General features: G+C 69.3%; 53 protein-coding genes and 1 pseudogene (2 of these 54 cut by a window edge). 28 read left to right on the top strand and 26 right to left on the bottom strand.

Annotated features, from left to right (window positions below; translation table 11 throughout):
- The 6 genes in view from mmsB to PARN5_RS0107410 are tightly spaced (at most 57 nt apart) and all read left to right on the top strand, a layout consistent with a single transcriptional unit that may run on beyond the window.
- Positions 1–672, top strand: the 3' portion of a protein-coding gene (gene mmsB, locus PARN5_RS0107435) for a multiple monosaccharide ABC transporter permease (RefSeq protein WP_017999142.1). It extends 513 nt beyond the left edge of the window; the window shows 672 of its 1,185 coding nt (coding positions 514–1,185); its start codon lies off the left edge, out of view; its stop codon occupies positions 670–672.
- On the top strand, positions 669–1,571 hold the full coding sequence (locus PARN5_RS0107430) for a 2-dehydro-3-deoxygalactonokinase (protein ID WP_017999141.1): 903 nt from the start codon (positions 669–671) through the stop codon (positions 1,569–1,571). The genes mmsB and PARN5_RS0107430 overlap by 4 nt, the downstream gene beginning before the upstream one ends.
- Positions 1,568–2,170 (top strand): 2-dehydro-3-deoxy-6-phosphogalactonate aldolase, encoded by a 603-nt coding sequence (locus tag PARN5_RS0107425; RefSeq protein ID WP_017999140.1) that lies wholly within the window; start codon positions 1,568–1,570, stop codon positions 2,168–2,170. Before PARN5_RS0107430 ends, PARN5_RS0107425 begins: the two co-directional genes overlap by 4 nt.
- Positions 2,167–3,012 carry an SMP-30/gluconolactonase/LRE family protein gene (locus PARN5_RS0107420; protein ID WP_017999139.1) on the top strand — a complete coding sequence of 282 codons (846 nt, stop codon included), beginning with the start codon at positions 2,167–2,169 and terminating at the stop codon, positions 3,010–3,012. Before PARN5_RS0107425 ends, PARN5_RS0107420 begins: the two co-directional genes overlap by 4 nt.
- Entirely contained in the window at positions 3,009–4,004 is a 996-nt protein-coding gene (locus PARN5_RS0107415) for an aldose epimerase family protein (RefSeq protein WP_026155250.1), read from the top strand. Before PARN5_RS0107420 ends, PARN5_RS0107415 begins: the two co-directional genes overlap by 4 nt.
- A gap of 57 nt (positions 4,005–4,061) precedes the next feature.
- Positions 4,062–4,775, top strand: coding sequence for a GntR family transcriptional regulator (locus PARN5_RS0107410; RefSeq protein ID WP_051070978.1), 714 nt, complete (start codon positions 4,062–4,064; stop codon positions 4,773–4,775).
- Between the two features lie 66 nt (positions 4,776–4,841).
- On the opposite strand, the gene PARN5_RS0107405 is transcribed toward PARN5_RS0107410, so the two are convergent.
- The gene (locus PARN5_RS0107405) at positions 4,842–5,579 is read right to left on the bottom strand and encodes an SDR family oxidoreductase (protein ID WP_017999136.1); all 738 of its coding nucleotides are present in this window, start codon (positions 5,577–5,579) and stop codon (positions 4,842–4,844) included.
- Positions 5,580–5,636: 57 nt separating this feature from the next.
- Positions 5,637–7,079, bottom strand: coding sequence for an aldehyde dehydrogenase family protein (locus PARN5_RS0107400; RefSeq protein WP_026155249.1), 1,443 nt, complete (start codon positions 7,077–7,079; stop codon positions 5,637–5,639).
- Between the two features lie 180 nt (positions 7,080–7,259).
- On the opposite strand from PARN5_RS0107400, the gene PARN5_RS0107395 reads away from it, so the two are divergent.
- The 3 genes from PARN5_RS0107395 (at position 7,260) to PARN5_RS21790 (ending at position 10,083) form a co-directional block, all read left to right on the top strand.
- On the top strand, positions 7,260–7,916 hold the full coding sequence (locus PARN5_RS0107395) for a peroxiredoxin (RefSeq protein WP_017999134.1): 657 nt from the start codon (positions 7,260–7,262) through the stop codon (positions 7,914–7,916).
- 101 nt (positions 7,917–8,017) lie between these two features.
- Complete coding sequence (locus PARN5_RS0107390) at positions 8,018–9,007, top strand: glycosyltransferase (protein WP_081614946.1); 990 nt, start codon at positions 8,018–8,020, stop codon at positions 9,005–9,007.
- 44 nt (positions 9,008–9,051) lie between these two features.
- A complete protein-coding gene (locus tag PARN5_RS21790; RefSeq protein ID WP_017999132.1) occupies positions 9,052–10,083 on the top strand; it encodes a polysaccharide pyruvyl transferase family protein in 1,032 nt (343 codons plus the stop codon).
- A 99-nt stretch (positions 10,084–10,182) separates the two neighbouring features.
- Here PARN5_RS21790 and pnp read toward each other — a convergent pair whose 3' ends face one another.
- The 6 genes from pnp to PARN5_RS0107355 all read right to left on the bottom strand — a co-directional run bounded on the left by pnp (position 10,183) and on the right by PARN5_RS0107355 (position 16,872).
- Positions 10,183–12,333, bottom strand: coding sequence for a polyribonucleotide nucleotidyltransferase (pnp, locus tag PARN5_RS0107380; protein WP_017999131.1), 2,151 nt, complete (start codon positions 12,331–12,333; stop codon positions 10,183–10,185).
- 244 nt (positions 12,334–12,577) lie between these two features.
- On the bottom strand, positions 12,578–13,336 hold the full coding sequence (locus PARN5_RS0107375; RefSeq protein WP_157403950.1) for a hypothetical protein: 759 nt from the start codon (positions 13,334–13,336) through the stop codon (positions 12,578–12,580).
- Positions 13,337–13,433: 97 nt separating this feature from the next.
- A complete protein-coding gene (rpsO, locus tag PARN5_RS0107370) occupies positions 13,434–13,703 on the bottom strand; it encodes a 30S ribosomal protein S15 (RefSeq protein WP_017999129.1) in 270 nt (89 codons plus the stop codon).
- Between the two features lie 150 nt (positions 13,704–13,853).
- Complete coding sequence (locus PARN5_RS0107365; RefSeq protein ID WP_017999128.1) at positions 13,854–14,741, bottom strand: hypothetical protein; 888 nt, start codon at positions 14,739–14,741, stop codon at positions 13,854–13,856.
- A 424-nt stretch (positions 14,742–15,165) separates the two neighbouring features.
- Positions 15,166–15,819, bottom strand: coding sequence for a YggS family pyridoxal phosphate-dependent enzyme (locus tag PARN5_RS0107360; RefSeq protein WP_017999127.1), 654 nt, complete (start codon positions 15,817–15,819; stop codon positions 15,166–15,168).
- 69 nt (positions 15,820–15,888) lie between these two features.
- Complete coding sequence (locus PARN5_RS0107355; RefSeq protein ID WP_017999126.1) at positions 15,889–16,872, bottom strand: porin; 984 nt, start codon at positions 16,870–16,872, stop codon at positions 15,889–15,891.
- A gap of 334 nt (positions 16,873–17,206) precedes the next feature.
- Here PARN5_RS0107355 and PARN5_RS0107350 point away from each other — a divergent pair, with 334 nt between their 5' ends.
- From PARN5_RS0107350 to PARN5_RS0107330, 5 genes are all read left to right on the top strand, one after another.
- Positions 17,207–17,701 (top strand): DUF3576 domain-containing protein, encoded by a 495-nt coding sequence (locus PARN5_RS0107350; RefSeq protein WP_017999125.1) that lies wholly within the window; start codon positions 17,207–17,209, stop codon positions 17,699–17,701.
- A 66-nt stretch (positions 17,702–17,767) separates the two neighbouring features.
- A complete protein-coding gene (gene leuS / locus PARN5_RS0107345; RefSeq protein ID WP_017999124.1) occupies positions 17,768–20,302 on the top strand; it encodes a leucine--tRNA ligase in 2,535 nt (844 codons plus the stop codon).
- A complete protein-coding gene (gene lptE, locus PARN5_RS0107340) occupies positions 20,289–20,774 on the top strand; it encodes an LPS assembly lipoprotein LptE (RefSeq protein WP_026155246.1) in 486 nt (161 codons plus the stop codon). Before leuS ends, lptE begins: the two co-directional genes overlap by 14 nt.
- Positions 20,771–21,799 (top strand): DNA polymerase III subunit delta, encoded by a 1,029-nt coding sequence (holA, locus tag PARN5_RS0107335; protein WP_017999122.1) that lies wholly within the window; start codon positions 20,771–20,773, stop codon positions 21,797–21,799. The genes lptE and holA overlap by 4 nt, the downstream gene beginning before the upstream one ends.
- On the top strand, positions 21,799–22,992 hold the full coding sequence (locus PARN5_RS0107330) for a TIGR03862 family flavoprotein (RefSeq protein ID WP_017999121.1): 1,194 nt from the start codon (positions 21,799–21,801) through the stop codon (positions 22,990–22,992). The genes holA and PARN5_RS0107330 overlap by 1 nt, the downstream gene beginning before the upstream one ends.
- On the opposite strand, the gene PARN5_RS0107325 is transcribed toward PARN5_RS0107330, so the two are convergent.
- Positions 22,971–23,558, bottom strand: coding sequence for a glutathione S-transferase family protein (locus PARN5_RS0107325; protein WP_026155245.1), 588 nt, complete (start codon positions 23,556–23,558; stop codon positions 22,971–22,973). The two genes, PARN5_RS0107330 and PARN5_RS0107325, sit on opposite strands and share 22 nt — an antisense overlap.
- A gap of 135 nt (positions 23,559–23,693) precedes the next feature.
- Here PARN5_RS0107325 and PARN5_RS0107320 point away from each other — a divergent pair, with 135 nt between their 5' ends.
- The 8 genes and pseudogenes from PARN5_RS0107320 to PARN5_RS24835 form a co-directional block, all read left to right on the top strand.
- Entirely contained in the window at positions 23,694–24,950 is a 1,257-nt protein-coding gene (locus PARN5_RS0107320) for an MFS transporter (protein ID WP_017999119.1), read from the top strand.
- An 80-nt stretch (positions 24,951–25,030) separates the two neighbouring features.
- A complete protein-coding gene (locus PARN5_RS0107315) occupies positions 25,031–25,852 on the top strand; it encodes an HAD family acid phosphatase (protein ID WP_198289576.1) in 822 nt (273 codons plus the stop codon).
- 57 nt (positions 25,853–25,909) lie between these two features.
- Complete coding sequence (locus PARN5_RS0107310) at positions 25,910–27,103, top strand: MFS transporter (RefSeq protein WP_017999117.1); 1,194 nt, start codon at positions 25,910–25,912, stop codon at positions 27,101–27,103.
- Positions 27,096–28,127 (top strand): glycosyltransferase family 4 protein, encoded by a 1,032-nt coding sequence (locus PARN5_RS0107305; RefSeq protein ID WP_017999116.1) that lies wholly within the window; start codon positions 27,096–27,098, stop codon positions 28,125–28,127. Before PARN5_RS0107310 ends, PARN5_RS0107305 begins: the two co-directional genes overlap by 8 nt.
- Entirely contained in the window at positions 28,124–28,738 is a 615-nt protein-coding gene (locus PARN5_RS0107300) for a glycosyltransferase family 29 protein (protein ID WP_017999115.1), read from the top strand. The genes PARN5_RS0107305 and PARN5_RS0107300 overlap by 4 nt, the downstream gene beginning before the upstream one ends.
- A gap of 100 nt (positions 28,739–28,838) precedes the next feature.
- Positions 28,839–29,861: an aspartate-semialdehyde dehydrogenase gene (locus PARN5_RS0107295; protein ID WP_017999114.1), complete on the top strand. Its 1,023-nt coding sequence runs from the start codon at positions 28,839–28,841 to the stop codon at positions 29,859–29,861.
- A gap of 87 nt (positions 29,862–29,948) precedes the next feature.
- Positions 29,949–31,592, top strand: coding sequence for a DUF4139 domain-containing protein (locus PARN5_RS0107290; protein ID WP_017999113.1), 1,644 nt, complete (start codon positions 29,949–29,951; stop codon positions 31,590–31,592).
- A 685-nt stretch (positions 31,593–32,277) separates the two neighbouring features.
- Positions 32,278–32,915 (top strand): annotated as a pseudogene (locus PARN5_RS24835) (hypothetical protein); the annotation flags it as partial.
- Between the two features lie 77 nt (positions 32,916–32,992).
- On the opposite strand, the gene PARN5_RS23400 reads toward PARN5_RS24835, so the two are convergent.
- The 4 genes from PARN5_RS23400 to PARN5_RS21780 all read right to left on the bottom strand — a co-directional run bounded on the left by PARN5_RS23400 (position 32,993) and on the right by PARN5_RS21780 (position 37,407).
- Positions 32,993–33,301: a transposase gene (locus PARN5_RS23400; protein ID WP_081614945.1), complete on the bottom strand. Its 309-nt coding sequence runs from the start codon at positions 33,299–33,301 to the stop codon at positions 32,993–32,995.
- A gap of 362 nt (positions 33,302–33,663) precedes the next feature.
- Positions 33,664–34,347, bottom strand: coding sequence for a 5'-methylthioadenosine/S-adenosylhomocysteine nucleosidase (locus PARN5_RS0107280; RefSeq protein WP_017999110.1), 684 nt, complete (start codon positions 34,345–34,347; stop codon positions 33,664–33,666).
- Between the two features lie 61 nt (positions 34,348–34,408).
- Positions 34,409–35,995: a PAS-domain containing protein gene (locus tag PARN5_RS21785; RefSeq protein WP_017999109.1), complete on the bottom strand. Its 1,587-nt coding sequence runs from the start codon at positions 35,993–35,995 to the stop codon at positions 34,409–34,411.
- A 74-nt stretch (positions 35,996–36,069) separates the two neighbouring features.
- Positions 36,070–37,407, bottom strand: coding sequence for an ActS/PrrB/RegB family redox-sensitive histidine kinase (locus PARN5_RS21780; RefSeq protein WP_017999108.1), 1,338 nt, complete (start codon positions 37,405–37,407; stop codon positions 36,070–36,072).
- Between the two features lie 145 nt (positions 37,408–37,552).
- Here PARN5_RS21780 and PARN5_RS0107265 point away from each other — a divergent pair, with 145 nt between their 5' ends.
- Together PARN5_RS0107265 and PARN5_RS0107260 are read left to right on the top strand one after the other, a co-directional pair.
- Positions 37,553–38,101 (top strand): ActR/PrrA/RegA family redox response regulator transcription factor, encoded by a 549-nt coding sequence (locus PARN5_RS0107265; RefSeq protein ID WP_017999107.1) that lies wholly within the window; start codon positions 37,553–37,555, stop codon positions 38,099–38,101.
- Positions 38,102–38,180: 79 nt separating this feature from the next.
- Positions 38,181–38,489 (top strand): H-NS histone family protein, encoded by a 309-nt coding sequence (locus PARN5_RS0107260; RefSeq protein ID WP_017999106.1) that lies wholly within the window; start codon positions 38,181–38,183, stop codon positions 38,487–38,489.
- 33 nt (positions 38,490–38,522) lie between these two features.
- Here PARN5_RS0107260 and PARN5_RS0107255 read toward each other — a convergent pair whose 3' ends face one another.
- The 3 genes from PARN5_RS0107255 to PARN5_RS0107245 form a co-directional block, all read right to left on the bottom strand.
- The gene (locus PARN5_RS0107255) at positions 38,523–39,134 is read right to left on the bottom strand and encodes an HD family hydrolase (protein WP_017999105.1); all 612 of its coding nucleotides are present in this window, start codon (positions 39,132–39,134) and stop codon (positions 38,523–38,525) included.
- 81 nt (positions 39,135–39,215) lie between these two features.
- The gene (gene secB, locus PARN5_RS0107250) at positions 39,216–39,737 is read right to left on the bottom strand and encodes a protein-export chaperone SecB (RefSeq protein ID WP_017999104.1); all 522 of its coding nucleotides are present in this window, start codon (positions 39,735–39,737) and stop codon (positions 39,216–39,218) included.
- Between the two features lie 49 nt (positions 39,738–39,786).
- Complete coding sequence (locus tag PARN5_RS0107245) at positions 39,787–40,347, bottom strand: FxsA family protein (protein WP_017999103.1); 561 nt, start codon at positions 40,345–40,347, stop codon at positions 39,787–39,789.
- A 110-nt stretch (positions 40,348–40,457) separates the two neighbouring features.
- Here PARN5_RS0107245 and PARN5_RS0107240 point away from each other — a divergent pair, with 110 nt between their 5' ends.
- Both PARN5_RS0107240 and PARN5_RS0107235 read left to right on the top strand, forming a co-directional pair.
- Positions 40,458–41,114 (top strand): Tim44/TimA family putative adaptor protein, encoded by a 657-nt coding sequence (locus PARN5_RS0107240; RefSeq protein ID WP_017999102.1) that lies wholly within the window; start codon positions 40,458–40,460, stop codon positions 41,112–41,114.
- Between the two features lie 3 nt (positions 41,115–41,117).
- Entirely contained in the window at positions 41,118–41,726 is a 609-nt protein-coding gene (locus PARN5_RS0107235) for a Smr/MutS family protein (protein ID WP_017999101.1), read from the top strand.
- On the opposite strand, the gene PARN5_RS0107230 is transcribed toward PARN5_RS0107235, so the two are convergent.
- From PARN5_RS0107230 to hslV, 4 genes are all read right to left on the bottom strand, one after another.
- Positions 41,723–42,796 carry an alpha/beta fold hydrolase gene (locus PARN5_RS0107230; RefSeq protein WP_017999100.1) on the bottom strand — a complete coding sequence of 358 codons (1,074 nt, stop codon included), beginning with the start codon at positions 42,794–42,796 and terminating at the stop codon, positions 41,723–41,725. The genes PARN5_RS0107235 and PARN5_RS0107230 overlap by 4 nt on opposite strands.
- Before the next feature lie 57 nt (positions 42,797–42,853).
- Entirely contained in the window at positions 42,854–43,030 is a 177-nt protein-coding gene (locus tag PARN5_RS23395; protein ID WP_017999099.1) for a PLDc N-terminal domain-containing protein, read from the bottom strand.
- Positions 43,031–43,086: 56 nt separating this feature from the next.
- Positions 43,087–44,385, bottom strand: a complete 1,299-nt coding sequence (hslU, locus tag PARN5_RS0107220) for an ATP-dependent protease ATPase subunit HslU (RefSeq protein WP_017999098.1) — start codon at positions 44,383–44,385, stop codon at positions 43,087–43,089.
- 84 nt (positions 44,386–44,469) lie between these two features.
- Complete coding sequence (gene hslV / locus PARN5_RS0107215; protein ID WP_017999097.1) at positions 44,470–45,024, bottom strand: ATP-dependent protease subunit HslV; 555 nt, start codon at positions 45,022–45,024, stop codon at positions 44,470–44,472.
- Positions 45,025–45,108: 84 nt separating this feature from the next.
- Here hslV and PARN5_RS0107210 point away from each other — a divergent pair, with 84 nt between their 5' ends.
- Entirely contained in the window at positions 45,109–46,011 is a 903-nt protein-coding gene (locus PARN5_RS0107210) for a hypothetical protein (protein WP_017999096.1), read from the top strand.
- Between the two features lie 33 nt (positions 46,012–46,044).
- Here PARN5_RS0107210 and trxA read toward each other — a convergent pair whose 3' ends face one another.
- Genes trxA through dapB form a run of 6 tightly spaced genes read right to left on the bottom strand, consistent with a single transcriptional unit; the run spans position 46,045 to position 55,612 of the window.
- The gene (trxA, locus tag PARN5_RS0107205; protein ID WP_017999095.1) at positions 46,045–46,368 is read right to left on the bottom strand and encodes a thioredoxin; all 324 of its coding nucleotides are present in this window, start codon (positions 46,366–46,368) and stop codon (positions 46,045–46,047) included.
- A gap of 51 nt (positions 46,369–46,419) precedes the next feature.
- Positions 46,420–49,788, bottom strand: coding sequence for a double-strand break repair helicase AddA (addA, locus tag PARN5_RS0107200; RefSeq protein ID WP_017999094.1), 3,369 nt, complete (start codon positions 49,786–49,788; stop codon positions 46,420–46,422).
- Entirely contained in the window at positions 49,781–52,708 is a 2,928-nt protein-coding gene (gene addB, locus PARN5_RS0107195) for a double-strand break repair protein AddB (RefSeq protein WP_017999093.1), read from the bottom strand. Before addB ends, addA begins: the two co-directional genes overlap by 8 nt.
- Positions 52,701–53,369: a nucleotidyltransferase family protein gene (locus PARN5_RS0107190; protein ID WP_017999092.1), complete on the bottom strand. Its 669-nt coding sequence runs from the start codon at positions 53,367–53,369 to the stop codon at positions 52,701–52,703. Before PARN5_RS0107190 ends, addB begins: the two co-directional genes overlap by 8 nt.
- Complete coding sequence (locus PARN5_RS0107185) at positions 53,366–54,781, bottom strand: bifunctional tRNA (adenosine(37)-N6)-threonylcarbamoyltransferase complex ATPase subunit type 1 TsaE/phosphotransferase (protein WP_017999091.1); 1,416 nt, start codon at positions 54,779–54,781, stop codon at positions 53,366–53,368. The genes PARN5_RS0107190 and PARN5_RS0107185 overlap by 4 nt, the downstream gene beginning before the upstream one ends.
- A 24-nt stretch (positions 54,782–54,805) precedes the next feature.
- Positions 54,806–55,612 carry a 4-hydroxy-tetrahydrodipicolinate reductase gene (dapB, locus tag PARN5_RS0107180; protein ID WP_026155242.1) on the bottom strand — a complete coding sequence of 269 codons (807 nt, stop codon included), beginning with the start codon at positions 55,610–55,612 and terminating at the stop codon, positions 54,806–54,808.
- Between the two features lie 68 nt (positions 55,613–55,680).
- Between dapB and rbfA the strand changes: the two genes are divergently transcribed.
- Positions 55,681–55,870: the 5' end (the start) of a 30S ribosome-binding factor RbfA gene (gene rbfA / locus PARN5_RS0107175; RefSeq protein WP_026155241.1), read on the top strand. The gene runs 227 nt beyond the window's last position; the window shows 190 of its 417 coding nt (coding positions 1–190); its start codon is at positions 55,681–55,683; its stop codon lies off the right edge, out of view.

Below are 55,870 nucleotides of genomic sequence, written 5' to 3'. Positions count from 1 at the left end.
GACCTGTTCGGGCCGGACAAGCCGAACACCCTGTCGCTGATCCTGGGCTGGGGCGCCGCCGTGGTGATCCTGTGGCTGCAGATCCGCGGCCGCAAGCGCGAGGAGGCGGTGGGCATCGCCGACGAGCCCTTCGCCTTCTTCGCCGCCAAGAACGCGCTGATCTTCCTGGCCATGGTCTGGATGACCTGGGCGCTGGCGAATTTCCGCGGCCTGCCCAATGTCTTCATCGTCATGGCGGTGCTGGTCGCGCTTTACGCCTTCCTGTCGGAGCGCACGACCATCGGCCGGCGCATCTTCGCCATCGGCGGCAATGCCAAGGCGGCCAAGCTCTCGGGCATCAACAGCGAACGGGTGGTGTTCCTGACCTTCATGAACATGGGGATGCTGGCGGCGCTGGCGGGGCTGGTGGTTTCGGCCCGGCTGAACTCGGCCACGCCCAAGGCCGGCGTCGGGTTCGAGCTTGACGTGATCGCGGCGGTGTTCATCGGCGGCGCCTCGATGGCGGGCGGCGTCGGCACGGTGATCGGCGCGGTGGTCGGCGCCTTCATCATGGGGGTGATGAACAACGGCATGTCCATCCTGGGCATCGGCATCGACTATCAGCAGGTCATCAAGGGGCTGGTGCTGATGGCCGCCGTGATCTTCGACGTATCGAACAAGTCGAAATCGTGACACCGGACTGGATCGCCGTCGACTGGGGCACGACCCGGCTGCGCGCCTGGGCCATGCAGGGCGCGCAGATGCTTCAGGCCCGCGCCTCGGACCAGGGCATGGGCCGGCTTTCGCCCGAGGGGTTCGAGCCGGCGCTGCTGGCGCTGGCCGCCGACTGGCTGCCGGCCGCGGGCACCATCCCGGTCCTGGCCTGCGGCATGGTCGGCGCCCGCGGCGGCTGGGTCGAGGCCGCCTATCGCCCCGTCCCCTGCGTCCCGCTGGACCCGCGGCAGGCGATCCGCCCCCCGGCCCTGGACCCGCGGCTGGACCTGCGCATCCTGCCCGGCCTGTCGCAGACCGACCCGCCCGACGTGATGCGCGGCGAGGAAACCCAGATCGCCGGTTTCCTGGCCGAGAACCCGGGCTTTTGCGGCGTGCTCTGCCTGCCCGGCACGCATAGCAAATGGGTCCGGATCGCGGATGGCGCCGTCACCCGCTTCGCCACCTTCATGACCGGAGAGCTTTTCGCCCTGCTCGCCCGGCAGTCCGTGCTGCGCCTGACCCTGGCCGAAGCCACGCCCGACGCCCAGGCGCTGACCCAGGCCGGGGCGCAGGCGCTGGCCGATCCCGCCTCCGTCCCGGCCGGGCTCTTCGCCCTGCGCGCCGGGGCGCTGCTCGACCGGCTGGCGCCGGAACAGGCGGCCGGGCGGCTCTCCGGCCTGCTGATCGGCGCCGAACTGGCCGCCGCCCGCCCGTTCTGGACCGGGGCCGAGGTCGTGCTGATCGGCGCCCCCGACTTGACGACGCATTACGAAACGCTCTTGCTGGCGCAGGGCGCCCGGGTCCGGCGACAGGACGGCGCTGCGCTGGTCCTGGCCGGGCTGACCGCCGCCCACCGGCTTTTGCACGAGGACCCATGACCCAGCCCATCATCGCCATCCTGCGCGGCCTGACCCCGCCCGAGGCCCTGCCCGTCGCCCGCGCCCTGATCGAATCCGGCATCACCCGCATCGAGGTGCCGCTGAACTCGCCCGACCCGCTGGAAAGCATCCGGCTGATGGCGGCGGCCTTCGGCGGCCAGGCCACGCTGGGCGCCGGCACCGTGCTGACCCCGGAGCAGGTCGGCCGCGTCGCCGATGTCGGCGGCCGCATGATCGTCTCGCCCAATGCCGATCGGGCGGTGATCCGCGAGACCCGGGCGCGCGGCCTGGAAAGCTGGCCCGGCGTCTTTACCGCCACGGAATGCTTCGCCGCCATCGCCGCCGGCGCCACCGGGCTGAAGCTGTTCCCGGCCGACCAGGCCGGCCCGGCGGCGCTGAAGGCGCTGCGCGCCGTCCTGCCGCCCGAGATCCCGGTCTATGCCGTCGGCGGCGCCGGGCCGCAGAATTTCGCCGAATGGCACGCCGCCGGGGCGCAGGGCTTCGGCATCGGCACCGCGCTCTACAGACCCGGCGATGCCCCCGAAACCATCGCCACCCGCGCCCGCGAGATCATCGCCGCCATGCAGGCCTTGGCATGAGCGCGACGGTCTTCGACCCGCGCATCTGCGAACTGGGCGAAGGCGCCTTCTGGCACCCCGAACGCGCGCAGCCCTTCTGGTTCGACATCCTCGGCCGGCGGCTGATGTCGCAGCTGGACGGCGCGCCGCTGGAATGGCAATTCGACGAGATGGTCTCGGCCTGCGGCTGGATCGACCGCGACCGCCTGCTGATCGCCAGCGAAACCGCGCTCCTGCGCTTCGACCTGAGGAATGGCGAGTCCAGGCGGCTGGTGGCGCTGGAGCCCGACCGCCCCGAGAACCGCTCGAACGACGGCCGCGCCGACCCGCAGGGCGGCTTCTGGATCGGCACCATGTCGCGCAGCGCCGAAACCGGCCAAGGCGCGATCTACCGCTTTTTCCGGGGCGAATTGCGCCAGCTTCGCGCCGGGCTTTCGATCCCGAATGCGATCTGCTTTTCACCGGACGGGCGGCTGGCCTATTTCGCCGACACCGCCGCGCAGACGGTCTGGAGCCAGCCGCTGGACCCGGACGGCTGGCCCATGGGGCAGGCGCAGGTCTTCCTCGACCTCGCCGGCACCGACCAGTTCCCCGATGGCGCGGTGACCGACGACCAGGGCCGGTTCTGGAACGCGCGCTGGGGCAGCGGCTCGGTCGCCTGCCACGCGCCGGACGGGCGGCTGCTCAGCCGCCTGACCCTGCCGGCCAGCCAGCCCAGCTGCCCCTGCTTCGCCGGCCGCGACCTGTCGCGGCTGATCGTCACCAGCGCCGCCGAAGGCCGCCGCGGCCCGCAGGACGGCCGCACCTGGGAATTGGACCCCGGCCCCGCGCGCGGCCGGCCCGAGCCGCGGGTGCTGGCATGATGCGCGCGCCCTTCGGCACGCTGCCCGATGGCCGGGCGGTCACGCGGGCGGTGATCTCGGGCCACGGACTGGCCGCCTCGGTGATGACGCTGGGCGCCTCGCTGCAAGATCTGCGGCTCGCGGGCGTCGCGCATCCGCTGGTGCTGGGCTATCCGCAGCTTGCCCCCTATCTGGACGAGGGCCGCTATTTCGGCGCCATCGTCGGCCGCTATGCCAATCGCATCGGCCAGGCCCGCGCGCTGCTCGACGGGCGGCAACTGCAACTGGACCGCAACCAGGACGGGTGCCACATCCTGCATGGCGGCAGCGACGGCAGCGGCACCCGCAACTGGATCCTGGCCGAACAGACCGAGGACATGGTCACGCTGGCCGACCTGCTGCCCGACGGTCACATGGGCTTTCCCGGCACCATGCTGGTGCGGGCGATCTATCGCATCCTGCCCGGGCCAATGCTGTCGCTGACCATCCTCGCCACCTCGGACGCGCCGACCTTGTGCAATTTCGCCCAGCACAGCTATTTCAACCTCGACGGCCGCGACACGGTGGCCGAGCATCGCCTGAGCGTCCCTGCCCGGAGCTATCTGCCGGTGGATGCCGACCTGATCCCGCTCGGGCCCCCGGCCCCGGTGCGCGGCACGGCGCTGGACTTCCGCCGCCCGGTGCGGCTGGGCGAGCGGCTGGCGGGACCGGCCATCGACCATAACCTGTGCCTCGCCCCTTCCCGCCACGCCAGGCCGCGCCAGGCCGCCGTGCTGCAGGCCGACGAGCTGCGCCTGACCCTGCGCTCGACCGAGCCGGGGTTGCAGGTCTATACCGCCAATCACCTCGGCCCCGGCGCCCCCGGCCTTGCCGGCCGGCCCTATGGCCGCCATGCCGGGATCGCGCTGGAATCGCAGCTCTGGCCCGATGCGCCGAACCAGCCCGGCTATCCATCCGCCCGGCTGGAACCGGGCCGGATCTACCATCAGCAGACCACGATGCGCTTCCAGTAAACGCGAACGGTTGACGCCGGGTAAATTAACCAATTACAGCGAAAGCAGGGGGAAGAGATGAATCCTGCATCGACCATGGCGGCGCCGGTCCCGGCGCCTTTCGCGGCCCAGTTGCACGCCCGGCTGCGCCAGCGCATCGTCGGCTGCGAACTGTCCCCCGGCACCCGGCTTTCGGAACAGGAGATCGCCGACCAGTACCAGCTCTCGCGCCAGCCGGTGCGCGAGGCCTTCATCCGCCTGACCGGCGACGGGCTGATCGAGGTGCGCCCGCAGCGCGGCACCTTTGTCACCCGCATCGACCTGGAATGGGTGCTCTGCACCCGCTTCATCCGCGAATCGGTCGAGGCCGACCTGGCCCGCCGCGCCGCCCGCCGCGCCACCCCGGCCCAGTTGCAGGCGCTGTTCGCCCAGCTCGCGCAGCAGGAACAGGCCACCGATACCGCGCAGCTCGCCCGCCTGGACGAAGAATTCCACGCCCAGCTCGCCGCCATCGCCGGCAAGGCGATGGTCTGGACGCATCTGCAGCAGATCAAGATCCACCTCGACCGCGCCCGCCACCTGCTGACGGCGCTGGTCGCCCGCGACGCCATCATCGCGCAGCATCGCGCCGTGGCCGAGGCGGTGGCCTCGGGCGATCCCGACCGGGCCGAGGCGGCGATCCGGCTGCACCTGCGCCGGGTGCTGCGCGACCTGCCCGCGCTGCTCGACCTGTCGCCGGACTATTTCACCAAGACCGCGCTGCTGGCCGAATACCTGGAAGCCGAGGGCTGAACCCCGGCCTTCACTGTTTCGCAAATACCCCTGCGACCGCGCGCGCGACGTGACCCCTGGGCGCCCTCAGCCGCGCCCCACGAAGGGCATGTTGGTCGCCATCACCGTCATGTGCAGCACGTTCGCGCCCTCGGGCAGGCTCGCCATGTGAAACACCGCCTCGGCGACATGGGCCGCATCCATCAGCGGCTCGGCCCGGATCTGCCCGTCGGCCTGCGGCGCGCCGACGTGGCCCACCGCGGAAATCATCTCGGTCGCCGCATTGCCGGCGTCGATCTGGCCGCAGGCGATGTTGAAGGGCCGGCCGTCCAGCGCCAGCGTGCGCGTCAGCCCGGTCACCGCATGTTTCGACATCGTATAGGGCACCGAGCCGGGACGCGGCGCCTCGGCCGCGATCGAGCCGTTGTTGATGATGCGCCCGCCCATCGGATCCTGCCGCCGCATCTGGCGAAAGGCGGCGCGGGCGCACAGGAACATGCCGTCGATGTTGACGCGCGCCACGCCCTGCCAGTCCTGCCAGGAAATCTCGTCGATCAGGCGCGAGATCAGGATGGCGCCCGCATTGTTGAACAGCACGTCGAGCCGGCCCCATTCCGCCACCGCCCGGGCAAAGGCCGCGTCCACCGCCTGCGGATCGGTCACGTCGCAGGGCAGCACCAGCGCCCGCGGATCGCCCGCCGCGGTTTCGGCCAGCGCCGATTCGCGCCGGCCGATCAGCCCGACCCGCCAGCCGGCTTCAAGGAAACGGCGGGCCGTCAGCCGGCCGATGCCGCTGCCGCCGCCGGTGATCAGGATGGTCTTCATGCTGTTCCCCCTTGTCCCGGCGCGGATGCTAACGCCGCGCCGGGGCAAGGAAAAGCGTCACGCCTCGGGATCCCAGCCGCTGATCTGCTTGCTGTCCATGAATTCCTCGAGCCCCCAGACGCCGCCCTCGCGCGCCCGACCCGAGGCCTTGACCCCGCCGAAGGCCGAGCCGCGCCCGCGCGACTGGCCGTTCGTCTCGACCATGCCGGCGCGCAGCTGCCGGGCCAGCCGGTTGCGGCGCTTGCCGTCCTGGGTCTGGACGTAGTTCGTCAGCCCATAGATCGTGTCATTGGCGATGGCGACGGCCTCCTCTTCGCTGTCGAAGGGAATGATCGACAGCACCGGGCCAAAGATTTCCTGCCGGGCGATGGTCATGTCGTTCGTCACATCCGCGAACACCGTCGGGCGCACGAAATAGCCGCGGTTGACACCCTCGGGCAGGCCGGGACCGCCGGCGACCAGGCGGGCGCCCTCGTCGATGCCCTTCTGGATCAGGTCCTGGATCTTGTCCCACTGCTGCTTGCTGACCACCGGGCCGATATGCTTGCCGGGCTGGTGCGCGGTGGCGACCGGGGTTTCCTCGGCCACCTTCTTCGCCTGCTCGACGGCGGTCTCGTAAAAGGACCGCTCGACCAGCATCCGGGTCGGCGCGTTGCAGCTTTGGCCAGAGTTGTAGAAGACATGCCGCGCGCCGCGCGCCACGGCCTTTTCGTCGGCATCGGCAAAGACCAGGTTCGCGCCCTTGCCGCCCAGTTCCAGCACCACCTTCTTGACCGTGTCGGCGGCGGCCTTGGTGATGGCGATGCCGGCGCGGGTCGAGCCGGTGAAGCTGATCATCTCGACGTCGGGATGCACCGAAAGCTGGGTGCCGACGCCGACACCGTCGCCGTTCACCATGTTGTAGACGCCCTTGGGCAGCCCGGCCTCGTCGATGATCTCGCTCCAGACCACCGAGCTCAGCGGCGCGATCTCGCTGGGCTTCAGCACCACGGTATTGCCGGCCAGGATGGCGGGGATCACCTTCAGCGTGACCTGGTTCATCGGCCAGTTCCAGGGCGTGATCAGCCCGACGACGCCGACCGGCTCCCACGCGACCATGCTGGTCGGGGTGTCCGGGCGCAGCGGGCGGATGAATTCGAAGTCGCGGAAACTGTCGATGAAGGTCTGGATGTGATAGGCGCCGACGCCGACCTGGTCCTCCAGCGCCATGTCCTGCGGCGCGCCCATCTCGGCGCTGATGGCATCGGCCATGTCCTGCGCCCGGCGCTTGTAGATCGCGAGGATGTTTTCGACATGGACCAGCCGTTCCGCCGGCGGCACCGCCGACCAGCCCGGGAAGGCGGCCTTGGCGGCGGCCACGGCCGCATCGGTATCGGCTTGGTCGCCCAGCGAAATCACCGCCACCGGCTCTTCGGTCGAGGGGTCGATGACCTCGAGATCGCGCGGCGCCGCCGGCTCGACCCAGGCGCCGTCAATGTAGAATTTCCGCTTGTCTGCAATCGCGCTCATGAGCGGCTCCTTTCGGTTTCTGGCCGCTAACGTGGCACTGCCGGTCGGGCTTCGCAAGCGGCTCGGGGTGCAGGGCGCCGCCAGAGCAGATAACACGACTTGAAAGGTCGTGTTGGCAATCCTTTGCGCATTGCCTATGTTGGGCGGCGAAGCAACTGAAAGGACGGACCCATGTCCCTGCGCATCAACGACACCGCCCCCGATTTCACCGCCAATTCCACCGAGGGAGAGATCCGCTTCCACGACTGGATCGGCGACAGCTACGCGATCCTGTTCTCGCATCCGCGCGATTTCACCCCGGTCTGCACCACCGAATTCGGCGCCGTGGCGCAACTGGTGCCCGAGTTCGAGCAGCGCGGCACCAAGGTCCTGGGCGTCTCGGTCGATTCGGTCGAGGACCACGGCAAGTGGAAATCCGACATCGAGAAACTGGCGGGCGTTCCGGCGAATTTCGCCATCATCGACGACAGCGACCTGGCCGTCGCCAAGGCCTATGACATGCTCCCGGCCGACTATTACCTGCCGACCGAGGGCCGCACCCCGGCGCATTCGGCGACGGTGCGCACGGTCTTCATCATCGGGCCGGACAAGAAGGTGCGGCTGACGATGACCTATCCGATGTCGGTGGGCCGCAACTTCGCCGAGATCGTCCGGGCGCTGGACGCGGTGCAAAAGACCGATGGCGTGCCGCTGGCGACGCCGGCGAACTGGGTGCCCGGCCAGGACGTGATCGTGGCGCTGGCGCTGGACGACGCGGCGGCCGAGGCGAAATACGGCGCGCTGGACAAGAAGCTGCCCTATCTGCGCTTCGCCAAGGACCCGGCGTAAGGCCGGGCAACGCCGCGCCTTCCGGGGCGCGGCTTTGGCGGGCGCGGTCCTGGCGCCTTGCCCTGCGGCGCAGGATCACGCCCCGTCGCGGCACGGGCCGGATGCCGCTGCAATGTTGCCCGGAATGGAAAAGTCCCATATCAGGGATCTGTCCCGACCCGGAACGAACGGAGCCTTCGTTGACGACGCCGCCCCGCACGGTCAAGGTTGCCTATGTCACCGACCGCGGCTTTCTCAGGCCGACCCTGGTTTCCGTCTGGAGCCTGCTGCAACACCTGAAGGGCCCGGCCGAACTGCACGTCTGGGGCGACGGGTTGCAGGCTGCAGACTGGGCCGATGTCGAAAAGGTCGCTGCGGAAAACCCTCGGGTCGCGCTGCATTGCAAGGATATCGGCAGCGGCTATCTCGATGGCGCGCACGGTCCGCAAAGCTATATCTCGGCTGCCACCATGGGCCGCCTGTTCATTCCGCGCCTCATCGACGGTCATGTGCTCTACATCGATGGCGACACGCTGGTGACCGGCGATGTATCCGAGCTGTTCCGGCTCGACCTGGGCAGGGCCTATGCCGGCGTGGTGCGGGATTACACGGTCGCGCATTGGCTGGCCGATCGGGATGGACGATCCGGCGCGCGCGAGGAGCGGCTTTCCGAAATCCGGCAGTTGATGGATCCGGCCCCGGTTCAGGATTACTTCAACGCCGGGGTGCTCTTGCTGAATTGCGACGCCCTTCGCGCGGAACCGGCCTTGCTGGAGCGGGTCGCGGATGTCGTCGCCGCCTCTGCCTGCAGTCATGGCGACCAGGACCACCTGAACGCCCTGTTCCGCGGCAATGTCGTCCAGCTGGACCTGGGATGGAACGCATCCTGGGGCCGCATCCGGAAACACCGCGCACATTTGTCGCGCAACGGCACGCCGGCGACCGGCGCCCTGCCCGGCAGGGGGTCGGTCATCCTGCATTATCATGGGCCGGAAAAACCCTGGCGGGCAGCGGGCTGGGATATCTGGTCTTCTCGCGGTCGGGCGACCAGAATCTATAAACGGGCCCTGCGCCGCTTTCTGCGCAAGCACCCCGATCTGCGCCCGACCTGATCGAAACGCCGCGCATCACGCAAAGGCAGGCTCAGGAGCTGGATTTGACGAAAGACAACCGCGCTCCTTCGCAAGGCAACCCCGCCCGCGCGCTTCTGGTGGGGCATCTTTCCACCGTGGGCGACGTCGAGGTCCTGCGGCAGATCGAGCGGCGGCTCGATGCCCTGGGCATGGATTACGACGTTTCCCCCTATACCGATGCCCGGCTGACCGTGGATCAGACCTGGCTGGACAAGCACAGGCTGGACCCGCGGCGCTATACGCATCTGATCGTGATCTGCGGCCCCTTCACGCCCCGGATGGCCGTGCAGCATGACAGCATTTTCGGCCGCTTCCAGCATTGCGTGCATATCGGCGTCAATCTGACCATGGTGGAGAGGCTTCAGGACTTCAATCCGTTCGAAGTCCTGCTGGAACGCGACAGCGACAGGACCGTGCGCGCCGACCTGAGTTTCCTCGAAACCCCGGAGCCGATGCCGGTCGTGGGCCTGTGCCTGGCCAGCCCGCAGCGCGAATATGGCGAGCGGCGCCGTGGCGACCTGGCAGCGCAGAGACTGCGCCGCCTGATCCGGGATGCCGGCGTTGCCTTCATCGAGCTGGACACCTCCGTGCCTGTCGAAACCAATCGCTTCGGCCTGTCCAGCGGCGCCGAGTTCGAGGCAATCTGCCGCCGGCTTGACGCCATGCTGACGACAAGGCTTCACGGCATGGTGCTGGCGCTCAAGAACGGCATCCCGACGCTGGCGATCGACCCGGTGGCGGGGGGCGACAAGGTCACGCGCCAGGCGCAGAAACTGGGCTGGCCCGAGGTGTTCGACGCCGACGCCGCAAGCGATGACGAGCTCGCGGCGGCGCTTGCGCGTTGCCTTTCCCCGGAAGCCCGCGAAAGGGCGGCGCGCGTCCGGGACGCGGCGGTCGCGTCACTTGCGGATTTCGACGCGCAGTTTGCCGCCGCGCTGACGGTTCCCGCCGATCCGGCGCTGCGTGCGAACCTCGTGCCGCCGGTCGGCCGGATGCAGGCCTGGCGCAAGCGGTTCAAGGCCTGGAAACGCGCGCGAAGAAACCGGCGTCCCTAGGCCCGATCCGTTCCATCGCGGGCCGGTCCGGGGGGCGCAACATCGGCAGCAATGAAAAAGGCCCCGCAAACGCGGGGCCTTTCCGGAACCGTCGGCCGATCACTCGGCCTGGGCGTCCTCTTTCTTCTCGGGGGCGATTTCCTCGCCGGTCTCCTGGTCAACCATCTTCATGCCCAGGCGGACCTTGCCGCGGTCGTCGAAGCCCAGCAGCTTGACCTTGACCTCCTGGCCTTCCTTCAGGATCTCGTTCGGGTGGTTCAGGCGCTTGCTGGCGATCTGGGACACATGCACCAGGCCGTCGCGCTTGCCGAAGAAGTTCACGAAAGCGCCGAAATCGACCAGCTTGACGACCTTGCCGGTATAGATCTTGCCCTCTTCCGGCTCGGCCACGATCGAATAGATCATGTCATAGGCCTTCTTGATCGAATCGGCATTGGCCGAGGCGATCTTGATGACGCCGTCGTCGTTGATGTCGACCTTGGCGCCGGACACCTCGACGATCTCGCGGATGACCTTGCCGCCCGAGCCGATCACTTCGCGGATCTTGTCGGTCGGGATGGTCATGGTCTCGATGCGCGGGGCGTGGGCGCTGAACTCGCGCCGGCCTTCGGTCAGGGCCTTCGACATCTCGCCCAGGATGTGCATCCGGCCGTCCTTGGCCTGCGCCAGGGCCTGCTCCATGATCGCCGGGGTGATGCCCGCGACCTTGATGTCCATCTGCAGCGAGGTGATGCCGTTTTCGGTGCCGGCGACCTTGAAGTCCATGTCGCCCAGGTGATCCTCGTCACCCAGGATGTCGGTCAGCACGGCATAGCGGCCGTCGTCTTCCAGGATCAGGCCCATGGCGACGCCGGCGACCGGCGCCTTCAGCGGCACGCCCGCATCCATCATCGACAGCGAACCGCCGCAGACCGAGGCCATCGAGGACGAGCCGTTCGACTCGGTGATCTCGCTGACCACGCGGATGGTATAGGGGAAGTCGGTCGCGGCCGGCAGCACCGCCTGCAGCGCGCGCCAGGCCAGCTTGCCATGGCCGATCTCGCGGCGGCCCGGGCTGCCGACGCGGCCAACCTCGCCGACCGAATAGGGCGGGAAGTTGTAGTGCAGCAGGAAGTTCGAACGCGAATTGCCGTGCAGCGCGTCGATGATCTGCTCGTCGTCGCCGGTGCCCAGCGTGGTCACGACCAGCGCCTGGGTTTCGCCGCGGGTGAACAGCGCCGAGCCATGGGTGCGCGGCAGGATGCCGACTTCGCTGTCGATGGCGCGCACGGTCTTGTTGTCGCGGCCGTCGATGCGGGCGCCGCCGTTGATGATGTCACCGCGCAGGATGCCCGATTCCAGCTTCTTCAGCGCCGAGCCCAGGTTCGGGTCCAGCAGTTCTTCCTCGGTCAGGCCGGCCTTGATCGCGGCCTTGCTGGCCTCGATGGCGTCGTGACGATCGCCCTTGTCGCGGATGGCATAGGCGGCGCGCATCTGGTCCTCGCCCAGCGACTTCACGCGGGCGTAAAGCGCGCTGTAGTCCGGCGACTGGAAGTCGAAGGGCTCTTTCGCGGCAACCTCGGCCAGCGCGATGATCAGGTCGATGACCGGCTGCATCTGCTCATGGCCGAATTTCACCGCGCCGAGCATCTCTTCCTCGGTCAGCTCATAGGCTTCCGATTCGACCATCATCACGGCATCCTTGGTGCCGGCGACGACCAGGTCCAGGCGCTGCTCGGGGTTCGAGCGCAGGTGGTCCATGTCCTGAACCTCGGGGTTCAGCACGTATTCGCCATTGGCGAAGCCGACGCGCGCGGCGCCGATCGGACCCATGAAGGGCACGCCCGAGATGGTCAGCGCGGCCGAGGCGGCGATCATCGCCACGATGTCCGGGTCGTTGACCAGGTCATGCGACAGCACGGTGCACATCACCAGGACTTCGTTCTTGAAGCCGGGGGCGAAGAGCGGGCGGCAGGGGCGGTCGATCAGGCGCGCGGTCAGCGTCTCTTTCTCGCTGGGGCGCGCCTCGCGCTTGAAGAAGCCGCCCGGGATCTTGCCGGCGGCGTAGTATTTTTCCTGGTAGTGCACCGTCAGCGGGAAGAAGTCCTGCCCGGGTTTCGGTTCCTTCGCGAAGGTCACGTTGGCCATGACGCTGGTTTCGCCCAGGGTGGCGATGACCGAGCCGTCGGCCTGGCGGGCAACCTTGCCCGTTTCCAGCGTCAGCGTTTCCTGACCCCACTGGATGGATTTCTTGACTTCGTCAAAATGCATCTGATTTCCTCTGGGAGCGACCGGCCCTCCGGCCTCCCGTGTCTATGGCGGCCCCATTGCCGCCCGCCCCTATCCTTGCGCATGTGCCCCGGGGCTGGGGGCGTCACGTCACAGATGGGGCCCCATACAGGAAAACAGGGGCTGTGAAAAGAGTTTTGGCGGGGTCCGCCGGCGCCGGCCGTCCCATGGCGGCCCGACGCCCAAGGCGTTGCGTCCCGCCCGCGGCCGGGCGGGACGCGCCGGATCATGCGACCAGCAGCGCGGGGCGCGTGCTGGCTTCGGCGGTGGCGGCGGCAGTCTCGGCGCGCTTTTCGGCCTGAACGGCGGCGTGCTTGTCCGCCGCCTCGGTCAGGGTAGAGGCGATGTTGAGCATCCGCTCCTGCTGCAACGCCTTGATCGCCATGGCGCGGGCATGTTCCTCGTCCGACCAGGCATCCGTGGCCTGCGTGACGAAGCCGCTGTCGGCGGCCGGGGCGGTTTCCGCCGACGCCGAGCCGGCACTGGTCCCGGACCGGCCCGCCGAGACAGGCGCGGTCGAGCTCGCGTCGATGGCCAAGGCATCCGCGGCCGTGTCGACCTGTGCGCTGGTGCCGGCAGCCGCCTTCGTCACGGGGGCCGCCTCCTGCTCGGCGTCGAGGACCACGGCCGCCGTGACAGGCGCGGGCTCGGCTTCCACCAACGCCGCCGGCACATCCGGTATCGCGGCGGGCGGAGGCGGCGGATAGGCAGCAACCGGCGCGGCATCTGCCGCTTTTTCCGGGTCGTTCAGGTCGATGCGATCCTGGCTGACATCCGTGATCGGCGCGCTGCCTTGCGGCGCCGACGCCTGGTTCTGGGCGCTGTTCTGGGCCGCGCTTTGGTCGGTGCGCGCGCCCGTCGCCCCGGTGAGCGTGGAATTCAAGATACTCGTCAATAATCCTAACGGCATTGGGCCATTCTCCTGTTTACGCAGGATTAGCCAATATCGAAATCGGGTCAGCTTCCAGAAAGAACTATGGCGCATTTTATCCTTCGGCCGTTCGGCTCGACTGGCCCCGGACACAAAGAAAAACGCCCGCGGCATGGCCCCGGGCGTCCGTCTGTCAACTGCGAGAGACGCCTTAGCGGCGCAGGCCCAGCTTGCCGATCAGGTCGGTATAGCGGGCTTCGTCCTTGCGCTTCAGATAGTCCAGCAGCTTGCGGCGCTGCGCGACCAGCTTCAGCAGACCACGACGCGAATGGTTGTCTTTCTTGTGGGTCTTGAAGTGCTCGGTCAGGGTGGCGATGCGCGACGACAGGATGGCGACCTGGACCTCGGGCGAGCCGGTGTCGCCTTTCTTGGTCGCGAATTCGCTCATCACGCGGTTCTTTTCCTCGACGGTGATCGACATCGGGGTCTCCTTTCGAAGTCAAAGGGTTATGGCTCCGGCCGGGATGTCGTCCAGCGCAGGCCCATGGAGAGATCCGCCGGATTCGGTCCAGAGGATGCGCGGCTATAGGCGGAATCGGCGGGAAAGGAAAGGCTTTTCTCGACCCTGCGGTCAGGCGGCGGGCCGGATCGCCGTCAGGGTGATGTCGCTGACCTGCAGCCCCTGCACCCCCAGCAGCTTGCCCACGGCCAGCCCGTCCATGCGCACCAGGGTCGAGCCGTCCGGGTGCAGGTCCAGCGTCACCTCGGGCGGGATGCCGTCGCCGTCATCCTCATAGCGCAGCTCAAGCCGGTCCTGGTCCAGGTCGAAGTCGCCGATCACCGGCACGGTCTCGCCCGGATCCTCCAGCGCCGGATCGGGGGCGCCCAGCTGGAACAGGTCCTCGCCCTCGCCGCCCTCGGCGAAATCGCCGGCGCCGGCCATCAGCGTGTCATGGCCGGCGCCGCCATGCAGCCAGGCCGCGTCGGGATGGGCCGAGCCGATCAGCAGGTCGTCGCCCTCGCCGCCGTCCAGGTCGTCGGTGCCGCGGCCGGCGACCAGCGTGTCATTGCCGGCATTGCCGGTGATCCAGTCGTCGCCCTCGCCGCCGGTCAGGCTGTCGTCACCCTCGCCGCCGAAGATCGTGTCGTCGCCGGCGCCGCCATGCACGGTGTCATGGCCGCCCTGGCCGACCAGGGAATCGTCGCCGGCGCCGCCTTCGATCGAATCGTCGCCGCCCTCGCCATAGTCGCCGTCGCCATAGATCCAGTCGGTGCCATCACCGCCCAACAGCGTGTCGTCGCCCAGGCCGCCGTGCAAATCGTCATTGCCGCCGAACCCGCTGAGCAGGTCGTCGTATTCGCTGCCGGCGAGCCAGTCCGAACCCTCGGTGCCCTCGGTCTCGACGCCCTCGGGGTCGTCGTCCGGGTCCGGCTCGACGGGGCCGGGATTGTCGGGATCTTCCTCGCCCGGCTCGGGCCGGGTCGAACTGACATCGACCGCCAGCCCGACCACGAGCATGCTCAACAGACTTCCAAGAAGCAACATGGCGGCACCAGACAACCGAATCATACAACCTTTACGGGCAGAGTAGCGGCTGACGCCTGGCTCCGCATCCTGTTTGTTAAGAGAGGGTTAATTCCACGCCGCCGCCGTCGCCAATGCGGCCATGGCGCGGGCGCGGCCCGGTCCGGCAACCGCCTCTCGGGAAGCCTTGAACGCAGAGCGCGGCGGATGCTGGCGCAGGGCCATCGAGCGCCGCCGGGCGAGCCGATTCGCCGACCGCGTGCGTCCAGACCCATGCGCGGGTCCGGATCTCGCAGCGCAATCGTTTCGGCGCTGGAGAGCGTTCCCGGGAGGCGCTGGCAATGCAACCGCGCGGGCCGCATATGCAGGCCAATGAGCCGCGGAAAGCCGCGCTCGCGTTGGCGGCAGATGAGGCAGCTCAGCCGTAGTCGCGCGCGCCGAAGATCGCGCTGCCGACGCGGACATGGGTGGCGCCCTCGGCAATGGCGGTTTCGAAATCGGCGCTCATGCCCATCGAGAGGCTGCTTAGCCCGTTCCGCACCGCGATGGCGCGCAGCGCGCGGAAATGCGGGGTGGCGTCCTGATCCTCGGGCGGGATGCACATCAGGCCCTGCACGTCCAGGTCCAGCGCCCGGCAGTCCGCGATGAACCCGTCCGCCTCGTCGGGCAGGATGCCGGCCTTTTGCGGCTCGGCGCCGGTGTTCACCTGCACGAAAAGCTGCGGACAGCACCCGACGCCCTGCACCTGCCGCGCCAGCTTCTGCGCCAGCGAGGGGCGGTCGAGCGTATGGATGGCGTCGAAAAGCTGCAGCGCCGGCTTCAGCTTGTTGGTCTGCAAGGGGCCGATCATGTGCAACTGGCCCCCCGGGAAGCGGTCGCGCCAGGCGGGCCATTTGCCCGCCGCCTCCTGCACGTAATTCTCGCCGAAGACGCGGTGGCCGGCGGCCAGCACGGCCTCGACCCGCTCGGGCGGTTGCACCTTGCTGACGGCGATCAGCGTCACCGCGCCCGGTGCGCGCCCGGCGGCGGATTCGGCCGCGGCGATGCGGCGCCTGATGTCATTCAGTCCCATGGGCGGCATGATTCGCAAAAGAAAAGAGCGGGCGCAAGGCCCGCTCTTCCACATTCCGGTTCCGACGGATCAGAACGAGAACTTGACGCCCATGTCGAGCACGGTGTCGTCCAGGTAGTCGGTGTCGATGATGCCACCGGCCAGAACGGCGCCGCCGCCCAGGTCGTAGTCGGCACCGATGCCGAACGAGTCGTATTCTTCGTCCACGCCGGCAACTTCGAACTCGTCACGACGCCAGAAGCCTTTCACAGCGATCGCGTCCATCTGGTAGGTCGCGCCCAGACCATAGGTCTTGGCATCGGCATCGGCGATCGAGTCGATGCTGTAGTCCATGTACACGCCTTTGATGGCGAAGTTGTTGAACTTGCCTTCGGCAGCCAGACCGATTTCGCTGTCGTCGCCGTTGTCCGAGTAGGACAGCGCGGCCCAGAAGTTCGAGCCTTCGTATTTCGCAGCGACCGACCAGGCGGTGTCGGCGGTGTCGATTTGATCGCCGTCCAGGTCGAACACGTCCGAGCGACCGACCACGCCCGGGCCGGCAACGTTCGAGCCGTCGGTGGCCGAGGCGTAGAACGAGATGTTGTTGACGGTGTATTCGTACAGGATCGTCGGGCCTTGGTCTTCGTTGGCACCGTCGCCGACCAGGAAGCTGATCTCTTCGACGTCGCCACCGAATTCACCCTCGGTGTAACCGACTTCCGGCAGGTCGCCGATCGCGGCTTCCGCGGCGCCGACAACGTCACCCATCGACAGCTTGCCATAGGTGCCCGAAATCCAGACGGCGCCGGCGGTGCCGCGGGCGGCCGAACGCTCGGAACCGGTGTTGCCAGCGGTGTAGTCGCTTTCGTGGTCGGTGCGGAACGAACCACCGAACGACAGGCCGGCATCCGATTCACCGGTCAGGGTGAAGGTCACGCGGGCGCGGCTCGAGAACTGCGCGTCGTTGCCGTCATAGATCACACCCATGCGGCCGTCGCCCGAAACGGCGACTTCGGCAGCGGCAACACCGGCGGTCATGACCAGCGCGGTGGTGGCGAAAAGAACCTTTTTCATGGTTTTCCCTCTTGTCTCTCTCGTGTGCCCCAGCCAGAGAACCGACCGAGGTATAGCCAGTTGTGTCGCCCTTTCCCCCCTGCATTGCAACGGAATCGCATCGGCTTAGCCCGTTTCGGACCTGCTGTGATGCACAAGGGCCACAGTCCGTTGCAGCCCGGGCAAGCACGCCTGCAAGGCCGCGCCGGTACGGTTTTTGCCACCCCTACGCGCGCGTGCCATATCACCCGCCTTCCGGTCCGCGACACGACCCGGCGGGTGGCGGCGCGGCCTCTCTTGTGGCAAGGGGCGGAATTGCGCTATGGCTCGGCCAAGACGATCCGGGGGACACCAGATGACCAGACGCGCCGCACGGCTGACCGCCGCCCTGCTTCTTTCGGCCGGGCTTGCCGCTTGTTCCGGCGGCGGCTCGGGCTCGGCCGGATCCGCGACCTCGGGGCCGGGCGGGAACCGGCAGGCGCAGGCCGCGCAGCCGCAGCGGCAATCGACGATCTGGGACCTGTTCTCGAATCGCCGCAATCCGAACGACACGGTCGCGGTGAACAAGTATCTGTGGAACGCCAGCCTGGAAGTGCTGAACTTCCTGCCGATCCAGTCCATCGACCCGTTTACCGGCGTGATCGTCACCGGCTACGGCACGCCGCCCGGCGGCGGGCGGTCCTATCGCGCCACGGTCAATATCACCGACCCGGCGCTGGATGCCCGCGCGCTGAAGCTGTCCTTGCAGGGCGCCGGCGGCGCGGCGGTCGCCCCCGACACCGTGCGCGCGGTCGAGGACGCGATCCTGACCCGCGCCCGGCAGATGCGCGTCCGGGACGGCAAGCTCTAAGCCTTCTGGACCTGCGCACGCGCAAGGGATATGACCCTGCGGGCAATCTGACGCCCGGAGGTTTCCATGCCCTATGATCCCGCAATCAGCGAGCCGCGCTGGCAAAAGGCGTGGGACGACGCGGAGACCTTCCGCGCGGTGCGGGACGAGCGGCCCAAGTATTACGTGCTCGAGATGTTTCCCTATCCCTCGGGGCGCATCCACATGGGCCATGTGCGCAACTACACGATGGGCGACGTGGTGGCGCGGTTCAAGCGCGCGCAAGGCTTTTCCGTGCTGCACCCGATGGGCTGGGACGCCTTCGGCATGCCGGCCGAGAACGCGGCGATGGAGCAGGGCGGCCATCCGCGCGACTGGACCTATGGCAATATCGCCACCATGCGCGGCCAGCTGAAGCCCTTGGGCCTGTCGATCGACTGGAGCCGCGAATTCGCCACCTGCGACGACGCCTATGTCGCCCAGCAGCAGGCGCTGTTCCTGGACATGCTGGAAGCCGGGCTCATCACCCGCAAGTCGGCGCAGGTGAACTGGGATCCGGTCGACATGACCGTGCTGGCCAACGAGCAGGTGATCGACGGCAAGGGCTGGCGATCCGGCGCCACGGTCGAGCGCAAGGAGCTGACGCAGTGGTTCTTCAAGATCTCGGATTACTCGGACGAGCTCTTGTCGGCGCTGGACGGGCTGGAGGGCTGGCCGGAAAAGGTGCGGCTGATGCAGGCGAACTGGATCGGCAAGTCGCGCGGGCTGCAATTCCGCTTTGACACCGTCGGTCTGCCCGATTTCCCGCAGATCGAGGTCTATACCACCCGCCCCGACACGCTGATGGGCGCCAGCTTCGTCGCGCTGTCGCCGGATCACCCGCTGGTCAAGGCGCTGGCCGCCAAGGATGCGGCCGTCGCGGCTTTCGTCGAGGAATGCCGCAAGATCGGCACCACCGAGGAAGCCATCGAGACCGCGCCGAAGCTGGGCTTCGACACCGGGCTGACCGTGCGCCACCCGCTGGACCCGGACTGGCAGCTGCCGATCTGGATCGCGAATTTCGTGCTGATGGATTACGGCACCGGCGCGATCTTCGGCTCTCCGGCGCATGACGAGCGCGACCATGAGTTTGCCTCGAAATACGGCCTGCCGATCCGCGCCACCTTCGGCGAGAAGGGCATGACGCTGGAACAGGCCGATGCGCTGGTCGCCAAGGCACCCTTCGTGCCGCTGAAATCCGAAACCGTGACCTATGTGCGCGGCTTTGCCGGCGCGGCCGACCAGACCGGCGAGGCCGCGGTGGATGCCGCCATCGCCCATGCCGAGGCCAAGGGCTATGGCGAGGGCGTGACGAAATTCCGCCTGCGCGACTGGGGCATTTCGCGGCAGCGTTACTGGGGCTGCCCGATCCCGGTGGTGCATTGCGAGGCCTGCGGCACCGTGCCCGAGGCCAAGGCGAATCTGCCGGTGCTGCTGCCGCAGGACGTCAGCTTCGACGTGCCCGGCAACCCGCTGAACCGGCATCCGACCTGGGCCGCAACCACCTGCCCGCAATGCGGCGGCGCGGCCCGGCGCGAGACGGATACGATGGACACCTTCGTCGATTCGTCCTGGTATTACGCCCGTTTCACCTCGCCCCACGCGACGACGCCGACCGACCGGGCCGAGACCGACTACTGGATGAACGTGGACCAGTATATCGGTGGCATCGAGCACGCGATCCTGCACCTGCTCTATTCGCGCTTCTTCGCCCGCGCCATGGTCAAGACCGGCCACCTGCCCGAAAGCGCCAGGGAGCCCTTCGACGCGCTGTTCACCCAAGGCATGGTCACGCATGAGATCTACATGACCCGGGACGAGCGCGGCCGCCCGGTCTATCATCTGCCCGAGGACGTGACGGACGGCAAGCTGGCCGACGGCACGGCGGTCGAGATCATCCCCTCGGCCAAGATGTCGAAATCCAAGAAGAACGTCGTCGATCCGGTCAATATCGTCGCCAATTTCGGCGCCGATACTGCGCGCTGGTTCATGCTCTCGGACAGCCCGCCCGAGCGGGACGTGGAATGGACCGCCGCCGGGGCCGAGGCCGCGAACCGCTTCCTCGCCCGGGTCTGGCGGCTGGCCGACGAGATCCCCGAGGGCGGCGACGACCCCGATCTGCTGCGCGCCGCGCATCGCGCCATCGACGAGGTGACGAAATCCATCGAGGGCTTCGCCTTCAACAAGGCCGTGGCCAAGCTTTACGAGCTTGCGAACGCCATCGGTAAGTCGAAGGCCGGCGGCGAGCCTCGCCGCGCAGCGCTGCGCATCCTGGCGCAACTGCTGGCGCCGATGGTGCCGCACCTGGCCGAGGAGGTCTGGGCCAAGGCCGGCGGCGAGGACATGGTCGTCGATGCGCCCTGGCCCAAGGCGGACCCGGCGCTGCTGGTCTCGGATTCGGTGGTGCTGCCGATCCAGATCAACGGCAAGCGCCGGGCCGAGATCGAGGTGCCGAAGGACATGCCCAAGGATCAGATCGAGGCGCTGGTCATGGCCGACGAAACCGTGCTGCGCTTCATGGAGGGCGCGCCGGTCAAGAAGCTGATCGTGGTGCCGGGGCGGATCGTCAATGTCGTGGTCTAGGCGCAGCGTGATCCTAGCCGCCTTGGCGCTGGCCGCCTGCGGCTTTTCCCCGGTCTATGGGCCCGAGGGCGTGGGCGGCAAGCTGTTCGGCCAGGTCCGCACCGCCGATCCCAAGACCCCGGACGATTTCAGCTTTGCCGGCCGCATCGCCGAGCAGCTGGGGCCGGACAGCAACCCGCGCTTCGCGCTGGATTACCGGCTGCGCATCGCCGTGGTGCCGCAGGCCATCACCCCGGACGAGATCACCACGCGCTATGCGCTGAACGGCAGCGCGGATTTCGTGCTGACCGAATCGGGTTCGGGCAAGGTGGTGACGCGGGGACAGGTCAGCAGCTTTACCTCGTATTCCACCACCGGCACCACCATCGCCACCATGGCCGCCGAGCAGGACGCGCATGAGCGGCTGGCGCGGATGCTGGCCGACCAGGTGGTGACGCGGCTGATGGCCGTGGACCCGGCCGCAGTTCCGTGATCCTGAAGGGCGCCGAGATCGGACGCTACTTGGCGCGGCCCGACCCGACGCGGCCGGCGCTGCTGATCCATGGCCAGGATGCCATGCGCGTGGCGCTGAAGCGGGCCGAGGCGGTCAAGGCGCTGGTCGGACCCGGCGCCGAGGAAGAGATGCGCCTGACCCGCATCCCCGGCGCCGACCTGCGCAAGGACCCGGCGGCGCTGCTGGACGCGGTCAAGGCGGTCGGCTTCTTTCCCGGCCAGCGCGTGGTGCTGGTCGACGACACGCCCGACGCGGCAGCGCCGGCGGTGGCCTCGGCGCTGGGGGAGTGGCGCGCGGGCGATGCGGTGATCGTAGTGGCGGCGGGGGCCTTGGGGAAATCCTCGGCGCTGCGCAAGCTCTTCGAGCCGCATCCGACGGCGGTGACCGCACCGATCTATGACGATCCGCCCGGCGAGGAGGAAGTCGAGCGCTGGCTGCGCGACGCGGGCCTGCGCGAGGTGCCGCGCGACGCCATGCGCGACCTGATGGCGCTGTCGCGCGCGCTGGATCCCGGCGATTTCCGCCAGACGGTCGAGAAGATCGGGCTTTACAAGCACGGCGACGACAGTCCCCTGCGCCCGGCCGAGATCGCGCTGCTGGCCCCCGCCACCATCGAGGCCGAGGTGGACGAGTTGATCGACTGCGTCGCCGAGGGCCGGGCGCGCGAGTTCGGCGCGCTGATGCGGCGCATCGAGGGCCAGGGCACGGCGCCGGTGACGCTGTGCATCGCGGCGCTGCGGCATTTCCGGGCCCTGCATGCCGGTGCTTCGGACCCCGGCGGGCCGGGCGCGGGCATGGCGCGGCTGCGGCCGCCGGTCTTTGGCCCGCGCCGCGACCGCATGATCCGGCAGGCGCAGGACTGGGGCATGCGGGCGCTGGAGGACGCGATCCACCAGCTGATCGAGACCGACCTGCAACTGCGGTCCTCGTCCAAGGCGCCGGCGATGGCGGTGATGGAGCGGATGCTGCTGCGGCTCTGCATGATGCCGCGCGGCGGGCGCTGATGCAGGCGCTGGTGATCGGCGCCGGACCGGCCGGGCTGATGGCGGCCGAAGTGCTGGCTGGGCAGGGCGTCCGGGTGGTGGTGGCCGAGGCGATGCCGACCCCGGCGCGCAAGTTCCTGATGGCGGGGAAATCCGGGCTGAACCTGACCAGGGCCGAACCCTTCGCGGATTTTGCGGCGCATTATGGGGGCTCTGCCCCCGTCCTGCGGACTCCCCCGGGGTATTTGCAGAGCAAAGAAATCGGGCCCGAGGCGGTGATGGCCTGGGCGCGCGGGTTGGGGATGGAGCTGTTCACCGGCTCGACCGGGCGGGTGTTCCCGGTCGGGATGAAGGCCTCGCCGCTGCTGCGGGCCTGGCTGGCGCGGCTGGCGGGCGCGGGCGTCGCGCTGCGGACGCGCTGGCGCTGGAGCGGGTTTGACGGCGATGGCTGGCGCTTCGATGTGCCGGGCGGGGTTCAGGTCCTGCGGCCGCAGGTGGTGGTGCTGGCGCTTGGCGGGGCGAGCTGGCCGCGGCTGGGATCGGACGCGGCCTGGGTGCCGTGGCTCGCGGCGCGGGGCGTTGCGGTGGCGCCGTTCCGGCCGGCGAACATGGGCTTTCGCGTCGGCTGGTCGGCGCAGATGGCGCGGCATTTCGGCCAGGCGGTCAAGGGCGTGGCGCTGCATGTCGGTGGCCAGGTCGGACGCGGCGAATGGGTGGTCACCCGGCATGGCATCGAGGGCGGCGGCGTCTATGAACTCGCGGCCTCGATGCGGGACGGGGCCGAGGCCTTCGTCGATCTGGCGCCCGACCTGGCCATCGAGGAACTGGCGCGGCGTTTCGCCAGGGCGCCGGCGAAGCTGTCGGTGGGCAACCGGCTGCGGCGGGTGCTGGGCGATCCCCTGCGGGCGGCGCTGCTGCTGGAATGGGGCCAGCCGCTGCCCAATGATCCCGAGCGGCTGGCGGCGCACGCCAAGGCGCTGCGGCTGCGCCACGACGGGCCGATGGGGCTGGAGCGGGCGATTTCGTCAGCCGGGGGTATCACCGGCGCGAGCCTGACCGAGCGGCTGGAGCTGCGCGCCCTGCCCGGCGTCTTTGCCGCTGGCGAGATGCTGGACTGGGAGGCGCCGACCGGTGGCTATCTGCTGACCGGCTGCCTGGCCACCGGGCGGCTGGCGGGCTTCGGAGCCGCCGCCTATCTGGCCGAAGCGCGCTGAAAGCCCGGCCGCGCCCGCATCCGCTCCAGGTAATCCGTCAGCCGGTGTTCGACGATCGGAAAGCGCGCCGTCAGCGCCCAGGTCAGGCAATGCGCCAGGATGATGTCGGGCACGGTCATGCGCTCGCCCATCAGGAAGCCGTCCTCGGCCATGCGATGCACCAGCGTCTTCTGGCTGCGTTCGAATTCCCAGCGCAGCGTGTTCTTGATCGCCGCAAGCCGCATCTCCTCGGGCAGGATGAAGCTGTGCCGCGCCGCGAGCCACAGCGCCGCGTCGAATTCGTCCAGCACGAATTGCGTCAGGCTGTCCTGGCGCGCCCGGTCCAGCGTGCCGGCCGGGTGGGTCAGCGCGCCGTGCTTGTCGGCGAGATAGGTCAGGATCGCGGTCGAATCGGTGATCGGCGTGCCATCCGCCACCAGCACCGGCACCTTGCCGGCCGGATTGAAGGGCGTGACCCTTTCGCTATGCGGGTTCACCGCCAGGTGGTCGTAGGGCTGGCCCAGTTCCTCGAGCATCCACAGCACGCGCAGGGCGCGGCTTTGCGCGGTTCCAATGACTTGATACATGGCGGCCTTTTCGCGATCCCGGAACTTCACCATCCCTGATCCAAGCCTATCGCCCGCCGGCCCGCCAGGCAATGAGCGGCATTGACGCCGCGCGCGGCCCGGCGCAGGAATGGCGGGCTGCAAAGGGGGGGCGCCATGTCCGCAAGCACATCCGCAAGCGCGCGCGCGCCGCTCTTCACCGCCGTCCTGGTCGGGGGATCCATCATCCTGCTGATCAACTTCGCGCTGCGCGCCAGCTTCGGCGTCTTCCAGATCCCCATCGCGCAGGAATTCGACTGGCCGCGCGCCGAGTTCAGCCTGGCCATCGCCATCCAGAACCTGGCCTGGGGCATCGGCCAGCCGATCTTCGGCGCCCTGGCCGAACGCTGGGGCGACCGCTGGTCGGTCATCATCGGCGCCTTTCTGTATTCCGCCGGGCTGATCCTGACCGCCTATGCCAGCGACCCGCTGACCATGCAGCTTCTGGAGGTGATGGTCGGGTTCGGCATCGCCGGCACCGGCTTCGGCGTCATCCTGGCGGTGATCGGCCGCGCCGCCAGCGACGAGAATCGCAGCCTGGCGCTGGGGATCGGCACCGCCGCCGGCTCGGCCGGGCAGGTCTTCGGCGCGCCCCTGGCCGAGATCCTGCTGCTGCAATACCCGTGGCAGTCGGTGTTCGTGATCTTCGGCGTCATCGTCTTGGCCTGCCTGTTCTTCCTGCCGCTGCTGGGCGGCGGCAAGCCCGCCAGCCGCAGCGAGCTGGAAGAGAGCATGGGCGCGGTCTTGAAGCGCGCCTTCACCGACCCGTCCTATCTGATGATCTTCGCCGGCTTCTTTTCCTGCGGCTACCAGCTCGCCTTCATCACCGCGCATTTCCCGGCCATGGTGACCGAGATGTGCGGCCCGATCGCGCCGGGCGGCATGCTGGCCGGGATCGGCATCACCACCACCTCGACGCTGGGCGCGGCCGCCATCTCGCTGATCGGGCTGGCGAATATCGCCGGCTCGATCTTCGCCGGCTGGCTCGGCAAGCGCTATAGCAAGAAATACCTGCTGGCCGGGATCTATACCCTGCGCACCATCGCCGCCGCCGCCTTCATCCTGATGCCGATCACGCCCGGCAGCGTCATCGTCTTCTCGCTGGTCATGGGGGCGCTTTGGCTGGCGACGGTGCCGCTGACCTCCGGCCTCGTCGCCTATATCTACGGGCTGCGCTACATGGGCACGCTTTACGGCTTCGTGTTCCTGAGCCACCAGCTCGGCTCGTTCCTGGGCGTCTGGCTGGGCGGCAAGATGTATGACATCCATGGCGATTATACCCTGGTCTGGTGGGTCGGCGTCGGCGTCGGCGCCTTCAGCGCGCTGATCCACCTGCCGGTGCGCGAGGCGCCGGCCCGGCTGGCGGCGGCCTGATTTTGTTTGACGGGTCAATCAACAAAAATTAGCCTCTCCGGTCAGGCGCAGAAAGCGCCGTCATGAACGGGGAGTTTTCCATGTCTCATCCTCTTGCCCGCCTGGTGCCGGGCGTGCTGTCCCTTGCCCTGCTGGCCCCCACCCTGCTGACTCCGGCCGCCATGGCGCAGGACGCCGTGTCCCAGGACACCATGGCGCAGGACGCGGCCACGACGCCGCAATGCCAGGTCCGCGAATTCGCCATGGGCCTGCGCTATCAGCAGCAATCGGCCGAGGTGCGGGCCCTGCAATTGCAGGCCTATGCGCTGGCCAAGGCCAATCTGGAAGCCGCCATCGCCAAGGCCGAGGATCCGGGGAAGCTGGCCATTGTCACCGACCTGGACGAAACCGCCATCGACAACAGCGCGCTTCTGGTGCGCGACATGCAGGAATGCCACGTCTACGACACCTGGGACACCTGGGGCGATTGGGAGCTGAAGGGCCATCCGACCCCGATCCCCGGCGCGCTGGCGTTCTTCGATTTCGCCGACAAAGCGGGCGTGGCGATCTATTACATCTCGGACCGGTTCAGCGAGCCCGAGAACAAGGCCGCGACCATCGCCACGCTGAAGGAGCTGGGCTTCCCGCAGGTCCGAGATGACAACGTGCTGCTTTACGGTCCCTCCAAGGCCGAGCGCCGCGCCGTGGCCGCCAAGGATCACCAGATCGTGCTGCTGCTGGGCGACACGCTGGCCGATTTCGACGCCGCCTTCCGCAAGGTGCCGCTGGACGTGAAGCGCGGCGAGGTCGACAAGAACGCCGCCCATTTCGGCGCCGACTGGATCGTCTTCCCGAATGCCACCTATGGCGACTGGAGCGAGGCGCCGTTGCAGGCCTGGGACTCGCCCCTGGTCACGCAATAAGGCCGGGTTGAACTTTCCGGCGGCGTGACGCAGCTTCGCCGGCGCAAAGGGGGAACCATGCGCTGGATCATGTCGCCGGGACTGATGTCCCTCGTGCTGGGCTATACGCTCAGCCAGTTCTATCGCGCCTGTCTCGCGGTGCTGTCGCCGACGCTGCATGCCGAGCTCGCGGCGGGGCCGGCCGATCTCGCGCTGTCCTCGGGGCTTTGGTACATCGCCTTTGCCGCCATGCAGATCCCGGTCGGCTGGGCGCTGGACCGCTGGGGCCCGCGCGAGACCGTCTCGGTGCTGCTGGCGCTGGGGGGCGGTGGCGGGGCGGCGGTCTTTGCCCTGGCGCAGGCGCCCTGGCACCTGCATGTCGCCATGGCGCTGTTGGGTGTCGGCTGCGCGCCGGTGATGATGGGCAGCTTCTTCATCTTTGCCCGCACCCTGCCCCCCGCCTCGATGAGCGCGGCGGGCGGCGCGGTGGTCGGGCTGGGCTCGCTTGGCAACATGCTGGGCGCCGCGCCGCTGGTCTGGGTGGTCAACGGCATCGGCTGGCGCGAGACGCTGGCCATCCTGGCGCTGATCACCCTGGCGGTCTCGGCCACGATCTACGCCTGCGTCAAGAACCCGCCCCGACCCGAGGGCACGCATCCCATCGGCTCGCTGCGCGCCCTGCTGAAGGTGCGCGAGCTCTGGGCGATCCTGCCGCTCCTGGGCATCACCTATGCCGCCTCGGCCTGCATCCGCGGACTCTGGGCCGGGCCCTACCTGGCCGAGGTCTTTGGCGCCAGCGACTACCTGATCGGCTGGGTGACGCTGGGCATGGGGCTGGCGATGGTCACGGCGAACCTGTCGGTGGGGCGGGCGGTGCGGCTGCTCGGCTCGGACAAGCGCACCTCGCTGGCGAACACGCTGCTGCTTTGCGCGGTGCTGGCAAGCCTGTGGCTGGCGCCCGGGCTCAGCCTGGGGCTGTCCTCGGTGCTGCTGGTCATGGTCTGCATCTCGGACAGCAACTATTCTCTGATCATGTCGCATGGCCGGGCCTTTCTGCCGCCGCATCTGGTCGGACGCGGCATCACCTTCATGAACATGATCTCGATCTCGGGCGTGGGGGTGATGCAGTTCCTGTCGCGGCCGGTGTATCTTTCGGCCTCGGCCAGCCAGCCGCCAGCCACGGCTTACGGTTACATCTTCCTGTTCTTCCTGATACCGCTGGTCATCGGATTGCTTGTCTATCTGTTCAGTCCCGAGGATCGCCATGGCTGAGATCGAGGTCGTCGCCCCCAACCTGAAGCGCCGCCTGTCGGGCGTCACGGCGACTGTGGTGCGGCTGATCCCGGTGCAGGCGCGGATGATCGGCATCGTCACCACCGGGCCGGGGCTGCCCCCCGCGCTGCCGCATATCCCGCTGCGCCGCGCCGCCACCCTGCCCCGCGATCGCTGGCGGGTCTGGCACGCCCGCCGCAATACCGAGATGGCGCTGGGACTGGTTCTGCGCCGGATCTTGCGACGCAAATACAAATTGTTGTTTACATCGGCCGCGCAAAGACAACATACGGGGTTCACCCGCTGGCTGATCCGGCAACAGGACGCGCTGATCGCCACCTCGCCGCAAGCCGCGAGCTATCTGGAACGCCCGGCGGCGGTGATCCTGCACGGCGTCGATCTATCGGTCTTTCACCCCGCCCCCGACCGCGCGGTGCTGCGGGCCGAACTGGGCTTTGCGCCCGAGGACATCGTCATCGGCTGCTTCGGCCGCGTTCGGGCGCAGAAGGGCGTGGACCTGCTGGTCGAGGCAGCGCTGCGCCTGTTCCCAACCCGGCCGCGCGCCCGGCTGATCTTCACCGGCCGCGTCACCGCCGACAACCAGGCGTTCACCGACGATCTGCGATCCCGCATCGCCGCCGCCGGCCTGTCGGACCGCATCCGGTTCCTGGGCGAAGTGCCGTGGGAGCAGGTCGTGCGCAACTACCAAGCCATCGACCTGTTCGCCGCCCCGGCGCGGTGGGAGGGCTTCGGCCTGACCCCGCTGGAGGCCGCGGCCTGCGGCGTTCCCACCGTCGCCGCCCGCGTCGGCGCCTATGAGACGCTGATCCGCGACGGCGAGACCGGCAGCCTGGTCGCGCGCGAGGACGTGGACGCGCTGACCGATGCTCTGGCGCGTTGGCTCGACGACGACGCCGGCCGCCAGGCCGCTGGCCAAGCCGCCCGCGCCCATGTCGCCGCAAACCACGCCATCGAGGGCGAGGCCCGCGCCATCGTCGAGGTCTATCGCAGGCTGCTGGCGTGACCCGCCTCGGCTTCCTGATCGCCCGCACTCTGCGCGACGAATCCGCGCTGCAGCGCCTGTCGGTGCCGCAATCCGCGCTGCTGGCGGATCTTGCGGGCAAGCGCATCGCGCTGATCGGCAATGCCCGCGCGCTGGCACAGACCGATCACGGCGCCGCCATCGACGCGGCCGACCTGGTGATCCGCATCAACCGCGCGCCGATGCCCGCGGCCGCCAGCCACGGCACCCGCACCGACTGGCTGGCGCTGGCCACGCGCCTGTCCGACGCGGACCGCAGCCGCATCGCCCCCGCCCGCATCCTGTGGATGTCGCCCAAGCGCAAGCGGCTGGACTGGCGGACGGCGACCGGCCCCGGCTTCTACCTGCATCCGCTGGCCGACTATCGCGCGCTGAAGGACCGGCTGGGCGCCCCGCCCACCACCGGCGCCATGATGATCGACCTGATCGCGCGGTCCGACATGGCGCGGCTCGACCTCTACGGCTTCGATTTCTTCGCCTCGCTGTCGCTGTCGGGCCGGCGAAGCGCCGAACAGGTTCCCCATGATTTTTCAGGGGAATCCCGCTGGGTCCAGGAACTGGAACGGGCAGATCGCCGGATCCATCGGCATTAAGCCGATATTTCGCCATATCATCAGTCGTTTCGCCGAAATCTCGCTTTCCCTTTCCGGGGAATCGCCCTATATCGCGGCGTCCTTTAGAAGGAGACCCCCAATGGGCTACAAGGTCGTTGTCGCCGGCGCCACGGGGAACGTGGGCCGTGAAATGCTGAACATTCTCGCCGAGCGCGAGTTTCCTGCCGATGAGGTTGTCGCTCTGGCTTCGCGCCGGAGCATTGGCACTGAGGTCAGCTATGGCGACAAGACCCTGAAATGCAAGGACATCGAGGGTTTCGACTTTACCGGCTACGACATCGCGTTGTTCGCCATCGGCTCGGACGCGACCAAGACCTATGCCCCCATCGCCGCCAGCCAGGGCTGCGTGGTGATCGACAACTCGTCGCTCTATCGCTACGACCCGCAGATCCCGCTGATCGTGCCCGAGGTGAACGCCGACGCGATCGAGGATTACCGCAACAAAATGATCATCGCCAATCCCAACTGCTCGACCGCGCAGATGGTGGTGGCGCTGAAGCCGCTGCATGACCGCGCCCGGATCAAGCGCGTCGTCGTCTCGACCTACCAGTCGGTGTCGGGCGCCGGGAAAGAGGGCATGGACGAGCTCTGGAACCAGACCAAGGGCATGTATGTCCCGGGGCAAGAGGTCGAGCCGAAGAAGTTCCAGAAGCAGATCGCCTTCAACGTGATCCCGCAGATCGACGTCTTCCTGGACAGCGGCGACACCAAGGAAGAATGGAAGATGGTGGCCGAGACCAAGAAGATCCTCGACCCTGCGATCAAGGTCACGGCGACCTGCGTGCGGGTGCCGGTCTTTGTCGGCCATTCCGAGGCGATCAACGTCGAGACCGAGGATTTCCTGGACGAGGACGAGGCCCGCGACATCCTGCGCGAGGCGCCGGGCATCCTGGTCATCGACAAGCGCGAGCCGGGCGGCTACGCCACGCCGGTCGAATGCGTCGGCGATTTCGCGACCTTCATCTCACGCATCCGCCAGGACGTGACCGTGGAAAACGGCCTGAACTTCTGGTGCGTCAGCGACAACCTGCGCAAGGGCGCGGCCTTGAACGCGGTGCAGATCGCCGAGCTTCTGGGCAATCGCGTGCTGAAAAAGGGCTGAGAGGCCGATGCGGGGGCGCCTTGGGCGCCCTCTTGCATTTCGCGCCCGCGTCGCGGACCCTGTCGGCCGTTATCAACGAGGGGTCCGATGCGTCATCTTCTGCTTTCCACCGCCATCCTGTTCGCCGGCCCCGCGCTTGCCGACCGCATCGAGACCACGGCCCGCGTGACCGATGTGACCGTCTATCCCTGGGGCGCCGGCGTCACCCGCGAGGCGGCGCTGGACCTGCCCGCCGGCGCGCATGAGCTGGTCATCCCCGGCATCCCCGAGGGCGTGGCCCCGGAAAGCCTGCGCATCAGCGGCCAAGGCGCGGTGATCGGCGCCGTCGGCTTCCAGCAGGAACGCGCCCTGCCCGAGACGCCGGCGAAATCGCCCGAGCTCGCCGCGGCCGAGGACCGGGTGCGGCAGCTGAAATCCGAGCTTTCGGCCCATGCCTCCCGCGTCGCCGGCATCAAGGCCCAGGGCGAGGCGGCCGAGGACCTGATCGAATTCCTGATGAAGCTGGCGGAATCCGACGGCATGGCCGGCAATGACATCGCCGCCTTGTCGGGCACGGTCGGCCAGCAATTGCTGCAGGCGCGCCAGGCCGCGATCCGCGCCGAGGCCGAGGCCGAAGCCGCCGACCAAGGCCGCGAGGATCTGGAGGAGCGGCTGGAGACGGCCGAGGCCCGGCTCGAGGCGCTGCGCGGCCCGGAATCGGCGCGCGGCGCGCTGGTCGTCGCGGTCCAGGGCCAGGGCCAGCCCGCGCGCATCCGCATCACCAGCCTGACCGGCGACGCCAGTTGGCAGCCGGTCTACGACCTGTCGCTGGCCCGCAAGGCGGGCACGCTGCGCCTGGATCGCGGGCTGCTGGTGCGCCAGAGCACCGGCGAGGATTGGGCCGGCGTGCATCTGCTGCTGTCCACCGCCCGGCCGATGGACCAGTCGGCGCCCAGCGAATTGCAGCCGCAATTCCCCCGCATCGGCGAGAACGAGGCCCAGCTCTACAGCCGCTCGGCCGCGCCGATGGCCGAGGCGGCGATGGATTCCGCCGAGCGCCATGAGGTCGAGCCGGTCGTGCTGGACGAATCCGCCGTCGCCGGATCGGCCCTGGCGGGCGTGGTCGGCGAGACGGTGGTCTATGACTACCCGACCTCGGTCACGCTGCGCGACGGCGCCGATGCGCTGCGCCTGCCGCTGGATTCGCATGCGCTGACCCCCGAGGTGGTGGCCGAGGCGGTGCCGCGCCGCGACGACACCGCCTATCTGGTGGCCGATACGGTGAATTCCACCGGCGCGGTGATCCTGCCCGGCAGCGCCAGCTTTTACGCGGACGGCGCCCTGGTCGGGCGCGGCGCGCTGGAGCTGACCGCCGCCGGCGACAAGATGAAGCTGGGCTTCGGCCCGCTGACCGGCATCAAGCTGGAACGCCGGACCCCCGACGAGACCGAGGGCGCGCGCGGGCTGATCTCGAAATCCTCGGAACGCCAGGAGGTGGCCGAGCTGCGCATCCGCAACCTGACCGCCGAGGAATGGCCGTTGCGGGTGATCGACCGGGTGCCGGTCTCGACCCAGAAGGACCTGCGCATCGACTGGCGCGCCGACCCCGCGCCCGACGCCACCGACCCCGACGGCAAGCGCGGGCTGCTGGTCTGGAACCGCCGCATCGCCGCCGGAGAGCAGCAGGTCATCACGCTGAGCACCACGCTGCGCTGGCCCGAGGGCCAGATGCTGATCGGCGCCGAGGACTGATCCAGGCGGATCCGGCGTCTGCACCGTGGCATCGTCGTCCAAGAGGCATCTACCGCGCGACTTTCGCCGCTGGACAGGTCCTGGCCGTGCCAGCGGCGCGACCGGGTCCAGCGAAGGGGCCGCGGCAAGGGCGGCGCCGCTCCAGCCGGTCAGGTCAGGGCCGTGGTCACCAGGTGTCCTGCAAGCATGTCGGACTCCCGTCAGATGCAAGGTGACGGCTGGGCGGTTCGGCTCCGTCTGCAGGTCGACAGCCCGCTGGGTGATCCCGTTGCGCTGCGCCTCGCGCAATCGCGAGCCCCGGTGCGGATCGGCGCCGAGGGCCTAAGCACAGCACAGGCGACGGCAAATCCGAGGCATCTGGAGCCGCAGGACCCGCCACCGGCTACTGCGTGGAATCCGGCCATGGTCAAGGCGAGCGACGACGGCACAAGCTGCGTCGAGGCAAGCGCCCGTCTGGCAAGCAGCAGCACCGCTGGGAGATTCCTTTGGCACTGCCCCGCGCCAGTCGCGAGCCCGGATCAGCGCTGGCTCGCGCAGGACGACCGAAAAGACCGGCAGATGCGCGGCGCCTAGCTGGTTGATCTCCTGGTTTGATGGTGCGGTCCTTTCTTTGGAATGGAGGAAGCTCCATGGGCCAGGTTCGTCACGCAGCGCCACGACCACGCACGCCATCCGGGCTGCAATAATGAGGGCCTGCCCGCCATTGGTCCGAGGGCCGGCCCGAATGATCGCACGCTTCGACCGCCGCTGCGCCGGGAGCCTGGCATCAGCCCTCGCGAAGTGGCGTAAGCGGGCCACGGTCGACGATTTGAACCGGGCCGCCGGAACCTCGCTCTACGGTTCTCTCCGAGGCCGAAGAGCTGCTGCCACTGGACGGCGCTTCGCTTGCACGTATGCCTTGCAGCCGACACGACCGCACCTGACACGATCAGCACTGCACCGGTGTCATGACATCTCGCGTCTACCGGATGTCGAGGGGGACAAGCCACCGCGGCCGCGCCTCAAACGCTATCCCATTGGTTTCGGCCTTGCCCTCGAACCGATGGCGGGCGAGGCCTCAGTTCCATGTCGACATTGCAGAGGTTCAGGCCGCCGAAGGGAGCCTCTATCTTTTTCTCGCAATCGACAGAACCAGCACGTCTGCCTTCGACTCGCTCAAGAGGCCGGGCTGCCGCGCAGGTCCTGCGCGACCTGATCGCAGCTGTGCCGGATCCGCACAATGTTAACCAACAATGGCGTGCAGTTCGCAATCGGCCCGACGATACCGGCGCGTTCGAGCACATCTTCGGACGCATATGCCGCGAGCATAGCATTAAGCACCGTGAGCACTCGGCCCAGCCCTCTGCGGCGAGGCTTGACGCTGTGGTGAAGTTCCAGGGCATGAGCTTGTCGATGCGGCGCTAGGGATGCCCGTCGAGCAAGGTGCAGGGGTCTCGGCGGGATGGTGACCGGATGTCGTTCATCTTGCAGTCGGCAGTGAGGCTGGCGAGCATGGCCCGGTGCTCCGCTCCGGCCTCATGCCCCGCGAAGAGGGCATTCTTGCGGGTCGACGCGATCTTCCGGATCCGGTTTTCGACAGGATTGGTGTCCAGTTCCGGGCGACCATCCTCGGGGAAGCGGGCAAGACCCGGCCAGCGCGCCAGCGTGTAGCGGATAGCTTCGGCCAGTTTCGAGGACCGGGGAATGCGCGAGAGCTGTGCACGAGCCAATGATGGGGGCCGGGCGTGTCTGCCGTGCCGCGAGGCGGATCAGGCGCCGCGCATCCGCCTTCCCGATGGCATGGAGTCCGGCGATCTGGCGCAGGGCTGCCTCGGCGATCCGTCCTTTTCCAGCCGCTTCACGAACCGCCGGCGCGCATGCGTCCAGCATGGGACGAGCGTCCACGGCCGGTGTCGGTCATGACAGCGGGCGCTGGGCCCCGGCCGCCACCATCATCAAAGCGTGCCCGAGTCATTCTGCCGCAGCTATCCCGCCAGCTCAGGTCGCAACCCGCTAGGACAGAAGGACCATCCACCTCAGGCTTCACCCTCGCCGCAGTCATGATCTGGATGACTTGACTGCCGATCCGACCTTAAGCGCCAGTCGCTGGCAGCATCAGCGCGCCCGAAGCCAGCGCCTCGCTCAGCTGGTCCACGGCCTCGGCCAGGTTTTCGTCGACGAGATGCAGGTATTGCGTCCAGTCCGACAGCTGGCGCAGTTCCTCGGCCCCGTCCGAAATGCCGCGCAGACCGATCAGCGGCAGGCCGAAGCGCTGGCAGGCCCGCAGCACCGCATAGCTCTCCATGTCGACCATCTGCGCCGTGACCGCATCATAGCCCGCGCCGCTGACGATGCTGGCCCCGGTGGCGAGGCTCGCCTCGGCGAGACCGGGGATGCGATGCGGCAGCGGCTGGCGGGCAGGCAGGCCCAGAAGCGGCGTCTCGCCGCGGGCAAATCCCAGGGCCGAGGCGTCCATGTCGCGATATTCCAGCGCCGAGACCTGGTAGACCCGGAGTTGCTCCAGCTGGCGCGAGCCGGCCGAACCCAGCGAGACCACCAGTTCGGGCAAGGCATCCCGGGCCTCGAGCCGTGCGAGTTCGGCGGTCAGCACGACCGCGGCCTCGACCGGGCCGACGCCGGTCATCAAGGGCGCGATGCGGGCCCGCAGCTGCGGCCCGTATTCGGATTCGAGCGCCATCACGAACAGCACGCGGCGCCCGGCCACGGTGTCGGGGACCACCGGCCGGCTGCCATCCTGTCGCGCCCTATCCATCATGCCCTGCCTCCTGCAATCCGGCGCAGGGAAGCGCAGGGCGGGTCCGGAGGCAAGGGAGATTTCATCCGCTCATGCTGTGGCGCAGCCACGCCGTCTCTGCCGGATCCGCCGGCGCGGTCCTAGCCGGCGGGTCGGCCGCAAGCGGCGGCGTCGGCATCGGCGCGGCAAAGCTCAAGAGCAGCCGCCCGCCCGACAACCCGCGCAGCCCCCAGGAGAGCAGGCCGCCGGCCGGACCGGCCATTGCACCGCGCACCGGCTGGTCGGGCAGCGCGGCATGAAGCGCCTCGCGCAGCGCGGCAAGGCCGGGGCTTTGCCCGCAAGCCTGGGTCCAGATCGCGATATGGTCGTCCAGCGTCGCCGGCGCGGCGGCACCCCAAAGCTCGCCATAGCGGCGGTTCGAGATCAGAAGCTCGCCATTCGCGGCAAAGACCACCACCGCATCCTCGAGCGAATCCAGCACCTCGGCGCCCAGCGACAGGTCGGCGCGGAACTTGCGGGTCAGCGAGATTTCCGAGGTGATGTCCTCGAACAGGAAGGCCACCGCACCGTCGGGATGAGGCCGGCCGGTGACGCGATAGGTCTGGCCGCCGGGCAGCGACCACATCTCGACATGATGCCCCGAGGACGCCGCCGCCTCGAGCGAGGCCATCTGGTTGCGCCAGCTGCGGTAATCCTTGGGCTCGGGCACCATGCGCGCCTCGCGCAGGCGATCCAGAAAGGCGTAAAGCGTCGGGCGCGCGGTCAGGAAGCCGGTGGCGAGGCCGGTCAGGTCGATCAGCGCCGGGTTGAAGAGCTGCAGATTGCGGTCGCGGTCGAAGATCGCGAGCCCGATGGGCAGGTCGGCAAAGGTCTTGGTCAGGGTCTGGACGAATTCGCGCAGCGCCCGCTCGGCGCGGACGGCGGCATCGGCGGGCAGGGCGATGGCGACGGTCTGCTCGGCGACCTCGTGCACGTGGCAATCGTACCAGCGGCTCTGCCCGTCATGGTCGACCTGGATGCGCCGAGCGCCGCCGCCGCTGGCCGGGCGCGCGCTGAGGTCGACGATCTGCGGCAGGGGCCATTGCGTCTGGTCGGGCAGCCGGGCATCGGCCAGGTCCATATAGGCCGAGTTCGCCCAGGTGACCTGGCCCTGGCGGTCCTGGCGCCAGGCCAACATCGGCGAATGGTCCATGGTGCTGCGCAGGATCTCGAGTTCCTGCTCCATGACGCCCAGCGACAGCGAATCGACCAGGATGCCGGCATTCTCGGCGGCCGGATCGGCCAGCGTCAGGCGGACCACCCCCTCGCCCAGATCCTCGGCCAGCAGGCGCAGCGGATGGCCTTGGGCGCGTTCCTTGAACTCCAGCCGCGCGGCGCCGGAGAGATCGGGCAGCAGCGCGCCGAAATCCGGCAGGCGCATCGCCAGCCAGCTGGTCAGGCCCTGCCAGTCGCCCTGGCCGGGCAGCGTCGCCAGCAGCGCCCGGGCCGGGCCGGTGGCATCGATCAGCACCTGGTTGCGGAACAGGAACACGATCGGCTCGATCCCGCGTTCCAGGCCACGCGCCGGACCGGCGCCGCCGAAGCGCCGCTCGAGCTGCCGCATCAGCAGCAGCGCCAGGCCGACGGCCAGCGCCGCGGCAGCAAAGGCGATCAGGAAATGCGCAACCATCGCAACAACCCATCATGGACCCACCTGCTCAACTATAGCGCGATATTTTAAGAAGTGGTTAACGGGCGCCGGATTCAGCCGAGAATTTCGGGGTTTCGCCCCAGGGCGCCACGGTTGTCGGTCTCGATCAGCTCGCGCGGCCAGATCACCGTGACCTCGGCGCCCTGCGCGCCATTGCCGAAGCGCAGCCGCGCGCCCGAGCGTTCCAGCAGCGCCTTGGCGATGAAGAGGCCCAAGCCCATGCCCTCGTAGCTGCGGCCGTCCTCGGCGCGCGGGCGGGTGGTCAGGAAGGGGCTGCCGATGCGCGGCAGCAGCGTCGGGGGAAAGCCCGGGCCGTCGTCGCTGATGCGCAGCCAGATCTCGCGCCGGTCGGCGCCGGTGCGCACGGTGACACGCTCGGCCGCGAAATCGACGGCGTTCTGGATCAGGTTGCGCAGCCCGTGGATGACCGCAGCGTCGCGATGCACGATGGGGTCGGCCGCGGCGCTGTCCAGCACGATCTGCGCGCGCCGGTCGCGATGCGGGGCGGCGGCCTCGGCCAGCACCTCGGACAGCGGCGCCGAGCGGATCAAGAGATCGTCGCGGCCCGAGGCGCCCATGGATTTCAGGATGTCGCGGCAGCGGTCGGCGGATTGGCGCAGCAGCGCCAGATCCTCGGCCAGGTCGTCGCGGTCGGGCAGCGCCTCGGCCAGCTCGTCGGAAAGCTCGGCGCTGACCAGCTTGATCGTGGCCAAGGGCGTGCCCAGCTCATGCGCGGCGGCGGCGACGACACCGCCCAGGGTCTGCAGCTTCTGTTCCCGCTCCAGCGCCATGCGCGCGGCGAAAAGCGCGTCCGAGGTGGCGCTGACCTCGGCCGCGACCAGCCGCGCATAGGCCGCGAAGAACAGCGCGCCGATGACGATGGCGAACCAATGCCCGACCAGCAGCGGATATTGCAGCGCAAGCGGGGCCGGGCGGAAGGTCAGCGGCTGGGCAAAGACCGCCGCCAGCGTCACCATGACGAAGGTGGCCACGCCCAGGGCCAGCAGGTGCCGGCCCGGCAAGGCGGTCGCCGTGATGGTGACGGGCGCCAGCAGCAGCAGCGCAAAGGGGTTTTCCAGCCCGCCGGTCAGCGCAAGAAGCGCCGCGATCTGCGCCAGGTCGAAACCCAGTTGCCAGGCCGCCTCGCGCGCCGTGATGCGCCGGCCGGGCCGCAGCGACAGCGCCAGGTTCAGCGCGATGGCAAGGCCGATCACCGCCAGCACCGCCGGCAGCGAGAATTTCGCCCCGATCGCCAGCGCCGCGCCCACGGCGGCCAATTGCCCGGCGATGGCGACCCAGCGCAGCAGGATCAGGGTGCGCAGCCGGATCGGCTCGGGTCCCGGCTGGCCGGGCAAAAGGTCGATGCGGCGGGAAACGAGGCCAAGGGGCACGCGGGGTCTCCGGTTGCGGGGGCTTTGACCTTGATAGGGCGGCGACCGGCGGCAATCAATGCGCGGGCCGGGCATGAATTGGGGCCATATTTGACCAGGCCGGAAAAACCGCCTAAGCAAATCCAAAATCAAGGGCGAAAGCGATATGGCCGAGGAATACCAGATCGGACCGGACCCCAGCCTGCTGCTGGTCGACGATGACGAGATCTTTCTGACCCGGCTGGCCCGGGCGATGGAAAAGCGCGGCTTTGCCGTCAGCCGTGCCGGTTCGGTGGCCGAGGCCCGCGCGCTTCTGGCCGAAAAGGCGCCGGCTTTCGCCGTGGTCGACCTCCGGCTGGAAGACGGCAACGGGCTGGACGTGGTCGATGCGATCCGCGAGACCCGCGCCGATGCCCGCATCGTCGTGCTGACCGGATATGGCGCCATCGCCACCGCGGTCGCGGCGGTGAAAATGGGCGCCACGGATTACCTGTCCAAACCCGCCGACGCCGATGACGTCACCCGCGCCCTGCTGGCGCGCGGCGAAACGCTGCCGCCGCCGCCGGAAACGCCGATGTCGGCCGACCGGGTGCGCTGGGAACATATTCAGCGCGTCTATGAACAATGCGACCGCAATGTCAGCGAAACCGCGCGGCGGCTGCATATGCATCGCCGCACCTTGCAGCGGATTTTGGCCAAGCGCAGCCCGCGTTAATAACGGCGCCCCCGAAAACATTTGCAATTCCGGGCGGAATGCAAATATTGGGGGCACAAACAAAAACCGGGATGCCGATATGACCGTTGATCTGGACGCAATGTCCCTGAAGGAACTGCGTGATCTGCGCAACAAGCTGGACCGCGCCATTTCCACCTTCGAGGATCGCCGCAAACGCGAGGCGCTGGCCGCCGTCGAAAGCGCGGCGCGCGAATTTGGCTTCAATCTGGCCGAACTGACCGCCGCCCGGCCGGCGCGCAGCAAGGTGGCGGCAAAATATGCCAATCCCCAGGATCCTTCGGCGACCTGGACCGGGCGCGGACGCAAGCCGCGCTGGGTGCAGGAAGCCCTGGACAGCGGCAAAAAGCTGGAAGATCTGGAAATCTGAACCGAAACCCCCGCGAAAAGCCGCGGGGGTTTTTCATTTCTCCGCCCGGTCGGTTTCCGCGATCAATTCGTCAAATCGAGCCAAATAGGCGGCACGGGTTTCGCGCGGCGGCCGCAGCCTTATCTCCAGCCCCTGCAACAGGCCGGGATCGGGAACCGGAAACAGCCGGTCCGCCTCGGCCCGGGAAAAACCGGCGATCTGAACGGCTTCCAGCCAGGCCGAGATGCGGTCGGCACGCTTGATGGCGCGCTTGACCGGCGCCGGCAATTGCGCCGGCAATCCGAAGCGCCGGTGGATCGCCGCCGCCAGGCGCGAGTCCATTTCGCCATATTCGCGTCCCAGCGCCGCCTTCACCGGCGAAATCATGTCGCCGATGACATATTCCGGCGCGTCATGCAGCAGCGCCGCCAGGCGCCAGCAGGGCTCGGCCTGGGGTTCGGCCCGGGCGTGGATCTGCTCGACCAGCAGCGAATGCTCGGCGACGCTATAGGCCCAATCGCCATGGGTCTGGCCGTTCCAGCGCGCGACGAAAGCCAGGCCATGCGCGATGTCGGCGATCTCGATATCCATCGGCGTCGGGTCCAGGAGGTCCAGCCGACGCCCCGAAAGCATCCGCTGCCAGGCCCGTTTCGCGGCTTTCGCCATCGCTCTTTCTCCGGTTGCGGCACGAAGAAGGGCCCGCGACGCCTCCGCCACGGACCCGGGATCACGCAGAAGTGAACGCGCTCAGGACAGCGGCTGGTCGGCCGGCCGCTCGGCCTGCATGCGGCGGGCGATCTCCTGGCGATACAGCGCCACGAAGTCGATCGGGTCCATGTTGAAGGGCGGGAAGCCGCCGTCGCGGGTCATGTCCGAGACGATGCGCCGCACGAAGGGGAACAGCATGCGCGGGCATTCGATCATCAGGAAGGGATGCAGCTGGTCCTCGGGCACGCCCTCGACGTGGAAGATGCCGCCATAGTCCAGCTCGCACAGGAAGATCGGCGACTTGTCGGCGGCATTGGTCGATTGCACGCGGAACTTGCTGATGACCTCATACTGGTGATCGGCCGGGCGCTTGCGGGCGTCGAGGCTGACCTGGACGCTGATCTCGGGCTGCACCTCGCCCGAGGGCAGGCCCTTCTGCGCGACGGCGTTTTCAAACGACAGGTCGCGGATGTATTGCGTCAGCACTTGCAGCCGCACGCCGGCCGGGGCCTCGGGCGCCTGGCCGTCGGGCGCGGCGGCATTGTTGGTCTCGTCGCTCATTGCATTCTCCTCGGATTTGCCGGGGTTCTAGCACCCCGGCGCCGGGCGCTCAATGCCGCGTCCAGCCCGAGCTGCCGGGACGTTTCGGCGCAGACTGGTCGGTCAGACCTTCGCGCACCGGGGCGGGCGGATCGTCCTGCACGGAATATTCGCCGTCGATCACCCCGTCGTCGGGCCAGCCGCGGGCCGGGCGAAACCCGGCCGGATCGGCGCCCAGGTCGGCATCGGGAAAGCGCGGCGGATAGCCGAAGCCGGCCGAGGCCACCGTGACCCGCCGGCCCATCCAGCGCAGAAGCAACGCCCGCACCGCGGGGATCAGCAGCAAAAGCCCGATGGCGCTGGTCAGCAGGCCGGGCACCATCAGCAGCATCCCGGCGATCATCACCAGCGCGCCATGCGCCATAGGCCGGGCCGGGTCGCGGAATTCCTGCATCGCCTGTTGCAGGTCCAGCATGGCGCGGGCGCCCTGGCGGCGCATCACCGCCGCGCCCAGGACCGCCGAGCCCAGCACCAGCGCCAGCGTCGGCAGCACGCCGATCAGGCCGCCCACCTGGATGAACAGCGCGATCTCGACGATCGGCAGGATCACGAAAGGCAACAGCAGCCACATGCGAAACTCTCTCCCCAGTCTTCCATTTTCCGGCGCCAAACTGGACTTGGGCCGGTGCTCACCCTACATAAGCATCCAAACCGCCGTTACAAAGATTGTCAGGCCCGCCCATGTCGAACCCCCTGCTGCAATTGCTCGTCCTGGGCGCGATCGCCGTCTTCCTGATCCTGCGCCTGCGCGGCGTCCTGGGCACGCGCGACGGGTTCGAGGCGCCCAGCATTCCCGAGGAGCCGACGCCGCGCAAGCGCTTCGACGTGATCGAGGGCACGGCCGAGCCGGGCGACAGCGACATCGCCGACCATGCCGAACCGGGCAGCCCGACCGCCCAGGCGCTGGCGCAGATGAAACGCGCCGAGCCCGACTTTGCCGTCGGGCCCTTCCTGGCCGGCGCCAAATCCGCCTATGAGATGATCCTGATGGCCTTCGAACGCGGCGACATTGCCGAGGTGCGCGGCTTTCTCGCGCCGCAGGTGGCCGAGGCCTTCGACAGCGTCATCGCCGACCGCAAGGCGCGCGGGCTGACCACCGAGGCGCAGTTCCTCGGCACCCGCGAAACCGCGCTGGCCAGCGCCGAATTCACCCCCGCCACCGGCATGGCCGAGCTTTCGGTCCGCTTCGTCGGCGAGATGATCGTCGCCACCCGCGACGCCCAGGGCAATGTGGTCGACGGCGACCCGAAATCGGCCCGCAAGCAGCGCGACATCTGGACCTTTGCCCGGCGCATGGGCCAGGACGATCCGAACTGGCAACTGGTCGCCACGGCCTGACCCATGGCAAGGAAGCGGCGCGGACTCTCGGCCGAGGACAAGGCCCTGTGGTCGCGCGTCGCGGCCAGCGCCGTGCCCATGCATCCCGGCCGCAAGCCGCCCGAGCCGCCGCTGCCCGAACCCCTGGCTCCGCCGCCGAAAGCCCCGCGCCTGGCGGAACAGCCGCCGCCGCTTGCGCTGCATGACCTGCGCATCGGCAAGCTGGCGGCCGCTCCCGCGACCCGCGTCGCGCTGTCGCCTTCGCCGCCGGCCATGGCCCATGCCCAGCCGCTGCGCATGGACCACAAGACCCATCGCCAGATGACCCGCGGCAAGCTCGCCCCCGAGGCGCGCATCGACCTGCATGGCATGACGCTGAACATCGCCCAGCCGGTGCTGACCCGCTTCATCCTGCAGGCCCGGGCCGAGGGCCGGCGGCTGGTGCTGGTCATCACCGGCAAGGGCCGCGAGGGCGGGCCCGACGCCCCCCTGCCCGTCCGCCCCGGCGCGCTGCGCCACAATGTGCCGCATTGGCTGCACATGCCGCCGCTGAGCCAGGTGGTGCTGCAGATCCGCCCCGCGCATCGCCGTCACGGCGGCGAGGGCGCCTATTACGTCTATCTGCGCCGCTAGAAGCCGGGCGAGATCACGACCTGCGCCGCCCGCTCGACCCGCAGCGCGGTCTGGGTCAGCGGCCCGACTCCGCCCGCCACATCCGACGAGAACACGGTGTTCAGCTCTCGCGCCTGGTTCAGGATCCGCATCAGCGCGGGCGAGGTGGCGACATTGAAATGCCCGTCGCCGCTGCTGAAGGCGCCGACGTCGACCAGCGTCACCGGCAGGTCCGCCACCGCCCGCGCATCGGTCAGGTTGCCCAGCCGCACCGGCTCGGCCGAGATCAGAGCCGACAGGTTCAGCGCCCGGTCCCGTCCCGAGGTGAAGATGATGAAAGGTTGCGGCAGCCGGCCGATGGCGCGGGCCTGGCTGCGGAACACGCCGACGTCGATGTCGGGCGACAGCAGCACCACCGCGCCGATCCGCTCCAGCGTGCGCCGGTCGCCGGCGATGGCCATCTGGCGCAGGCTCTCCATCATCAACAGCGCGCCCATGGAATGCGCGACCAGGATCGCCTTGCCGCCGCCCGCCTCGGTCGCGATCCGGATGCTGTCCGCCAGCCCGTCGCGGGAATAGAGCACGCTGTCGCGGTCCCCCGCATAGGCCAGCGGCTGCCCGCGCGACGGCCACGAGAAATGCATCGGCACCCCCGGCAGATTCAGGTCACGCTCGATCTGGGCAAAGCGATACAGGCCCTCGGCGAAGGTGTTGTTGTAACCATGCACGAACAACACAACATCTCGGTCCCCGCGCGGCCTTTCCGCCACGGCGCGCCGCAGATCGGCGCGGAAATCCTCGGGCCGGGCAAAACGCCGATAGTCCGAGACCAAGAAATCCGTCTGCGGATCGGGCTTCGCGTCCTTTTTCGGATAGGTGATGGTCCCCGGCCGGCGCTGCGGCGGGACCGAGACATCGACCCTGCCGAAGCTGACCCCTTCCTGCCGGCTGTCGCGCAGGGTCCGGTTGCTGGCGACATAGATCCGCTCGACCGTGCCGATCCCGGCGGCCTCGGGCGCCAGGGTGATCGCGCCGCGCGGCGCACAGGCCGCCACGGCCAGCACCAGTCCGATCATCAGCCGCCTCGGCATGCCCGTCCCCCTTGGATCCGGGGGCAACATGCCATCACGCGGGCGGGCCGAAAAGCCCTAGCCGTAATTCGCCTTGGGCCCGGCCAGCCACCAGATGATCAGCCCGACCACCGGCAGGATGGCGACCAGCGCGATCCAGATCAGCTTGGTCGTGGTGGTCTCATTGGTGTTGATGATCGAGGCGATCGCCCAGACATCCAAAGCGAAGATGATGATGCCGAGAATATAGCTCATGGGGCGCCCTCGTCCGTTATCCGCCAGCACAACGGCGAAAGCACCCGCCGGTTCCGCTAGAGCACGTAACGCGACAGATCGGTCGAGCGCGCGAGGTCGCCCAGATGCGTCTCGACGAAGCCGGCATCGACCAGCACGCTCTCGCCCGAGCGGTCGGGCGCGCTGAAGGACAGCTCCTCGAACACCCGCTCGATGACGGTGTAAAGCCGCCGCGCGCCGATGTTCTCGACCGAGCCGTTCACCTCGGCCGCGATCCGGGCCAGCGCCCGCACGCCGTCCTCGGCGAAGGTGACGGTGACGCCCTCGGTCGCCATCAGCGCGGTATATTGCCGGGTCAGGGCATTGTCGGTCTCGGTCAGGATGCGGATGAAATCATCCTCGGTCAGGGCGCGCAATTCCACCCGGATCGGCAAGCGCCCCTGCAATTCCGGCAACAGGTCCGAGGGCTTGGCGATGTGGAAGGCGCCCGAGGCGATGAACAGGATATGGTCGGTCTTCACCGGCCCGTATTTGGTGGAAACCGTGGTGCCCTCGATCAGCGGCAGCAGGTCGCGCTGCACGCCCTCGCGCGAGACGTCGCCGCCGCGCGCATCGGTGCGCGTCGCCACCTTGTCGATCTCGTCGATGAAGACGATGCCGTTTTCCTGCACCGCCTCCAGCGCGGCGGCCTTCACCGCCTCGTCGTCCAGAAGCTTGTCGGCTTCTTCCGCGATCAGCAGTTCATAGCTTTCGGCCACGCTGACCTTGCGCCGCACCCGCCGGCCGCCAAAGGCCTTCATCAGCCCCGACAGGTCCATCATCCCGCCCATCGGCTGGCCCGGCACCTCCATCATGCCGAAGGGGTTGGAATTGTCCTGCACCTCCAGCTCGATCACGGTGTCGTCCAACTCGCCGCGCTTCAGCTTGTCGCGGAACATCTGCTTGGTCTGCTCGCGCGCGCCTTCGCCCGCCAGGGCCGCGACGACGCGATCCTCGGCCGACTTGTGGGCGCGGGCCTTGACCTCCTCGCGCATGCGCTCGCGGGTCTCGACGATGGCGGCATCGGCCAGGTCGCGGATGATCTGCTCGACGTCGCGGCCGACATAGCCGACCTCGGTGAACTTGGTCGCCTCGACCTTCAGAAACGGTGCGCGGGCCAGCTTGGCCAGCCGGCGGCTGATCTCGGTCTTGCCGACGCCGGTCGGGCCGATCATCAGGATGTTCTTGGGATAGACCTCGTCCCTCAGGTCGTCGCCCAACTGCCGGCGCCGCCAGCGGTTGCGCAGCGCCACGGCCACGGCGCGCTTGGCGTCCTTCTGGCCAATGATGAACCGGTCCAGCTCGGACACGATCTCGCGCGGTGTCAGGTCACTCATCTCGAACCTTTCTCATGCCGGGAAAAGGCTTTCTCCGTTTCCCAAATACCCCGGGGGAGTCCGAAGGACGGGGGCAGAGCCCCCTCAGCCCAGAACCTCGACCGTCAGGTTGCCATTGGTATAGACGCAGATGTCCGCCGCGATCGCCATGGCGCGCCGCGCCACCGCCTCGGCATCCAGGTCGCTTTCCATCAGCCCGCGCGCCGCTGCCAGCGCGTAGTTCCCGCCCGAGCCGATGGCGGCCACGTCATGCTCGGGCTCCAGCACGTCGCCGGCGCCGGTCACGACAAAGATCTCGCGCCCGTCGGTGACGATCAGCATGGCCTCGAGATTGCGCAGATACTTGTCCATGCGCCAGTCCTTGGCCAGATCGACGCAGGCCCGCGCCAGTTGTCCGGGCGCCGCCTCCAGCTTCTTCTCCAGCCGCTCGAGCAGGGTGAAGGCATCGGCGGTCGAGCCGGCGAAGCCCACCACCACGTCATGCCCGCCCGGCTTCAGCCGGCGCACCTTGCGCGCCGTGCCCTTCATCACCGTCTGGCCGACGCTGACTTGGCCGTCGCCGGCGACGACGACCTTGCCGCCGCGCCGCACCGCCAGGATGGTGGTGCCGTGCCAGCCGGGAAACTTCTCCTGCGCCATGGTGCTCTCCGCATTCCTGTTGCGGCTCAGATATGACCGCCCCGCCCCTTTCGCAACCCGCACGGCACCGCTAGCCTGCCGGCCATGAGTCACGCCCCGATCCTGCGCGTCTACCTGGAAGGTCCGCTGCTGCGCATGACGCGGGCGGGCAAGATGAATTTCCTGAACCTGCTCAGGGCGGCGGTGGAAGCGCAGGGCTGGCGCGTCGAATGGCACGAGACCGGCCCCGAGGCGCGCCGCATCGCGCCCCGCCGCGACGGCTATGCGCTGTTTCACATGCAGCCGCCGACGCATGACCGGGCGCTGAGCTTTCGCCGCGCCTATCACTATCCGTTCTGGCGCATCGAGGCCACGCAGCAGCGCTGGCGCTTCCGGGTGGCGCAGGCCCGCTTCGACCCGGCGATGGTGAACCCTGCCCCCGCCGAGGATTTCGCCCGCGCCCTGCGTGCCCGGGTGCTGCCCGGCCCGCCGCCCACGCGGACGGGGCCGGTGCTGGTGCCGCTGCAGGGCCATATCCGCCGCTGCCGCTCGTTCCAGACCATGAGCCCGGTCCAGATGCTGGAGCATGTCGCCGCCACCGGCCGGCCCACCGTCGCGACCCTGCACCCCAGGGAAAGCTACGATGCCGCCGACCATGCCGCCCTGGCCCGGCTGGCCAGGCGCCACCCGAACCTGCGCATCGGCGGCGACACGGGCCGGCTCTTGCGCGACTGCGCCTTCGTCGCGACGCAGAACAGCGGCGTCGGTTTCGACGGCTATATCCTCGGCAAGCCGGTGGTGCTGTTCGGGCAGATCGACTTTCACCATATCGGGCTGAACGTGGCCGATCTGGGCGCAGATCCGGCGCTGGCGGCGGCCGAGCACCACGCCCCGGATTACGCCCGCTATCTGTGGTGGTTCCTGCAAGAGCAGTCGATCAACGCCAGCCGCCCCGAGGCGCCCGACCGCATCCTAGCCGCCATGCGAAAGGGCGGCTGGCCGATCTGACCCGCCGCCCGCTTTTCCGAAATTCCGCCCCGATCAGATCGAATCGTCGATCCAGGCCTTCAGCGCGGCCTTGGGCGCGGCGCCGATCTTGTTCGAGACCACCTGGCCGTCCTTGAACAGGAACAGCGCCGGGATGCCGCGCACGCCCAGGGCGGCCGGGCTTTCCGGGTTCTCGTCCACGTTCACCTTGACGATCTTGACGCGGCCCTGGTACTCGGCCGCCAGCTCTTCCAGCGAGGGGCCGATCTGCCGGCAGGGGCCGCACCACTCCGCCCAGAAATCCACGACGACGGGGGTCGCGGACTGGCGCACTTCGCTGTCGAAATCGGCGTCGGTAACGGCTTGGGTCTTGGCCATGGGATGCTCCTGCGCAATGCCGGAGGGATCCGGCAGGAATGTCCCCAAGAGCTAGGCACCCGCGGCACCGGGGTCAAGGGCCGCCAGCACCGCATCCAGCTGCGCGTCGGGCAGCGGCATCAGGCTGCGCGTCGCCGTCCACAGCACGGCCATCTCGATCCGGTGGCCGGGCCAGATCGCCCGCAGCGCGGCGCGATAGGCGGCCATCTGGCGCAGGATGCCCAGCGGCACGTCTCCGGGGCCGACGGGCACCTCGCGGTTCGACTTGTAGTCCACCGCCAGTAGCCGGTCCCCTGTGATCACAAGCCGGTCGATCTGGCCCAGCACCATGCCAAGGCCCGGCACCGGCGCAGCCAGTGCCAGTTCGCGGAAAAGCGCGGCGCCTTCGGGCAGGGCGAAGACCTGGGAAAGCTCGGGCGCCTCGGTCACGGCGCGGGCCTCCGAAATCAGCTGCGCCAGCTCGTCCGGGCCGGGCAGCCCGCCCTCGGCATCGGCCAGCAGGTCGCGGGCCAGCGCCGGCCATTGGGCGGGGTCGCGGCCGGGCAGATGCTCCAGAAGCAGGTGCAGCCGGGTGCCGAACAGCATCGCGGCATCGCCATCCCCTGCCCCGCCGCCGATCACCTTGGCGCCGCCCAGGGCCGACGCCGCCACCGGGCGCCGCTTCACGGGCACCGGCGGCAGCGGTGCCGACAACCAGTCGGGCACCTCGGCCACGGGCCGGGTCCGGGGCGGGCTGGCGGGCGCCGCCTCGGGCCAGTCGCCCCATTCCAGGCGCCGGATCTCGCCCCAGGGCGACGGGATGCGGCGCTCAGCCAAGGTGCTGCGGGCAAAGCCGGCCTCGACCATGCCATGCCAGCTTTCGGCATCGGTCTCGCCGGCCGCGGCGACGATCAGCCAGCTTTCGGCCCGGGTCAGGCCGACATAGAGCAGGCGCTTCCTTTCCTCGAGCTGGCGGCGGGTCTGTTCCTCGGCCAGTGCCTCGACCGGGTCCGGCCGCTCACCCTTGCGGCCGCGCCACAGCGCCAGGCCATCCGCGCCCGGCAGCACCGGCGCCTCGCGGGGGGCGCGGCGCTTGGCGCAATCGGGCATGATGACGATGGGGCTTTCCAGCCCCTTCGAGCCATGCACGGTCATCACCCGGATCAGCCCCTCGCCATCGCCGGCGCTGCCGGGCTGGCGGCGCACCTCGACATCGCCGCCGGCCAGCCAGACCAGGAAGCCGGTCAGCGAAGGCGTCTCGCTGGCTTCATAACGCAGCGCCTGCGACAGAAGCTCGTCGATGCCGTCCTGTGCCTCGGGGCCCAACCGCGCGATCAGCCGCGCGCGGCCGCCATGGCGGATCAGCAGGCGCTGGATCAGGTCATAGGGGCGCAGGAAGCCGGTCTGGCCCATCAGGTCCGACAGGATCTCGACCGCCTCGCGATGGCCCGAATCGCGCAGCCGCCGCCACAGGTATTCGCCGCGCTTGCGGCCGCGGGCCAGGCGGTAAAGCTGTTCCTCGCTGAGGCCGAACAGCGGCGAGCGCAGGACGGCGGCCAGCGACAGGTCGTCCTCGGGCGTGGCGAGCGCCGAGAGCAGCACGCGGATGTCCTGCACCGCGATCTCGCCGCCCAGCTTCAGCCGGTCGGCGCCGGCGACCGGCAGGCCGGCGGATTTCAGCGCCGCGATGATCTCGGCGAACAGGTCCGAGCGGCGCTGCACCAGGATCAGCACATCGCCGGCCCGGATGCGGCGCACCGCGCCGGTCTTGCCGTCCAGGATCGGCTGGCCCAGCATCTGGGCGATGCCTTCGGCAATGGCGCGGGCCAGCTGCGTGGTCTCCGCGTTCTCGGCCGGCTTGTCCACCGGGTCGGTCCAGTCGCCGGGCGCGGGCTTCTCGGGCTTGGGGATCGCCGGCCACAGGTCGACCCGGCCGGGCATGGCGGCGCGAAAGGCGCGGTGCTGCGGCGGGTCGCCCAGGCCCCGCGCCGCATCGCCGGCAAAGACCTGGTCGACCAGCGACAGGATGGCGGGCGAGCTGCGGAAGGAATGGCGCAGCTCCAGCACCTGCATCGGTTGCTCGACCGCCTCGAACCCGGCGGCGAAACCGGCGCGGCGCGCCTCGAAAACGGCGATGTCGGCGCCCTGGAAGCTGTAGATCGACTGTTTCGGGTCGCCGACCACGAAAAGGCTGCGCATGTGATCACGCGCGCCCTGCCCGGCGGTGAATTCGTCGGTCAGGCGCTGGATCACCTGCCATTGCGCCGGGCTGGTGTCCTGCGCCTCATCGACCAGGATGTGGTCGATGCCGCCGTCCAGCCGGAACAGCACCCATTGCGCCATGCTGCCTTCGGACAAGAGCCGCGCCGTGCGCTCGATCAGGTCGTCGAAGTCCAGATGCCCGCCCGCCGCCTTCTGCGCGCGATAGCGGGACAGGAAGGCGTGGCCGAAGCGGTGCAGCGCCAGGGTTTTCTGGGCATGGGCCAGGGCGATGCGCGGCAGGCGGGCATCGGCCACCCGCTCCATCAGGATCGCCAGGTCGTCCATCAGCCCGGCGCAGGGGCCGCTGCGCAGCGCCTTGGTCGGGAAGCTGTCGTATTTCGGCGCAAAGGGCTCCTTGGCCCCTGCCCCGTTCAGCAGCACCGATTCCAGGATCGCGAGTTCCGCCGCGCCCGGCTGCGCCCAGTCGCCGGCCGCCAGCTTCGCCGCCGCCTTCTGGTCGTTGGGTCCCGATTTCAGCAGATGCGGGATCAGCGCCGGGATCACCCGCGCGCCATCCGCGAAGGTCTGGGCCAGCAGCCCGGCCATGTCGGCGTCCGGGGCCAGACCGCAGGCCGCCCAGAGCGCGTCCCGGTCCGCGGGGGCATCGAACCCCCGCAGACCGGCCAGGAAAGCGTCGAGCTTCTCGCCCGAATGCAGCGCCAGCAGGTCTTGCAAGGCGGGATGATCCTCATGCGCCATGTCCTCGATGATCTCGGCGCGGATCAGCGCGGCGCTGCGGTCGTCGAGTTCGGTGAAGCCATGCGGCACGCCGGCCTCGATCGGAAAGCGGCGCAAGACACCGGCGCAGAAGCTGTGGATGGTCTGCACCTTCAGCCCGCCCGGCGTCTCGATGGCCCGCGCGAACAGCCGCCGCGCGGCGGGCAGGTCGGGGGCGGCTGTTTCGCCCAGCCGCGCCAGTTCGGCGCGCAGCGCGGGCTCGGGCAGCATGGCCCATTCGCCCAGGCGCTTCAGCAGGCGGTTCTGCATCTCGCTGGCGGCGGCCTTGGTATAGGTCAGGCACAGGATGCGTTCCGGCGCCGTCCCGGCCAGCAGAAGCCGCGCCACCCGGTCGGTCAGCACCCGGGTCTTGCCGGAGCCCGCATTGGCGGTGAGCCAGGTCGAGCGCAGGGGTTCCGCCGCCCGCACCTGCGCCAGCGTCGCCTCGTCGAAGTCAATCATCGGCGAATCTTTCCTCGACGGCGGCTTCGCTGGCGTCCCATTCGCCGTGCCGCGACAGGTGGTCGTAATCGCTGGCATGGTCGCTGCGCTCCATCGCCAGGCGGGCGGTAAAGCCGCGCTCGCCGCGCAGGTAAAGCCCGATCAGCGCCACGAAACCCTGCCAGGTTTCAAGGGCTTGGCCGGGGCCGAAGTCGCGCGGCTCGGTCCTGCCCTCGCCACCGAGCTGGATATAGCTGATGCCGGCGACCTCGGCCGGGCCGAGGCGCGGAAAGCCGCCTAGCTCGACCATTGCCGCCTCCAGCGGCAGCTGCTTGTCGAAATGCGCGATCTGCTTGTCGGTTGGCGGCTTGCCGGATTTGTAGTCATAGACCTGCACCCGGCCATCCGTCAGCCGGTCCAGCCGGTCGGGCCGCGCGGTCAGGCGGAAATCGGCGCCGGGCACCGCCAGCGCGCCACGGGTCTCGACCAGCACCGGGCGGCCCTGTTGCAGCCGCACCGCCTCGTCCGCCATCAGCCGATCCGCGACGCCACCGATGCGCGCGCGCCAGAACAGCCGGGCCGAGGGCCAGGGCACCTGTTCGGCCAGCACCGCGTCTGTGATCACAAGCAGGCGGTCGCGCATCACCTCGGGGGTTTCCGGCAGGTCGGGCAGGCCGCGCAGGAAGCGGTCCATGATCTCGTGCAGCGCATTGCCGCGGTCGGCGGCGTCGGGTTCGGGGCGCAAGGGCTCGAGCGCCCGCAAGCCCAGCACGCGGCGGGCATAGACGGCATAGGGGTCGCGGATCAGCGTCCGGACCTCGGTCACCGACATTTCCGCCAGCGCCGGGGCGGGCGGGATCGGCGAGGGCCGCGCGGCCCTGGGCAGCCGCTGCACCGGCCGGGCCTGGGCCTCGGCCAGGTCCAGCCAGCCCTGACCGCGCGCGCGCATCTCGGCCAGGGCGCGGGGGCCGTCCTGCGCGGTCAGGCCGCCCAGCAGGTTGGTCAGCCGGTTCAGCCAGCGCGCCGGAATGGTCTCGGCCTCGGCATCGCGGCGGGCGCGGGTCAGGATCACCTGCGCGGCGCCGGCGGCCTGCTGGAAGTCATGCGCCGACAGGCCCACACGCCGCTCGGGCAGGGTCAGGCCGGCCGCCAGCCGCATCGGCCGCGACAGCCACGGGTCCGGGGGCAGGGCCTGCGGCCAGCCGCCCTCGTTCAGGCCGGCCAGGATGACCCGGCCCACCGCCTCGGAGCGGGCCTCGCGCGGGCCGCGGAAGCGGACCAGCGGATGCGCGGCCACGTCCTGACGCACCGCCTGGGCCTGCAATTCCCCGTGCAGCAGATCGCGGAACTCGGCCGGGCGCAGGTCGTGGCCCAGGGCGGCATGGGCGGCCAGATGGTCCAGCACGCTGCGCGCCAGACCGCCGGCGGCCTTGCCCCAAAGCTCGGAGGCATCGGCGCTGCCGCCCGGACCGGCGGCCAGATCCTCGGCCAGGGCACGCAATTCGGAGAGCCGCGCCGCCAGCGGGCGCGGCGCGCGGTCGCGGGCCAGGGGCACGATCCGGTCCAGCAGACCGGCCAGCCACAGCGCCCAGGGCTTGCTTTTCTCGTCGCCGCGCTCGGCCCATTGGCGCAGGGCCGCGCCATCGGGAAAGGCCGGGCCATTGCGGCGCAGCGCCAGCTCCAGGTCACGGCTGTGGCGGTTGTGATCACGGCGGTAGTCGGCGCCCAGGCCGGTCGCGGTGACCGGATGCTTCAGCAGCACCAACAGCCCGTCGATCATCAGCTCGGCCCCGTTGAGGTCGGCGATATGGCGCAGGAACAGGCCCGGCGCGGTCAGGGGCAGGGGCTGGCCGGCCGAGTCGTCCGGGATGATGCCCCAGCGGTCCAGCGCCGATTGCACGCGCCGGGTCAGCATGCGGTCGGCGGCGATCAGGGTGACGGGCTCGGCGCGTTCCACCGCCTGGCGGATGATGAGGGCGATGGCCTCGGCCTCTTGCCCGGGCTGCTCGGCCTCGATCAGGGTCAGGTTCGCGGTGGCGGGCGGCAAGGGGCCCAACGCCGGGCCCTCGGTGATCCATTGGTCGGTGACCGGGGCAGGGCGAAGCGCCAGGGAAATCAGTCGGTTGCGCGCGGGATCGGGGGCTGCATCCGGCAGCCAGGCGCGCGGCGGGCCGAATTCGGCCAGGAAGGGCGCATAGCGGGCCTGCGGGTGATCCTCGGCCCGGGCGTCGAGGCTGTCCCAGACCGGCTGCGGCAGGTCGGGGTCGAAACCGGGCAGCACCACGGCGCCCATCGGCAGCCGGGCAACGGCGCGCATGAAATCCCGCGTCGCGCCATGCGAGCCGGTCGAGCCGGCGACCAGCACCGGCCCCTCGGGCAGCATCTCGCCCCGCGCCCAGGCGGCCGCCAGCCGCTCGGCCGCGGCGCGCTGGCGGCTCTCGCGGTCCTGCGGCGGGTCGGTCAGGTAGTAGCCAGCGGCGATCTTCAGGAAGGCCAGCGCCCGGCCCCAGTGCTGGGCGTGTTCGCTGGCGTCGATGCGATCCAGCGCCGTGGCATCCAGCCCTTCCAGCTGCATCTCGGCCATCAGCCCGGCCAGCGAGGCCGCGAGTTCCGGCACCGACTGGCCCTGCGCCAGGTCGGGCTGGGCGCGCAGCGCGGCGTCGATCAGCCGACCCAGCTCCAGCCGTCGGGCCAAGGGCGCGGTCGCCGCGCCGCCGCCGATGTCGCCGATCAGCCGCAGCCGCGGCAGCACCAGCGGCCCGCGCCAGACCAGCGCATCGCGCAACGCCAGCAGCGACTGGCCGGCGTTGGCATAGACCGTCACCCGCGCCATGTCCTGCGGCGGGCGGTGGCGCATCCGCGCGATCAGCCCCTCGGCAAAGGCGCCGGCGAAATCGGCACCGCAGGGCAGGGCGTAAAGGCCGCCTTGCCAGTCAAACACCGAGCAGCCCCTCGGCCAGCGGGATGCAGTCGGGCCGGCCGACGTCGCACCATTCCCCGGCATGGACCAGGCCAAAGGCGCGGCCCTGGGCGATCAGCCGGTCCCAGAGCAGGTTCAGCGAGAACACCGTCTCGGGGATCTCTTCCAGCCGGTCGGGGCGGATGATCTGCGCGCCGCCATAGACCAGATCGCCCTTGCGGATCAGGCGGTTGCCGGGGCCGAGGCTGAAGTCGCCGCCGCCCTGCCGGCCATGCGTCCGGGCGATGGGCACCAGCATCAAAAGCGCGTCCATCTCCTCGCGCCAGGCCGAGAGCAGGGCCGAGATCGGGTTCGGGCCGGTCCAGATCACGTCGGGATTCATTGTGATCACAGGCCCGGCGCCCAGCAGGGGCAAGGCCTTGCGCAGGCCGCCGCCGGTGTCCAGCAGCAGGTCTGTCTCGTCGGAAATCGCCGCCTGGGCGCCGATGTGATCACGGATCTGGTGACCGAGATGGTGGATATTGACCACCACCGGCCCGACCCCGGCCGCGCGACCCAGGTCCAGCGCCCGGTCCAGCAATGTGCGGCCGGCAACCGGGATCAAGGGCTTCGGCACGCTATCGGTCAGCGGTGCCATGCGGGTGCCCTTGCCCGCGGCAAAGATCATCAGCGGCAGGCTCATCCGGCGATCCTTTCGATCACCTCGGGCGTGGGCGCGGGGATGCCCGCCATGGCCTCGGCCAGCGGCGCCAGCGCCGGATGCGCCAGGTCGCGCTGGATGGCGTCCCAGACCCGGGGCATGAAGGCGAGGTAACGCCGCTTGCCCTCGCGCTGCGCCAGCCGGGTGAAGATGCCCAGGATGCGCAGGTTCCTCTGCGCGCCCAGAAGCGCATAGGCGGCGCGGAAGCGCGCGCCATCGACCCCGGCCGCGGCGATATAGCGGTCGATCTGCGCCGCCTCGACCTCGGGCGCCACGTCGCGGCGGGCGTCCTGCAGGGCCGAGACCAGATCATAGGCCGGATGCACGGCCACCGCGTCCTGGAAGTCCAGCAGGCCCAGCGGCGCGTCGCCCCGCCAGACCAGGTTTTCGGCGTGGAAGTCGCGCAACCCCAGCACCGGCGGCGCATCGGCACAAAGCGCGCCATGCAGCGCCTCGATGGCCGGCGCGATCTCGGCGCCGAAGCCCGGCGTGCCGGCGGCGGCGGGGTAGTATTCGGCGAAAAGCCCGACCTGCCGCGCCAGTTCCGGCCCGTCGAGGCGCAGGACGAAATCCGGCGGCTGATGGCGATGCAGGGCGACCAGCAGGTCGGTCATGCGGTCATAGACCCGCGGCGCCAGTGCCGGCTCGGCCGCGAGCACCCGGGCCACCAGGTCGTCGCCAAGGTCCTCCAGCAGCAGAAGCCCCTCGTGCTGGTCGGCGGCCAGGATCTCGGGCGCGTGGAAATCGCGATGCCGCAGCCATTGCGTCATGGCGACATAGCCGTCGGTGGTGCCGGGCGCGGCATCCATCAGCACGGCGCTGCGCCCCCCGTCGATCAGCCGGAAATAGCGCCGCGACGAGGCGTCGCCCGCCAGCGGCACCAGCCGCGCACCCGCCCAGCCGGCGCGGTGGATCAGCCGGGCAAGGCTGGGCAGGCGGGCGGCAAAGCCCCAGCGCGGCTCGGCGCCCGAAAGCGTGATCCGGCGCAGGTCGGGATCGTCGGCATCGGGGTCGAGGCCGACGGTCAGCGGGTCGGGCAGGGCGCTGCCATGGTCGGGCCATTCGACCAGCACGATGCCGCCCTGCATCGCCTCGTCCAGGCCCAGCTCGGTCAATTCCTCGGGATGGGTCAGGCGATAGAGGTCGGCGTGCCAGATCTCGGTCCCCAGCGGATCGGCATAGGTCTGGACCAGGGTGAAGGTCGGGCTCGGCACGTCCTCGGCCGCCTCGCCCTGGCGGGCCCGGATGAAGGCGCGGGCGAAATGTGTCTTGCCGGCGCCGACCGGGCCTTGCAGGGCGATCACGTCGCCGGGTTTCAGGACCGCAGCCATCACCCGCGCCAGGCAGGCGGTCAGATCGGCATCGGCAAGATCAAGCGTCGCAAGCAGGGTCATGGCCTGAACCTAAGCGCCCCGGCGTCAGAGGCCAAGCACATCCGCCATGTCATATTCGCCCGGCCCCTTGTCCTGGCCCCACAGCGCCGCCCTGAGCGCGCCACGGGCAAAGATGGCGCGGTCGGTGGCAAGATGGCGCAGCACCACGCGCTCGCCCGCCGTGGCGAAGATCACGTCATGCTCGCCCACCACATCGCCGCCGCGGATGGCGGCAAAGCCGATGCTGCCGGGCGCGCGGGCGCCGGTGATGCCCTCGCGCGCGGGGGTGCGCAATTCGTCCAGGCTGTGGCCGCGCCCCGCGGCGGCGGCCTCGCCCAGCATCAGGGCGGTGCCGGAGGGGGCGTCGACCTTGCGATTGTGATGCGTCTCGACGACCTCGATGTCCCAATCCTCGCCCAGGGCGGCCGCGACCTTGCGGGTCAGCCCGACCAGCAGGTTGACGCCCAGGCTCATGTTGCCGGCGCGGATGATCGGGGCGTGGCGGGCGGCGGGTTTCAGCGCGGCCAACTGCTCGGGGGAAAAGCCGGTGGTGCCGATGACATGCACGGCGCGGGCCTGCGCGGCCAGCTCGGCGAAAGCCAGCGTCGCCTCGGGCGTGGTGAAGTCGATCACCGCCTGCGCCTTGGCGATGGCCTCGACCGGGTCGTCGGTGACCGTGATCCCCAGGGCGGGACCGCCCATCGCCTGCCCGAGGTCGCGGCCGATCCAGGGGCTGCCGGGACGCTCGATGGCGCCGACCAGCCGGGCCTGATCCGATTCCAGCACCGTGCGCACCAGCATCTGCCCCATGCGCCCCGAGGCGCCCGTAATCACGATTCCCGGTCTATCCATGCGTCATCCCCCGTTTGCGCCCGTTCTATCCCGTTGCGGCCCGGCCCGCGACCCCCTACATCTGCGCCATGGCACAGAACCGCTTTCACTCCGGCAATGGTCCCTCGCAGCGCCAGCTGCGCGTGGGCGAATTGATCCGCCGCACGCTTTCCGATGTCCTGGCCCGGGCGGATGTCCACGACCCGGACCTGAACCGGCACTCGATCACCGTGGGCGAGGTGAAGACCTCGCCCGACCTCAAGGTCGCGACGGCCTATG

Origin of the sequence: Paracoccus sp. N5 (assembly GCF_000371965.1) — a bacterium.
In the GTDB taxonomy this organism is placed as follows: Bacteria; Pseudomonadota; Alphaproteobacteria; order Rhodobacterales; family Rhodobacteraceae; genus Paracoccus.
The sequence above is the reverse complement of the archived record's forward strand: the minus strand, read 5'-3'. Positions and strand labels throughout refer to the sequence as shown.

Coding starts and splice junctions, on each gene's coding strand:
- PARN5_RS0107425 (WP_017999140.1), top strand. CDS start 1,568: ATGACCCAGCCCATCATCGCCATCCTGCGCGGCCTGACCCCGCCCGAG.
- PARN5_RS0107420 (WP_017999139.1), top strand. CDS start 2,167: ATGAGCGCGACGGTCTTCGACCCGCGCATCTGCGAACTGGGCGAAGGC.
- PARN5_RS0107415 (WP_026155250.1), top strand. CDS start 3,009: ATGATGCGCGCGCCCTTCGGCACGCTGCCCGATGGCCGGGCGGTCACG.
- PARN5_RS0107410 (WP_051070978.1), top strand. CDS start 4,062: ATGAATCCTGCATCGACCATGGCGGCGCCGGTCCCGGCGCCTTTCGCG.
- PARN5_RS0107405 (WP_017999136.1), bottom strand. CDS start 5,579: ATGAAGACCATCCTGATCACCGGCGGCGGCAGCGGCATCGGCCGGCTG.
- PARN5_RS0107395 (WP_017999134.1), top strand. CDS start 7,260: ATGTCCCTGCGCATCAACGACACCGCCCCCGATTTCACCGCCAATTCC.
- PARN5_RS0107390 (WP_081614946.1), top strand. CDS start 8,018: ATGCCGCTGCAATGTTGCCCGGAATGGAAAAGTCCCATATCAGGGATC.
- pnp (WP_017999131.1), bottom strand. CDS start 12,333: ATGCATTTTGACGAAGTCAAGAAATCCATCCAGTGGGGTCAGGAAACG.
- PARN5_RS0107375 (WP_157403950.1), bottom strand. CDS start 13,336: ATGCGCCATAGTTCTTTCTGGAAGCTGACCCGATTTCGATATTGGCTA.
- rpsO (WP_017999129.1), bottom strand. CDS start 13,703: ATGTCGATCACCGTCGAGGAAAAGAACCGCGTGATGAGCGAATTCGCG.
- PARN5_RS0107365 (WP_017999128.1), bottom strand. CDS start 14,741: ATGCTCGTGGTCGGGCTGGCGGTCGATGTCAGTTCGACCCGGCCCGAG.
- PARN5_RS0107360 (WP_017999127.1), bottom strand. CDS start 15,819: ATGGGACTGAATGACATCAGGCGCCGCATCGCCGCGGCCGAATCCGCC.
- PARN5_RS0107355 (WP_017999126.1), bottom strand. CDS start 16,872: ATGAAAAAGGTTCTTTTCGCCACCACCGCGCTGGTCATGACCGCCGGT.
- PARN5_RS0107350 (WP_017999125.1), top strand. CDS start 17,207: ATGACCAGACGCGCCGCACGGCTGACCGCCGCCCTGCTTCTTTCGGCC.
- leuS (WP_017999124.1), top strand. CDS start 17,768: ATGCCCTATGATCCCGCAATCAGCGAGCCGCGCTGGCAAAAGGCGTGG.
- lptE (WP_026155246.1), top strand. CDS start 20,289: ATGTCGTGGTCTAGGCGCAGCGTGATCCTAGCCGCCTTGGCGCTGGCC.
- PARN5_RS0107330 (WP_017999121.1), top strand. CDS start 21,799: ATGCAGGCGCTGGTGATCGGCGCCGGACCGGCCGGGCTGATGGCGGCC.
- PARN5_RS0107325 (WP_026155245.1), bottom strand. CDS start 23,558: ATGTATCAAGTCATTGGAACCGCGCAAAGCCGCGCCCTGCGCGTGCTG.
- PARN5_RS0107320 (WP_017999119.1), top strand. CDS start 23,694: ATGTCCGCAAGCACATCCGCAAGCGCGCGCGCGCCGCTCTTCACCGCC.
- PARN5_RS0107315 (WP_198289576.1), top strand. CDS start 25,031: ATGTCTCATCCTCTTGCCCGCCTGGTGCCGGGCGTGCTGTCCCTTGCC.
- PARN5_RS0107310 (WP_017999117.1), top strand. CDS start 25,910: ATGCGCTGGATCATGTCGCCGGGACTGATGTCCCTCGTGCTGGGCTAT.
- PARN5_RS0107305 (WP_017999116.1), top strand. CDS start 27,096: ATGGCTGAGATCGAGGTCGTCGCCCCCAACCTGAAGCGCCGCCTGTCG.
- PARN5_RS0107295 (WP_017999114.1), top strand. CDS start 28,839: ATGGGCTACAAGGTCGTTGTCGCCGGCGCCACGGGGAACGTGGGCCGT.
- PARN5_RS0107290 (WP_017999113.1), top strand. CDS start 29,949: ATGCGTCATCTTCTGCTTTCCACCGCCATCCTGTTCGCCGGCCCCGCG.
- PARN5_RS0107280 (WP_017999110.1), bottom strand. CDS start 34,347: ATGATGGATAGGGCGCGACAGGATGGCAGCCGGCCGGTGGTCCCCGAC.
- PARN5_RS21785 (WP_017999109.1), bottom strand. CDS start 35,995: ATGGTTGCGCATTTCCTGATCGCCTTTGCTGCCGCGGCGCTGGCCGTC.
- PARN5_RS0107265 (WP_017999107.1), top strand. CDS start 37,553: ATGGCCGAGGAATACCAGATCGGACCGGACCCCAGCCTGCTGCTGGTC.
- PARN5_RS0107260 (WP_017999106.1), top strand. CDS start 38,181: ATGACCGTTGATCTGGACGCAATGTCCCTGAAGGAACTGCGTGATCTG.
- PARN5_RS0107255 (WP_017999105.1), bottom strand. CDS start 39,134: ATGGCGAAAGCCGCGAAACGGGCCTGGCAGCGGATGCTTTCGGGGCGT.
- secB (WP_017999104.1), bottom strand. CDS start 39,737: ATGAGCGACGAGACCAACAATGCCGCCGCGCCCGACGGCCAGGCGCCC.
- PARN5_RS0107245 (WP_017999103.1), bottom strand. CDS start 40,347: ATGTGGCTGCTGTTGCCTTTCGTGATCCTGCCGATCGTCGAGATCGCG.
- PARN5_RS0107240 (WP_017999102.1), top strand. CDS start 40,458: ATGTCGAACCCCCTGCTGCAATTGCTCGTCCTGGGCGCGATCGCCGTC.
- PARN5_RS0107235 (WP_017999101.1), top strand. CDS start 41,118: ATGGCAAGGAAGCGGCGCGGACTCTCGGCCGAGGACAAGGCCCTGTGG.
- PARN5_RS0107230 (WP_017999100.1), bottom strand. CDS start 42,796: ATGCCGAGGCGGCTGATGATCGGACTGGTGCTGGCCGTGGCGGCCTGT.
- PARN5_RS23395 (WP_017999099.1), bottom strand. CDS start 43,030: ATGAGCTATATTCTCGGCATCATCATCTTCGCTTTGGATGTCTGGGCG.
- hslU (WP_017999098.1), bottom strand. CDS start 44,385: ATGAGTGACCTGACACCGCGCGAGATCGTGTCCGAGCTGGACCGGTTC.
- hslV (WP_017999097.1), bottom strand. CDS start 45,024: ATGGCGCAGGAGAAGTTTCCCGGCTGGCACGGCACCACCATCCTGGCG.
- PARN5_RS0107210 (WP_017999096.1), top strand. CDS start 45,109: ATGAGTCACGCCCCGATCCTGCGCGTCTACCTGGAAGGTCCGCTGCTG.
- trxA (WP_017999095.1), bottom strand. CDS start 46,368: ATGGCCAAGACCCAAGCCGTTACCGACGCCGATTTCGACAGCGAAGTG.
- addA (WP_017999094.1), bottom strand. CDS start 49,788: ATGATTGACTTCGACGAGGCGACGCTGGCGCAGGTGCGGGCGGCGGAA.
- PARN5_RS0107190 (WP_017999092.1), bottom strand. CDS start 53,369: ATGAGCCTGCCGCTGATGATCTTTGCCGCGGGCAAGGGCACCCGCATG.
- PARN5_RS0107185 (WP_017999091.1), bottom strand. CDS start 54,781: ATGACCCTGCTTGCGACGCTTGATCTTGCCGATGCCGATCTGACCGCC.
- dapB (WP_026155242.1), bottom strand. CDS start 55,612: ATGGATAGACCGGGAATCGTGATTACGGGCGCCTCGGGGCGCATGGGG.